Source organism: Frigoribacterium sp. PhB118 (assembly GCF_003751725.1).
GTDB lineage: Bacteria > Actinomycetota > Actinomycetes > Actinomycetales > Microbacteriaceae > Frigoribacterium.
Genome location: NZ_RKID01000003.1, coordinates 112,901 through 170,571, shown reverse-complemented (window position 1 = coordinate 170,571; position 57,671 = coordinate 112,901). Strand labels below are relative to the sequence as shown.

46 protein-coding genes (2 of these 46 running past the window's edge) are annotated in these 57,671 nt (G+C 71.2%); 29 read left to right on the top strand and 17 right to left on the bottom strand.

The window, feature by feature from the left end:
• The 7 genes from tsaE to EDF21_RS10235 form a co-directional block, all read left to right on the top strand.
• Positions 1-148, top strand: the 3' portion of a protein-coding gene (gene tsaE, locus EDF21_RS10265; RefSeq protein ID WP_123571480.1) for a tRNA (adenosine(37)-N6)-threonylcarbamoyltransferase complex ATPase subunit type 1 TsaE. The gene continues 365 nt to the left of window position 1, outside the view; only the last 148 of its 513 coding nucleotides appear in the window; its start codon lies beyond the left edge, outside the window; the stop codon is at positions 146-148.
• A 96-nt stretch (positions 149-244) separates the two neighbouring features.
• Positions 245-1,750 (top strand): polysaccharide biosynthesis tyrosine autokinase, encoded by a 1,506-nt coding sequence (locus tag EDF21_RS10260; protein WP_158612905.1) that lies wholly within the window; start codon positions 245-247, stop codon positions 1,748-1,750.
• Positions 1,747-2,871, top strand: a complete 1,125-nt coding sequence (locus tag EDF21_RS10255) for a glycosyltransferase family 4 protein (RefSeq protein WP_233568457.1) — start codon at positions 1,747-1,749, stop codon at positions 2,869-2,871. Before EDF21_RS10260 ends, EDF21_RS10255 begins: the two co-directional genes overlap by 4 nt.
• Complete coding sequence (locus EDF21_RS10250; RefSeq protein WP_199736336.1) at positions 2,868-4,394, top strand: lipopolysaccharide biosynthesis protein; 1,527 nt, start codon at positions 2,868-2,870, stop codon at positions 4,392-4,394. The genes EDF21_RS10255 and EDF21_RS10250 overlap by 4 nt, the downstream gene beginning before the upstream one ends.
• Positions 4,391-5,404: a glycosyltransferase family 4 protein gene (locus EDF21_RS10245; RefSeq protein WP_123571280.1), complete on the top strand. Its 1,014-nt coding sequence runs from the start codon at positions 4,391-4,393 to the stop codon at positions 5,402-5,404. Before EDF21_RS10250 ends, EDF21_RS10245 begins: the two co-directional genes overlap by 4 nt.
• A gap of 20 nt (positions 5,405-5,424) precedes the next feature.
• Entirely contained in the window at positions 5,425-5,973 is a 549-nt protein-coding gene (locus EDF21_RS10240; RefSeq protein WP_056043511.1) for a DUF4265 domain-containing protein, read from the top strand.
• A 291-nt stretch (positions 5,974-6,264) separates the two neighbouring features.
• Positions 6,265-7,689: an MFS transporter gene (locus tag EDF21_RS10235; RefSeq protein WP_123571279.1), complete on the top strand. Its 1,425-nt coding sequence runs from the start codon at positions 6,265-6,267 to the stop codon at positions 7,687-7,689.
• Positions 7,690-7,722: 33 nt separating this feature from the next.
• On the opposite strand, the gene EDF21_RS10230 is transcribed toward EDF21_RS10235, so the two are convergent.
• The 6 genes from EDF21_RS10230 to EDF21_RS10205 all read right to left on the bottom strand — a co-directional run bounded on the left by EDF21_RS10230 (position 7,723) and on the right by EDF21_RS10205 (position 14,179).
• Positions 7,723-8,427 (bottom strand): response regulator transcription factor, encoded by a 705-nt coding sequence (locus tag EDF21_RS10230; RefSeq protein ID WP_123571478.1) that lies wholly within the window; start codon positions 8,425-8,427, stop codon positions 7,723-7,725.
• Positions 8,424-9,701 (bottom strand): sensor histidine kinase, encoded by a 1,278-nt coding sequence (locus EDF21_RS10225; RefSeq protein ID WP_123571278.1) that lies wholly within the window; start codon positions 9,699-9,701, stop codon positions 8,424-8,426. Before EDF21_RS10225 ends, EDF21_RS10230 begins: the two co-directional genes overlap by 4 nt.
• 97 nt (positions 9,702-9,798) lie before the next feature.
• Positions 9,799-11,031 (bottom strand): ATP-binding protein, encoded by a 1,233-nt coding sequence (locus EDF21_RS10220; protein WP_123571277.1) that lies wholly within the window; start codon positions 11,029-11,031, stop codon positions 9,799-9,801.
• Positions 11,032-11,115: 84 nt separating this feature from the next.
• Positions 11,116-12,207, bottom strand: coding sequence for an acyltransferase (locus EDF21_RS10215; protein ID WP_056043505.1), 1,092 nt, complete (start codon positions 12,205-12,207; stop codon positions 11,116-11,118).
• Positions 12,204-13,235, bottom strand: a complete 1,032-nt coding sequence (locus EDF21_RS10210) for an acyltransferase (protein WP_123571276.1) — start codon at positions 13,233-13,235, stop codon at positions 12,204-12,206. The genes EDF21_RS10215 and EDF21_RS10210 overlap by 4 nt, the downstream gene beginning before the upstream one ends.
• Positions 13,232-14,179, bottom strand: a complete 948-nt coding sequence (locus EDF21_RS10205; RefSeq protein WP_123571275.1) for a glycosyltransferase family 2 protein — start codon at positions 14,177-14,179, stop codon at positions 13,232-13,234. The genes EDF21_RS10210 and EDF21_RS10205 overlap by 4 nt, the downstream gene beginning before the upstream one ends.
• A gap of 64 nt (positions 14,180-14,243) precedes the next feature.
• Between EDF21_RS10205 and EDF21_RS10200 the strand changes: the two genes are divergently transcribed.
• Positions 14,244-15,257, top strand: a complete 1,014-nt coding sequence (locus tag EDF21_RS10200; RefSeq protein WP_056043495.1) for a glycosyltransferase family 2 protein — start codon at positions 14,244-14,246, stop codon at positions 15,255-15,257.
• A 2-nt stretch (positions 15,258-15,259) separates the two neighbouring features.
• On the opposite strand, the gene EDF21_RS10195 is transcribed toward EDF21_RS10200, so the two are convergent.
• The 3 genes from EDF21_RS10195 to EDF21_RS10185 all read right to left on the bottom strand — a co-directional run bounded on the left by EDF21_RS10195 (position 15,260) and on the right by EDF21_RS10185 (position 21,807).
• Positions 15,260-16,324 (bottom strand): glycosyltransferase, encoded by a 1,065-nt coding sequence (locus EDF21_RS10195; protein ID WP_056043492.1) that lies wholly within the window; start codon positions 16,322-16,324, stop codon positions 15,260-15,262.
• Positions 16,321-21,036 carry a PKD domain-containing protein gene (locus EDF21_RS10190; RefSeq protein ID WP_123571274.1) on the bottom strand — a complete coding sequence of 1,572 codons (4,716 nt, stop codon included), beginning with the start codon at positions 21,034-21,036 and terminating at the stop codon, positions 16,321-16,323. Before EDF21_RS10190 ends, EDF21_RS10195 begins: the two co-directional genes overlap by 4 nt.
• 114 nt (positions 21,037-21,150) lie before the next feature.
• Complete coding sequence (locus EDF21_RS10185) at positions 21,151-21,807, bottom strand: hypothetical protein (RefSeq protein WP_148053684.1); 657 nt, start codon at positions 21,805-21,807, stop codon at positions 21,151-21,153.
• A gap of 165 nt (positions 21,808-21,972) precedes the next feature.
• On the opposite strand from EDF21_RS10185, the gene EDF21_RS10180 reads away from it, so the two are divergent.
• Complete coding sequence (locus EDF21_RS10180; protein ID WP_123571272.1) at positions 21,973-23,535, top strand: glycosyltransferase family 39 protein; 1,563 nt, start codon at positions 21,973-21,975, stop codon at positions 23,533-23,535.
• Here the strand turns inward: EDF21_RS10180 and EDF21_RS10175 are convergent.
• Positions 23,525-24,832 carry a hypothetical protein gene (locus EDF21_RS10175; RefSeq protein ID WP_123571271.1) on the bottom strand — a complete coding sequence of 436 codons (1,308 nt, stop codon included), beginning with the start codon at positions 24,830-24,832 and terminating at the stop codon, positions 23,525-23,527. The two genes, EDF21_RS10180 and EDF21_RS10175, sit on opposite strands and share 11 nt — an antisense overlap.
• A gap of 280 nt (positions 24,833-25,112) precedes the next feature.
• Between EDF21_RS10175 and EDF21_RS10170 the strand changes: the two genes are divergently transcribed.
• The 7 genes from EDF21_RS10170 to EDF21_RS10140 all read left to right on the top strand — a co-directional run bounded on the left by EDF21_RS10170 (position 25,113) and on the right by EDF21_RS10140 (position 33,169).
• Complete coding sequence (locus tag EDF21_RS10170; protein WP_148053683.1) at positions 25,113-27,650, top strand: right-handed parallel beta-helix repeat-containing protein; 2,538 nt, start codon at positions 25,113-25,115, stop codon at positions 27,648-27,650.
• A gap of 120 nt (positions 27,651-27,770) precedes the next feature.
• Complete coding sequence (gene tsaB / locus EDF21_RS10165) at positions 27,771-28,445, top strand: tRNA (adenosine(37)-N6)-threonylcarbamoyltransferase complex dimerization subunit type 1 TsaB (RefSeq protein WP_123571476.1); 675 nt, start codon at positions 27,771-27,773, stop codon at positions 28,443-28,445.
• On the top strand, positions 28,442-28,981 hold the full coding sequence (gene rimI / locus EDF21_RS10160; protein WP_123571269.1) for a ribosomal protein S18-alanine N-acetyltransferase: 540 nt from the start codon (positions 28,442-28,444) through the stop codon (positions 28,979-28,981). The genes tsaB and rimI overlap by 4 nt, the downstream gene beginning before the upstream one ends.
• A 68-nt stretch (positions 28,982-29,049) precedes the next feature.
• Positions 29,050-30,087, top strand: a complete 1,038-nt coding sequence (tsaD, locus tag EDF21_RS10155; protein WP_199736351.1) for a tRNA (adenosine(37)-N6)-threonylcarbamoyltransferase complex transferase subunit TsaD — start codon at positions 29,050-29,052, stop codon at positions 30,085-30,087.
• Between the two features lie 118 nt (positions 30,088-30,205).
• Positions 30,206-30,610 carry a DUF4190 domain-containing protein gene (locus EDF21_RS10150; RefSeq protein WP_123571267.1) on the top strand — a complete coding sequence of 135 codons (405 nt, stop codon included), beginning with the start codon at positions 30,206-30,208 and terminating at the stop codon, positions 30,608-30,610.
• A 179-nt stretch (positions 30,611-30,789) separates the two neighbouring features.
• Positions 30,790-31,860, top strand: coding sequence for a DUF4190 domain-containing protein (locus EDF21_RS10145; RefSeq protein WP_123571266.1), 1,071 nt, complete (start codon positions 30,790-30,792; stop codon positions 31,858-31,860).
• A gap of 190 nt (positions 31,861-32,050) precedes the next feature.
• Positions 32,051-33,169, top strand: coding sequence for an acyltransferase (locus tag EDF21_RS10140; RefSeq protein ID WP_158612904.1), 1,119 nt, complete (start codon positions 32,051-32,053; stop codon positions 33,167-33,169).
• Positions 33,170-33,199: 30 nt separating this feature from the next.
• Here the strand turns inward: EDF21_RS10140 and EDF21_RS10135 are convergent, their stop codons facing one another.
• Positions 33,200-34,393 (bottom strand): class I SAM-dependent methyltransferase, encoded by a 1,194-nt coding sequence (locus tag EDF21_RS10135; RefSeq protein WP_123571264.1) that lies wholly within the window; start codon positions 34,391-34,393, stop codon positions 33,200-33,202.
• 144 nt (positions 34,394-34,537) lie between these two features.
• Between EDF21_RS10135 and groES the strand changes: the two genes are divergently transcribed.
• From groES to EDF21_RS10120, 3 genes are all read left to right on the top strand, one after another.
• Positions 34,538-34,834 carry a co-chaperone GroES gene (gene groES, locus EDF21_RS10130; protein WP_043595988.1) on the top strand — a complete coding sequence of 99 codons (297 nt, stop codon included), beginning with the start codon at positions 34,538-34,540 and terminating at the stop codon, positions 34,832-34,834.
• 196 nt (positions 34,835-35,030) lie between these two features.
• Positions 35,031-36,011 (top strand): EamA family transporter RarD, encoded by a 981-nt coding sequence (gene rarD, locus EDF21_RS10125; protein WP_123571263.1) that lies wholly within the window; start codon positions 35,031-35,033, stop codon positions 36,009-36,011.
• 162 nt (positions 36,012-36,173) lie between these two features.
• Positions 36,174-37,496, top strand: a complete 1,323-nt coding sequence (locus EDF21_RS10120; protein WP_056043452.1) for an ABC transporter substrate-binding protein — start codon at positions 36,174-36,176, stop codon at positions 37,494-37,496.
• A gap of 533 nt (positions 37,497-38,029) precedes the next feature.
• On the opposite strand, the gene EDF21_RS10115 is transcribed toward EDF21_RS10120, so the two are convergent.
• The 4 genes from EDF21_RS10115 to EDF21_RS10100 all read right to left on the bottom strand — a co-directional run bounded on the left by EDF21_RS10115 (position 38,030) and on the right by EDF21_RS10100 (position 42,343).
• Positions 38,030-38,752, bottom strand: a complete 723-nt coding sequence (locus tag EDF21_RS10115) for an ABC transporter ATP-binding protein (protein WP_043595993.1) — start codon at positions 38,750-38,752, stop codon at positions 38,030-38,032.
• A gap of 80 nt (positions 38,753-38,832) precedes the next feature.
• On the bottom strand, positions 38,833-39,948 hold the full coding sequence (locus EDF21_RS10110; RefSeq protein ID WP_123571475.1) for an ABC transporter ATP-binding protein: 1,116 nt from the start codon (positions 39,946-39,948) through the stop codon (positions 38,833-38,835).
• 43 nt (positions 39,949-39,991) lie between these two features.
• Entirely contained in the window at positions 39,992-40,975 is a 984-nt protein-coding gene (locus EDF21_RS10105) for a branched-chain amino acid ABC transporter permease (RefSeq protein ID WP_056043448.1), read from the bottom strand.
• Between the two features lie 12 nt (positions 40,976-40,987).
• Positions 40,988-42,343, bottom strand: coding sequence for a branched-chain amino acid ABC transporter permease (locus tag EDF21_RS10100; protein WP_233568456.1), 1,356 nt, complete (start codon positions 42,341-42,343; stop codon positions 40,988-40,990).
• Positions 42,344-42,702: 359 nt separating this feature from the next.
• Here EDF21_RS10100 and guaB point away from each other — a divergent pair, with 359 nt between their 5' ends.
• The 8 genes from guaB (at position 42,703) to guaA (ending at position 52,612) form a co-directional block, all read left to right on the top strand.
• Entirely contained in the window at positions 42,703-44,205 is a 1,503-nt protein-coding gene (gene guaB, locus EDF21_RS10095) for an IMP dehydrogenase (RefSeq protein WP_123571262.1), read from the top strand.
• Between the two features lie 47 nt (positions 44,206-44,252).
• The gene (locus EDF21_RS10090; protein ID WP_123571261.1) at positions 44,253-45,374 is read left to right on the top strand and encodes a GuaB3 family IMP dehydrogenase-related protein; all 1,122 of its coding nucleotides are present in this window, start codon (positions 44,253-44,255) and stop codon (positions 45,372-45,374) included.
• 61 nt (positions 45,375-45,435) lie between these two features.
• Positions 45,436-47,295 carry a glycerol-3-phosphate dehydrogenase/oxidase gene (locus tag EDF21_RS10085; RefSeq protein WP_082460137.1) on the top strand — a complete coding sequence of 620 codons (1,860 nt, stop codon included), beginning with the start codon at positions 45,436-45,438 and terminating at the stop codon, positions 47,293-47,295.
• 201 nt (positions 47,296-47,496) lie between these two features.
• Positions 47,497-48,027, top strand: a complete 531-nt coding sequence (locus EDF21_RS10080) for a cation:proton antiporter regulatory subunit (RefSeq protein ID WP_043595745.1) — start codon at positions 47,497-47,499, stop codon at positions 48,025-48,027.
• Positions 48,028-48,031: 4 nt separating this feature from the next.
• Positions 48,032-49,543, top strand: coding sequence for a cation:proton antiporter (locus EDF21_RS10075; RefSeq protein ID WP_199736334.1), 1,512 nt, complete (start codon positions 48,032-48,034; stop codon positions 49,541-49,543).
• A 55-nt stretch (positions 49,544-49,598) separates the two neighbouring features.
• Positions 49,599-50,450, top strand: a complete 852-nt coding sequence (locus tag EDF21_RS10070; protein WP_123571260.1) for an SURF1 family protein — start codon at positions 49,599-49,601, stop codon at positions 50,448-50,450.
• Between the two features lie 75 nt (positions 50,451-50,525).
• On the top strand, positions 50,526-50,966 hold the full coding sequence (locus EDF21_RS10065) for a DUF3817 domain-containing protein (RefSeq protein ID WP_043595742.1): 441 nt from the start codon (positions 50,526-50,528) through the stop codon (positions 50,964-50,966).
• A gap of 92 nt (positions 50,967-51,058) precedes the next feature.
• Entirely contained in the window at positions 51,059-52,612 is a 1,554-nt protein-coding gene (guaA, locus tag EDF21_RS10060; RefSeq protein WP_056044511.1) for a glutamine-hydrolyzing GMP synthase, read from the top strand.
• Positions 52,613-52,996: 384 nt separating this feature from the next.
• Here guaA and EDF21_RS10055 read toward each other — a convergent pair whose 3' ends face one another.
• Positions 52,997-53,830: a Bax inhibitor-1/YccA family protein gene (locus EDF21_RS10055; RefSeq protein ID WP_123571259.1), complete on the bottom strand. Its 834-nt coding sequence runs from the start codon at positions 53,828-53,830 to the stop codon at positions 52,997-52,999.
• Positions 53,831-54,134: 304 nt separating this feature from the next.
• Here EDF21_RS10055 and EDF21_RS10050 point away from each other — a divergent pair, with 304 nt between their 5' ends.
• A complete protein-coding gene (locus EDF21_RS10050; RefSeq protein WP_123571258.1) occupies positions 54,135-55,127 on the top strand; it encodes a glycerophosphodiester phosphodiesterase family protein in 993 nt (330 codons plus the stop codon).
• An 80-nt stretch (positions 55,128-55,207) separates the two neighbouring features.
• Positions 55,208-57,628, top strand: a complete 2,421-nt coding sequence (locus EDF21_RS10045) for an ATP-dependent helicase (protein WP_123571257.1) — start codon at positions 55,208-55,210, stop codon at positions 57,626-57,628.
• Here the strand turns inward: EDF21_RS10045 and EDF21_RS17160 are convergent.
• On the bottom strand, positions 57,625-57,671 hold the final stretch of the coding sequence (locus tag EDF21_RS17160; protein ID WP_255416439.1) for an FHA domain-containing protein. It continues 799 nt past the right edge of the window; 47 of the gene's 846 nt are visible here — the last part of the coding sequence; its start codon lies beyond the right edge, outside the window; its stop codon occupies positions 57,625-57,627. The two genes, EDF21_RS10045 and EDF21_RS17160, sit on opposite strands and share 4 nt — an antisense overlap.

Sequence of the window (57,671 nt, the reverse complement as noted above, 5' to 3'; positions counted from 1 at the left end):
CGTCGACGCGGCGGACGACGGGTCGGCGGGGCATGGGCCGGACGACGAGCAGGAGGTGCCCGCTCCCGAGGTGCTCGACGAGCCGAGACGCGTGACGATCACGCCGCACGGCACCCGCTGGGCCGACACGGCCCTGCTCGCCGACTGACCGTCACGGGCACGGGCACCCCCTCCGGGGGTCGTGAGGACCTCTCTGCTCCGGGTATGCTCGCCAGGTTCCACCACCTCAACCCGGGAGTGTCCGTTGGATCCTCAGCACTACTGGCGCGCTCTCCTGAAGAGTTGGCCCCTCGTCGTCGTCCTCGCCCTCGTCGGCGGAGGCGCGGGTTACGCGTACGCCCAGACGCAGCCCGACTCGTTCCGGGCCACGAGCAGCGTGTTCGTCTCGGCGACCGAGGGCTCCGACCCCAACGAGCTGTTGCAGGGGTCGTCGTACACGCAGAACCTCGTGCAGAGCTACACGCGTCTCGCCACGTCGTCGGTCGTGCTCGAACCCGTCATCCAGCAGATGGGCCTCGACGTGACCCCGACGCAGCTGGCACGTCAGATCACCGCCGAGAACCCTCTGAACACCGTCATCATCGACGTCGCCGTGGTGGACGGCGACGCGCAACGGGCGGCCGACGTCGCGAACGCGGTCACCATCTCGTTGAGCCGGCAGGCCCGGGCGCTGTCGCCCGAGAACACCGCCGGCAACTCGACGCTGAGCGTCGCGCCGATCGCCGAGGCCACGCCCCCGACGTCGCCCATCAGCCCGAACCGCCGACTGATCGCCCTGAGCGGTCTCGCCGTCGGAACCGTCCTCGGCATCGCCCTGGCGCTGCTGCGATCGGTGGTCGACACCAGGCTCCGCACCGCCCGCGACGTCGAGGACCTGCACCTCGTGCCGTTGCTCGGCAGCGTCACGCGCCGCAACCGTGGCGTGCTGGCTCTCTCCGACGAACCCCAGGGAGCGGCGGCGGACGACTTCCGTCGCATCCGGGCCCAGCTGCAGTTCGCGGACGTCGACCGGGCCACCCGGACCATCGCCGTCTCGTCGGTCGCGGCTGACGAACGCGAGGGGAGGGCGGCGGTCGCCCTCGACCTCGCGCTGGCCTTCGCCGAGCGGGGCCTCGAGGTGCTCGTGGTGGACGCCGACCTGCGTGGCAGCGGACTCGCCGAGCTCGCCGCCGTCTCGGACGAGGTCGGCCTGACCGACGTCGTCGTCGGCCGACTCGAGTTCGCCGCCGCCGTGACGTCGTGGCGCGACGGCGTCGACATCCTCACGGCCGGCGACGTGCCGCCCAACCCGAGCCCGCTGCTGAGCTCGCGATCGATGGCCCTGCTGCTCGAGACCGCCGGGGAGCGCTACGACGTCGTCGTGGTCGACGCCCCCGCGGTGCTCACGTCGTCCGACACGCTCGAGATCGGTCGCCTGACCGACGGCGTCGTCATCGTCGCCACGGCGGGCCGGTCGACCCGGCCGCGGCTCGTGTCGGCCGTCCGCGCGCTGACGAACGTCAAGGTGCGCGTCATCGGCGTCGTGTTCGACGGGGTGGCCCCGGGCCGTCAGCGGGCATCGCACGACCTGCCGCCGTCGGTGCTCGTGCCCGTCTCGACGTCGTCCGACGAGCAGACCTATCCCTTCGGCTCCGCCACGACGGCCGACGCGACCGCCACGACGACCGCCGCGACGGCCGCCACGACCGACGCGGCGGCCCCGGGCAGGTCCCGCCGCACCGCGGGCCGCCAGGGCGACGCCACGTCGTGAGCCCCACCCGCCCGGCCCGCCCGTCCCGGGGGCGCACGCCGCGCCTCCCGGCGGTCCGCCTCTACGAGTCCGTGCGCACGGCCCACCTCGAGCGGGCGCACGAGCTGGCGCCCGCCAGCATCGTCTACCGCGTCACCCGCTACGACTTCGACGACTCGCTCGCCGCGGGGCTCGACCTCGTGCAGGCCGGTCCGCTCGCCTCGGCCTGGCTGATCGCGCGGTCACGGGTCGAGACGCTCGAGGTGAACGAACCGCTCATGACGTCGAGCCTGCCGACCACGGCACTGGTGCTGGCCGCCCTCGCGGTGCGACGCCGGCTGACCGGCCGCCGCACGGTCGTCGTCAGCTACCTGATCGGCAACGCCGACCCCTTCGACGCGGCCACGGCTCCGCGCCTGCGGACGCGACTGCGCCGACGAGGCGAACGCGTGCTGGCACGCGCGGTCTGGCGCCGTCTCGACCGGGTGGTCTTCGGGACGGACGCCGCGCGCGAGACGTACGCGCGCCTCCTGGGGGCCGCCTCGCCCCGTGTCACCACGACCACCGTGCCGGCCCTGCCGACCCGGCACGCGGACGCCCACGGTGGCGGCGTCCGCCCGCCCGCGGTGGCCTTCGTCGGCTCGTTCGTCGAGCGCAAGGGGCTGCGCGTCCTGGCGGCGGCCTGGCCGCTCGTCGTCGCCGCCCGCCCCGAGGCGACGCTGACGCTGCTCGGCAAGGGCGCCCTCGAGCAGGAGGCGCGGGCCCTGTCGGTCGCGCAGCCCTCGGTCGCCGTCGAGGTCGACCCACCCCGTCCCCGCATCCACTCCGCGCTCGAGGAGGCGCGCGTGCTCGTGCTCTGGTCGCAGCCCAGCCCGACCTGGCGCGAACAGGTGGGGCTGCCGATCGTCGAGGGGCTGTCGCACGGCTGCACCGTCGTCACGACCACCGAGACGGGGCTCGCCGACTGGCTCGACGCCCACGGTCACGTGGTCGCGTCCGACCCCCGCGCACCACAGGTGTTGGCCGACGCGATCGTCGAGGCGCTCGACGCCGGACGCTCCGCCGACGACGTGCTGGCCGACCTGCCCGACCGGGACGGACGCCTCTCCGCGGACGACCGACTGTTCAGGAGCGCCTCGTGAGCCGGTCGACGACGGGCTCGGCCGGTCGTCCCCGCCGGGGCGGAGCGATGGCCGCCGTGGGCTCGACCGCGGCGACGAAGGTCATCGTGATGGGCCTGTCGGGCGTGCTCGGCATCATCACGAGCCGCATGATCATCCAGAACTTCGGCACCGACGCCTACGCGCAGTACGGGCTGCTCTCGACCTTCCCGACCCTGTTGCCGTTCGCCGACCTCGGCATCGCGGCCATCGTCATCAACGCGGTGGCCGGGTCGTCGTCGGTCCGCACCGACGACTTCGTCAAGCGCTCGATCGTCACCGCCTTCCGCGTGCTGCTGGTGTCGGGCGGCATCATGGTCGCGGTCGCCCTGCTCATCACCCTCGCGGGCTGGTGGCCCGTTCTGCTCGGCGAGGGGTTGCTGCCCGACGGTGGCTCGCTCGCGGCGGGACTCTGCCTCGCGGTGTTCGGCCTCGTGATCCCGCTCACGGTCGGGCAGCGCATCCTCGTGGGGCTGAAGAAGACCAGCACGCAGGTCGCCAGCCAGGCCGTCGTGGCACCGTTCATGCTGCTCGCCATCGGTTCGGCCGTCATGTTCAGCGTGCCGGTCGGCAGCTACCTCGCGGTCATCTCGTACGTGGCCAACAGCCTCGTCTCGGTGATCTGCCTGATCGTGGCGGCGCGCGCGCTGTCGCCGCAGATCGGGTCGGCCGTCAAGCTCGTGCCCCGCATCCGCAGCTACCGCGGCGTGCCCGCGCTGGGCCTGGCCTGGCCGATGCTCGTGCAGATGATCGCCCTGCCGGTCGCGATGCAGACCGGCCGCCTGCTCCTCAGCCACCTGGCCGGGCCGGACGAACTGGCGCAGTACAACCTCGCCTCGCAGCTCTTCGGCATCGTGCTTCAGACCGTCGCGGCCGCGGGCATCGCCCTCTGGCCGGTGTACGCCGCGGCCCGCTCGGCCGGGCGGGTGGAGTCGCCCACCGTGCCGACGCTGTGGTTCCTGCTGGGGGGACTCGTGCTGGGCACGGCGCTCGCCGTGCTGAGCCCGTTCCTGGCGCGCTTCGTCTCGGGCGGGGCGATCACGCTCGACGGCTGGATGCTCGTCGGCTTCGTCGTGTTCGTCGGCCTGCAGGCGGCGAAGTACCCGGTCGGCATGTACATGACCGACAAGACCGGGCTGGTCTTCCAGGTGCTGCCGATCGTGCTGATGGTGCCGCTCAACCTGGGGTTGTCGTGGTGGTTCATCGGGCAGGTCGGGGCCGCCGGACCCGTGCTGGGGTCGGCGATCTCGGTGGCGCTCTGCCAGCTCGTGCCGAACCTCTGGTACGTGTCGCGCGACCTCGGTCGCCGTCGGGCCGAGGCGGCAGCGGGCGGAGCGGCCGGCGACGATGCCGACGACGACGGCACCGTGGGCCTCGACGTCGACGAGCAGCGTGGCGACGAGACGGCGACCGACCAGGCCATCGTCGAGCGGGCGGCGGCCGAACAGGCCTCCGACGCACGGTCCGGCGACGGGCGTGGCGACGGACCCGAGGAGGCTCGGTGATCGAGGTCCTGTTCGCGAGCGAACGCGACGTCCCCGGTTGGGCGGCCGACCACGCGGCGGGCCTCCGCCCCGGCCTCTGGCCGTACGGCCTCGAGGCGCTGCGCGACGCGGACCCGGAGGCGCGCATCGCATCGGTCCCGGAACCCGGCCGCCTACAGGTGCTGCGCGACCGGGTGGTGCCGCGCCGCGCCTCCTCGTCCGGGGTGCCGTCCGACGACGTCGGGGTGACCTGGGACGAGAACGTCGCGCGTCGGATGCTGCTGGCACGGCCGCACGAGCGCATGTACACGGGCGTCATCTGGGTGACGGACCGGGTCGAACGCGGGCAGGACGTCGGGCGCATGCGTGACGTGCTGCGACGCATGAGCGGACTCTGGGTGATCAGCCGCGGGCAGGTCGAGCCGTTGCGACGGTTCGTCGGCGAGGACGGCCCGCCGGTCGGGTTCTTCACCTTCGGGGTCGACGAGGACTTCTTCGCGGCGCGACCCTGGCCCACGCGACCGTTGGTCCTGAGCATCGGAGGCGACCGCGACCGCGACCCGGCGACCCTGTTCGCGACGCTCGAGCAGGTCCACGCCGAGCGACCGGACGTCGAGCTGGTCGTGCAGACGACGAGCGACGCGGCCCCGCCCGAGGGCGTCACCGTGGTGCCGCACGTCTCGCACCGCGAGCTGGCCGAGCTGTACGCCCGTGCCTCGCTCGTCGCTGTGGCGACGCGCGACAACCTGCACGCGTCCGGCATGACGGTCAGCCTCGAGGCGATGGCCACGGGTCGTCCCGTCGTGATGACGGACACACCGGGCATCGAGGACTACGTGGTGCACGAACGCACCGGGCTGCTCGCGCCGGTGGGGGACTCGGCGGCCCTCGCCGGGCACGTGCTGCGGCTGCTCGGCGACGAGGCCGAGGCACGCGCGTTCGGCGCGGCGGGACGGGCCCTCGTCGAGGAGCGGCTGACGACGCGGCACCTCGCGGCGTCGCTGGCGGAGTTCGTCGGCGCCTCGGCATGAGCTCGGGGGCGCCGAGGGGCATGGCCCGGTTGTGGCCGTTCAAGCGCAGGGACGCGAAGGTGCCGGGTGTCGGTGGCGGAACCGTCCGGACCGAGGCGAGCGAGGCCGTCGAGGGTGCCACGCACGTGAAGGTCCGCGTCCTGCTCGACCAAGAGGACGGGTGGCCGGACACGGAGTCCGAGGGGCTGTGGGCGCTGCCGCTGATCTCCGGTGACTACCGCCTCGAGAACACGCCGTTCTTCGCCTTCGGGATGTCGAACGGCGACGAGGTCGCGGTCTCGTCGGATGCTGACGGCGTGCTCTGGGTGAGCGGAGTCGTCTGGCGCAGGGGACGCATGACGGTCCGCATCATCACGAGTGATCGAGACGACTCGCTCGAGGGCATCCTCGCGGAGTTCGCGCCCCTCGGCGTGATGGGTGAGGGCTTTCAGCAGTTCCGGTTGCTGTCGTTCGACCTCGGCCCGGAGTCGGACGTCCCCGCCGCAAAGAGGCTGCTGGCGCACGGTGCGGCGTCCGGGCGCTGGGAGTACGAGGAAGCCGACGTGTCGGACGCGTGGCTGGCCCTCTGAGGTAGTCAGCGAGCGGCCGGCGGCTGCACATGTGGACCCCCAGGACTTCGTTCGCATCGCTGGTGGGCGACCGCGGTGACGACTTCGCGACGACGAGCTCCATGGTGGGCCCGTGTTCGCCTCGACCTCGATCTCAGCCGGCGGGCCGGCTCTCGACGCGGCCGAGCAGCACGAGGCGGTGGGCTCATCTGTCAACCCCCCGACGGTGAACGGCGGCTGTCATTTGCATGAACTGCAACCTTGTGATCGGCTATGAGTTCGCCCACACCGCCGTGGCTCAGGAAGGCCGAGATGACGAGCGAACACCGCACCCCCACCGAGACATCGTCCCGACGAGGGCTGACCGCCTTCCTCGCGGCTCCACCACCCGCACCCCGGCTCGACGACGCGAGCGTCGCCCGTCGCTACCCGCGCCTCCGTCTGCAGGTCTTCATCGGGATCTTCATCGGGTACGCCGCCTACTACCTGATCCGCAACAACGTGCCCTTGGTGTCGACCATCCTCAAGGACGAGAACGGCTTCAGCACGCTCGGCCTCGGCGTCATCACGAACGGCGTCCTGCTGGCGTACGGGTTCAGCAAGTTCCTGAGCGCCATCGTGAGCGACAGGAGCAGCGCACGGTTCTTCCTGCCCATCGGCCTGGCGTTGTCGGCCCTCGCCAACCTCGTCATCGCCTTCGTGCCGGCGGTGGGCGCCTCGGTGGCCCTCTTCGCCGTCGTGATGATCGTCAACGGGTTCTTCCAGGGCATGGGCTGGCCGCCCAGCGGCCGCACCCTGGTGCACTGGTTCTCGACGTCCGAACGTGGTGGGAAGACCGCGATCTGGAACGTCGCCCACAACGTGGGAGGCGCGGGTGCCGGTGGCCTCGCGGGTGTCGCCCTCGCCTCGTTCGGCACCTGGCAGAGCGTGTTCTGGTTCCCCGCGATCGTCTGCCTCGTGATCGCCGTCGTGGCGCTCGTGCTCCTGCGCGACACCCCGGAGTCCGAAGGGCTCCCGCCCATCGAGGAGTACCGGAACGACCCGGCCCCCGTCGAGGCCGACGCCGCGGACGAGGGTGCCTCCACCTGGACCACCATCCGTCGATACGTGCTGACGAACCGCACCATGGTGAACCTGGCGCTGGCCAACGTCTTCGTCTACACGCTCCGCTACGGCGTGCTCGTCTGGGCGCCCGTGTACCTGTCCGAGGTCCGCGGCGCGAGCCTCGGCGAGGGCATCGCCGGGTTCTCGCTGTTCGAGCTGGCGGGCATCCCCGGCACGCTGCTCTGCGGCTACATCAGCGACAAGGTGTTCCGGGGCCGCCGGTCGCCGACGGGCATCCTCTTCATGAGCGCCGTCGGAGTCGCCGTCGCGGTCTACTGGCTTTCGCCGGTCGAGGGCCCCCTGTGGATCTCGCTCGCCATGCTCGTCGCCATCGGTGGCCTGATCTACGGCCCGGTCATGCTGATCGGCCTGCAGGCCCTCGACCTCAGCCCGCGATCGGTCGCCGGCACCGCGGCAGGGTTCACCGGCCTCTTCGGTTACGTGCTCGGCGCCACGCTCGCCTCCACCGGCATCGGCCTGGCCGTGCACGCGTTCGGCTGGGACGTCACCTTCGTGCTCATCCTCGTCTGCGTCGTGCTCGCGATCGTCCTGCTCGCGATCGTCGGACGCGACGAGCGGGCCCTGAACGCGAGGAAGCGCGCCCGCGAGGCGCAGTCACCGACGGCACGGTGATCCCGTCGCTCCGGGCGGCCGGCCCGGCCGTCGTCACGCGGTCGTGGTGGACACGGGCTGCGTGGCGTCGGGTCGGGCCGCCCGGACGACGAGCGCCAGCTGCACGCGGTTGCCGACGTCGAGCTTGTCGTACGCGTGGCCGACGTGGGTCTTCACGGTCGCGACGCTGACGAAGAGGTCGGCGGCGATCTCGGCGTTCGACGCCCCCTCGGCCACCGCGACGGCCACCTCCCTCTCGCGGTCGGTCAGCAGGGCCAGCCGGGCGCGGGCGTCGGCGGCCGAGCCCGCCTCGTCCGCCGCGGTGGTCCGGGTGGCGGCGGCGATGACGCGGTCGAGCACGCTCGGCGAGAGGATCGATCGCCCCCGCGCGACGGCGAGGACGGCCTCGACGAGTTCGTGCGGAGGGGTGTCCTTCACGAGGAACCCGCGGGCGCCGCGCTGGAGGGCCCCCAGCACGAGGTCGTCTGCCTCGAAGGTCGTCAGCACGATCACCCGCAGGTCGGGCCGTCGGACCAGTTCACGCTCGGTCGCCTCGAGCCCGTCGCAGCGCGGCATGCGGATGTCCATCAACACGACGTCCGGTTCCGTGCGGTCGATGACGTCCTCGGCGTCGAGCCCGTCCACGGCCTCGCCCACGACGTCGACGTCCGTGTGCCCGCCCAGGATGAGGCGCAGCCCCGACCGCACCAGGGCGTCGTCGTCGACCACGACGACCCGCACCGGACGCACGACGGTCATCGCGTCCACGGCAGGTCGGCCTCGACGACGAAGTCGTCCCCGTCGGGGCCGGCCCGGAACCGACCGCCCACCAGGCGGGCGCGTTCGGCCAGCCCGGCGAGGCCGTGGCCGTCCCTCGCGGCGTCGGACGGCCCGTGGGGCGCCGGGTTCGTCACGCGGATGCGGACGACGTCCGTCGGAGCCGCCTCGACCGACACCGTCACCCGGACCGGCTGCCCGGGAGCGTGACGTCGGGCGTTCGTGAGGGCTTCCTGGACGATGCGGTAGGCGTGCCGTCCGACGGCGGTCGGCACCTCGGCCGAGCGGGCCGCGTCGTCGATCACCGACGTGACCGGTGAACCGGCCTCCCGCGCCTCCTCGACCAGGGCGTCGAGCTCGCGCAGCGTGGGTTGAGGAGGCGCGGTGACCGTGACCTCGGAGGCCCCGCCCGCCTCCGGGTCGCGCAGCACCCCCAGCACGTCCCGCAGGTCGGAGAGGGCCGAGTGGGCCTCGGCCCGGACGACGGCCGCGGCGGCGACGGTCTCGTCGGGGTCGAGGTCGCGGCCCCGGTACTCGAGCGCCCCGGCGTGGAGGGCGACGAGGGATAGCCGGTGGCCGAGGACGTCGTGCATCTCGCGGGCCAGGTGTGCCCGCTCTCCGTCGCGGGCCCGCTCCTCGCGGAGCACCTGGTCGCGTTCGACGAGGAGGGCCCGTTCGCGCAGCGAGGCGATCAGGGCGCGTCGGGAGCCGACGACCACCCCGACGAGAGCGAGGAGAGCGTAGGCGAGGGCGACGACGGCCAGGGCGACCGCCGCCCACCCGGCGGACCACCCGTCCTCCCACGAGCGGAACACGAGGAGTTCCGCGACCACCGTGGCCGCGACGAACACGACACCGGCGGCCACGATCTCGCGGGGCCGTCGGCGCGTGGCCAGCGACACGACGACCAGGACGGCGGCCCCGACCGCGAGCGTCGAGAACGATCCCAGGGCGAGGACCACGAGGCCGACGACGAGCGGTGCCCGGTGGCGGAAGGGGACGAGGGCGAGGGCGGTCAGCCCGGCGAGCACGTCTCCGACCAGGGAGGCCCCGAACCGGGCGTCGCTCCAGCCGCTCACGTCCGTCGACGGCCAGACCACGGCGAAGGAGACCAGCCCGACGAGGACGGCGACGGCGAGGCGCCACGAGCTCGCCCAGAGCCGGCGGGCCCGCGACGGCCCGGCACCACCCGCCGACCCCTCGCCGTCGGCGCTCGCCGGTGTCGCGGTCTCGGGTCGTGCGGTGGCTGTGCTCATGGGTCGAGCTTAGGAAGCGCCCAGCCACCGGGGATCGACCGATGGTCGGAGATCGTGGTGGCACCGGTCCCCACCGAGGCGCGACTCCTGGTCGGGCTCAGGCGGTCCGGGGCCAGTCCGTCGTCAGGTAGGCCTCGACGGCACGGTTGCGGAACGCGTACGGCTTGCCCCGGCTCACCACCCCGCGCACCGTGTCGAGCCGTTGGGAGGTGGGCCCGAGCTGGGCGCCCGAGGCCAGGCCCATCGCCTCGGCGATGGCGTTCAGGGTGCGCCCTGCCGGGGGCAGCGACGCCATCGCCCGGAGGAACTCGTGCTCTCGTGGGGGGAGGCGGTTCAGGATGCGCTCGACGTGGGCCGACGCTTCGCCCTCGGCTCCGCGCCAGCCCGCCACGACGTCGTCCTCGGACACGACGGGTGCCGTCCCGACGTTCCACGCCCGCTGCCCGGCGAGCTGGAACAGGAAGGGCTCTCCGCAGCTGAGGGCCGCGATGGCCCTGGCCGCCGCGGGGTCCATGCGGACGGTCTCGACGACGCCGTGTTCGCCCGGGGTCTCCCAGCCGGCGATCACGAACGGCTGGAGTGCCTCGAGGATGTCGCCCTCGTCGAGGGGGCCCAGCGTGGTGGTCCGGAACCGCCGGGCGAAGGTCGCCCCCTTGCGGGCACCCGCCATGTCCTCGAAGTCGGGGAGGCCCGTCAGGTAGACGGCGACGGGCAGGTGCCGGGACACGGTGCCTCCACCGGGGACGGCGACCTCGACCTCGTGCGAGAGGGTGTCGCCGAGCGCGATGAGGAGCTGCGAGAGGGCGGCCTCGTCGCCGATGTTCTGCACCTCGTCGACGTGGATCACGACGACGGCGTCCTGCTCGATCGCCGCCTGCCCGAGTTCGACGAGGAGTTCGAAGAGCGCCGTGAACGGCTCGGGGCCGTCGGCGCCGCGCGTCGTCACCGAGAAGCCGGTCGCGGCCACCTGCTCGACCCTGGCGAGCAGGTCGAGCACGCCCCGACGGGTCGAGGCACGAAGCCCGGCGCCGTCGGCCAGACGCAGGACGGCGGAGGCGATGATCTTGAGCGGATCGGCCCCGGTGGGCATGCGCAGCTGAGGCGTGACCCAGTCGCCGGCCTCGGCGGCGTCGCGGGCGATGCGTCGGACGAGGCTCGACTTGCCGGTGCCCGGTTCGCCGAGGATCGTCCGTCCGGTCTCGTACAGACCCGCACGTCGGCGGGGTCGCAGGACCTGGTGCCAGTCGCTCAGCTGCTCGGTTCGGCCGGCCCAGACGTCGGGGACGACGTCGGAGCCCGCCTGGAACGGGTTGGTGAGGGGAGATCGCACGGTGATAAATTTATCAGACGGAGCTCCGGCCGGTGATAAATTTATCGACGACCTGGGACGAACGAGCCGACCTGGCTGAGCGGGTCAGCTCCGGGCGGCGGAGACGGCCTCGGGTCGCTCCGGCCGATCCGTCGCGCGCTTCTCGAGCCGTGCCTTGAGGCCCGCCACGGGGCGCTCCACGACCACCCAGCTGACGATGCCCGCCGCGATCGAGACGACGACCGTCGTGACGGGCACCTCGGGGGCGCCGCCGTCCCTGAGCCACCAGCTGACCGGATAGTTCCAGAGGTACACCGCGTACGAGATGACGCCGAGCTTGACGAGCAGGCCGAGCCCCCGCGGCACGACCGTCCACTCCTTGAGCTTCCAGAGCACGAGGACGGTGCTGACGCCGATGGCGGAACCACCCACGAGGTAGGTGACGAGGTGGTCCTTCGCCTCGGGCACGAGGGCCATGGCGACCAGCGCCACCGCGCCGACGACGGCCGCCCGAGCGGACCGGCGGCCGCCGACGAGGGCGTCGAGCCGTGGTTCGGCGAGCTTCGCCGCGGCGCCGACGACCATCGAGATGGTCCACGTCGTGGGGTAGTTGTAGATCGTGCCGATGTCGTCACGATGCCAGGCCACCGTGGCGACCAGCAGGACGAGGAGGACGCCGGCGGTGACGGCGACGACGACGCGCAGCTTGCGGTAGCGGACGCCGACCAGGACGACGAGCGGCCACACGAGATAGAACTGTTCTTCGTTCGCCAGGGTCCACAGGTGGCTGAAGTTCGGGCTTCCGTGGTTGAACAGGGGGATGTTCATCGTGTACGTGAGGGCGACGCCGATGGTCCGGGGTACGAACCGGCGGGTGTCCGAGACGTCGAGCAGCCCCTCCATGACGACGAGGCCGACCAGGACGAACAGCAGCGCCGGGATCAACCGGAAGAACCGGTTGCGGTAGAAGCGTCCGTAACGGATGCGACCGAAGCGTCGGACGTCGTCGGCGAGCAGACCGGTGATCAGGTAGCCGCTCAACGTGAAGAACACGACCACCCCGACGATGCCCGCGCCCCCGAAGTGGTCGGGCCACGAGTGTCTCAGCAGCACGAGCAGGATCGCGGCTCCGCGCAGCAGGTCGAGCCCCTGGATGCGACGGTGGACGGGGACGGAGGGCAGGGGCGTCGCGGTCATGGCTGCCCTTTCGGGGAGGAGGACGTCCGGCGGGCCGGCCAGGCGTAGAGACCGGCGACGAGCCGCGACCGGCGGGAGAGGCGCGCCATCACCCACGGGGCCGTGAGGCCGGCGGTCAGCAAGGCGACGATCATCAGGGTGCCCTGGTGGAGGCCGATCAGACCGAGGGCGTGGACCCCGAGGGTGACGACGATCCAATGGGTCGTGTAGTAGACGATGGAATCTCGGCCCATGGCGCTCAGCCCCCGCCCCAGCAGGGTCGGCGCGAGTCGGCCGCCGAGGGGCACGGCGACCACGACGAGCCCGACCACGCCGACCGCGGCCACGAGGTCGTATCGCAGACCGGGCAGTTGCGTCGACGCGATCGCGGTGCCCAGGGCGGCGACGGCACCCAGGGCGATCACGATGCGACGTCGGGCCAGGGACTCGAACACGTCCTGGTGTCGGGCTGCCGCGTCCCCGAGGAAGAAGAACGCGAGCAGGAAGGTCACGCGGGTCCAGCCGTCGCCGTCGTGTACGACGACGCTGACCACGAGCAGCAGGGGCACCGCCGCCGAGCGGGCCGCACGGGGGATGACGAGGGAGACCACGTAGAAAGCCAGCAGGTACGCGAGGTACCAGGTGTACGTCGTGGGGGAGAGGACCAGCTCGACGAGTCGACCGGGGCCGTAGTTGCCGTCGCCGGCCACCGAGCTGCCCGCCCAGAGGAACACGACGATGACGGTCGTCCAGACCGCCCAGGGCCAGGCGATGTGCCTCAGCTTGCCGACGAGGTACGTCCCGGGTGGTTTCCGCAAGGAGCGGGCCAGCAACAGGCCCGAGCAGAACATCAGGGTGGGGATGCGGAAGGGCGCCAGGGCGTCGTTGAGCACGACGGCCCACCCGGGCGCGGCCACGGAGTCGACCTTCAGGGCGATCACGACGTGGTAGAAGACGACGAGCAGGACGGCGAGCCCGCGCGTCACGTCGACCCAGTGCAGTCGACCGGGGCGTGCGACGACCGGTGTCGAGGGTCCCACGGCCGTCATGACGGGGCTCCCGGTGACGTGCGTCGTCGACGCAGCTCGGTCGCCACGATCCGTCGCCCCTCGAGGACGGCCCGCAGTCCGACGAGCAGCGTGCCCGGTGACCCGACGAACTGGCGCCGCCCGCCCTGCAGCAGCACCTCCACCGCGATGCGGGGGGTCAGTCGGCGCCACCGGCGGAGGTCGTCGTCGCCGAGGTGCTTCGCGGCGAACAGCAGCCGGTTGCGGATGTTGTACCGGTAGTACCCCGCCGACTTCGCCTGCCCCGACCGGTCGGCCCCGCCGCGGGTCTGCGTGCCGCCCTCGGCGTGGACGACGGTGACGTCGTCGAGCAGCCGCAGCGCGCCACCCGAACCAACGACGCGACGAGACAGGTCGACGTCCTCCCAGTACAGGAAGTAGTCGTCGTCGAAGCCGCCGCAGCGCTGCCAGAGGTCGTCGCTCAGCACGAGGCAGGCGCCGCTCAGCCACTCCTCGACGCGGGCGCCGGGCAGCCGTCGTCGCCGCGAGCGGATGCGGCCGTCGTCGAGGTACAGGTCGCTGCCCGCCGACCAGACGCTGCCGTCGGGGCGCAGCACGGTCGGCGCGCTCATCGTCAGCGGGTCGGACGAGGAGGCGCGGTGCAGGGCGGCGAGGGCTCCCGCGTCCGCGACGGCGTCCGGGTTGAGCAGCACGTGGTGGCGCGCCCCGGCCTCACGGGCCCGGGCGACGCCGAGGTTCACGCCGGTGCCGAAGCCCTCGTTGCCGTCGGGCACGACGAGGTGCCAGCCCTCGGCCGCGGCGAGCTCGCTCACGCGGGCGCGCTCGGCCGCTCCCGACCAGTTGTCGACGACGACCACGACGAGGCCCTCCGTCGCCCGTGAGACGGGCGCGAGGTTCTGGCGCAGCAGGTCGGTCGAACCGTAGTTGACGACGACCACCGAGAGGCCGGCGAGCGACTCACCCACGGTTCGTCCCCCGTCCACCCGCAGGAGGCGCGGTGCAGGGCCCGTCGCCCCTTACCGACCTGACATGCTGGGGGCCGTGACGACCGACCCGACCACGCCGCGCCTCCTGACCATCGCCGTGTTGACCTTCCGCCGGCCGCGCGATCTCGACGCGGTGCTGCCGCTGCTCGTCGAGCAGGCCCGCAGCGTCCGCGGACGCGGCGTCGAGGCGCGCGTGCTCGTCGTCGACAACGACGCGAGCGGATCGGGCCGTGGACGCGTCGAGGCGGCGGCGCTCGCGGCGGCCGACCCGGGCGACGGTGCCGGACCCGTGACGGTCGACTACGTCGTCGAGGCCACGCCGGGCATCGCCTCGGCCCGCAACCGTGCGCTCGCCGAGAGCGGCGACGGCGACGTGCTGGTCTTCATCGACGACGACGAGCGGCCGTCCGACGGGTGGCTGGGCGCCCTGGTCTCCCTGCAGGCCGAGACGGGTGCCGCGGCCGTCGTCGGTCCCGTGCGCAGCGAGTACGAGGTCGAGCCCGAGCCCTTCATCGTCGAGGGACGCTTCTTCGTGCGACGCCGGCTCGCGACCGGCACGCCCGTCGACGTCGCCGCCACCAACAACCTGCTGCTCGACCTCGTCGAGGTGCGTCGCCAGGGCCTGGCCTTCGACGTGGCCCTCGGCCAGCTCGGCGGTGAGGACACCCTGTTCACCCGCAGCCTGGTCGCCGGTGGCGGCACGATCCTGTGGTGCGCCGAGGCGGTCGTCACGGACGTCGTCCCCGCCCACCGCGTCACGCGGCGATGGGTCGTGCGGCGTGCCTACAGCAGCGGCAACGGTTGGAGCCTCACCTCGGTGATGCTGTCCGCGCGAGGGGCCTCGCGACTGTCCACGCGCCTCCGGCTCTCGGCCAAGGGCGGCGTGCGCGTCGTCGGCGGGCTGGGCCGGTACGCGGTCGGCACGGTGACCCGCCCCCTCGGTCGACGGTCGCTGGGGCAACGCGCTCGCGGCATCCGGACGATGGCCCGGGGCGCCGGCATGGTGGCGGGCGCGTGGGGCGCGGGGTACCGGGAGTACGGCCGCGTCGACGGCTGAGCTCACGGGCGCGCCCGGCGTCCGCCGACGGCACGTCGACCACGGGTCGCGGCGATCGCCCGACGGTAGGCCGCGACGTGTGCCTCGCCCGCGCGGTCCCAGTCGCGGGCCGACAGGTCGGGGCGCGCGTCGTCGTCGAGCCGCGAGGCCGCGTCGAGCGCGTGCTCGACGTCGTCGGGACCGAGTTCGTCGGCGTACTGCCGGACCCAGTCGGCGCCGACCTCGTCGGCCAGGCGGGCGTTGACCTCGTTGGCGGGTACGAGCACGGGCCGGCCGAGCGACAGCGCCGTCAGCACCCCGCCCGAGTTGTGCATCTCGCGGTAGGGCAGCACGACCAGCTCGGCCCGGCGCACCACGTCGATGAGGTCCTCGTCGTCGAGGAAACGCAGGTCGAGGCTGACCCGGGGATCGTCGGCCGCGAGCTGCTCGAGCCCGTGGGCGAGCTCGGGCGTCGAGGGCTTGCCGGCGGCGTGCAGCCTCCGGTCGTCGCCCCGGACGCCTCGGAAGGCCCGGACGAGGCCGTCGACCCCCTTGTAGCGGCGGATGAAGCCGAAGTACGACACCCGGCCTGCCTCGCGCGACGGCCACGGCCAGCGGGCGAACCAGTCGACGTAGTGGCCGTGGGGGATGAGCGCGCCGAGTGCGTCGGCGTGCTCGGGCGTCTCGTCGTTCAGCCGCACCCAGAGCGCGGTGCGTCGCTCGATCCAGCGCAACAGGACGCGCTCGCGCCGGGAGATGCCGCTCGGCAGCTCGAGGTTGTGCTCGGTGCGGACGATCGGGGTGCGCGTCAGCCGCAGCTTAGTCACCAGGGCGACGGTCAACGCCTGACGCACGAGCGCCTTGAGCGGGCTCTGCCCCGAGACGAGGATCTCGGGCCAGTGCACGTGGAAGACGTCGTAGCGGCCCAGCAGGGCGCCCTTCCAGTCGAAGGTGCGCACCTCCACCCCGGGCACCGCGCCGACGGCGTCCCGGAGCATCACGAGGTAGGGGTTCGTCGTCGGGCGCGGTCGCGGGAACGACTGCTGGACGACGAGCCTGCTCGCGTGCTCCGGGGCGGCGTCGGTCACGGCTTGAAGACGCTCAGGTCGTCGAACGAGACCGTCTGCGGGGCGTTGGTGGTGCTTCCCGAGGCGTAGGCGCCGAGGGCGACCCAGCCGGGTGCCTGCAGGCCGGCGAAGGTGTCGGTTGCCGACACCGTCCACGCGGTCGGCTCGGCCGTGCCGTCGGCCCAGACCTTCGCACGGATGGTCGTCGTGCCGGTGCCGCTGACCTCGAGTCGGACGTTCAGCTTCGCGCCCGGTGCGACCTTGCCGGGGACCAGGGTCTCGGCGGCGAGGTTCGTCCCCGAGGTCGATCCCTTGAAGGCCGTGAGGCCCACGACGACGGTGCCGTCGGGACGGTAGCGCATCGACGCCCGGTACTCGGTGTTCGCCGCGACCTTGCGCCCGGTGACGTAGACGTAGGTCCCTCCGCCGGTGGCCACCTTGTCGAGGCTGACGCTGGTGCGGAGGTCGGCGTCCGTCGTGCTGACCCCGGTCAGGGCCATCGACGTGTTCCAGCCGGCCGCCCCGAGGTACTGGGTGCCGACGCCGCCGGCCACCGAGTACTGCGAGGCCTGACCCGTCCTGGTCCAGGTGCCGCCGACCTCCGCCGTGCCCCAGCCGCCCGTCACCGAGCGTCCGAAGCCGTCCTTGACCGCGGCCGTGACCACGGGAGGCGCGGTGACCGTCACCGTGGAGGTGCGGGTCGCGGTGGCTCCCTTGTCGTCGGTCACCGTGAGGGTCACGGTGTAGGTGCCGCCGACGGCGTAGTCGTGGGCCGCCGTGCTGCCGGTCGCCGTGCCTCCGTCGCCGAAGTCCCAGGCGTACGCCGTGACGGTGCCGTCGGAGTCGGTCGAGGCGCGTCCGTCGGTCGAGACCGAGAGGGCCTTGGCCGACGTCGTGAACGAGGCCGTCGGAGCAGCGTTCGGGATCGGCGCGACGGTCACGCTGCCGGTCGAGGTGCCCGTGGCGCCCTTGTCGTCGGTCACGGTGAGGGTCACCGTGTAGGTGCCGGCCGCCGCGTAGGTGTGCGCGGCCGTCCTGCCCGTGGCCGTGCCTCCGTCACCGAACGTCCAGGCGTAGGCCGCGACGGTGCCGTCGGGGTCGGTCGACGCGGTGGCGTCGGTCGAGACGGCCAGTCCCGTGGCGGCGCTCGTGAACGAGGCCGTCGGGGCCACGTTCACCGGGGGAGCCGGGGCGACCGTGACCGTCCCCGTCGAGGTGCCGGTGGCACCCTCGGAGTCCGTCACGACGAGCGTCACCGTGTAGGTGCCGGCAGCGGCGTAGGTGTGGTTCGCGGTCGGGCCCGTCGCGGCGACGGTGCCGTCACCGAAGTCCCAGCGGTACGACGCGACGGTGCCGTCGGAGTCGGTCGAGGTGCTCGCGTCCACGGCGACGGCCAGGTGGTCGACCACCGAGGTGAACGAGGCGGTCGGTGCCGCGTTGACCCGGGGCGCCGTCACGGTGACGGTGGCCGTCGACGTGCCGACGGCTCCCTGGTCGTCCGTCACGGTGAGGGTGACGGTGTAGGTGCCCCCCGCGGCGTAGGTGTGCGAGGGGGTGGCGCCGCTGGCCGGGGCGCTCCCGTCGCCGAAGTCCCAGCCGTACGAGGCGATCGTCCCGTCGCGGTCGACCGAGGTGCGGCCGTCGAAGGCGACGCCGAGACCGGTGGGCGTCGAGGTGAAGGCCGCCGTGGGCGCGGCGTTCGGCTTGTTCGCACCGAGCGCGTAGTGCTGCGCGACCGTGGTGGCGTCGAGGGGTCGGGCGTAGACCGCGGCCTCGTCGAGGCTCCCGGCCCAGTAGCCCGAACCCGAGTTCCACGAGCTGTCGCCGCCGAGGCGCCAGAACCCGCGGTAGCCGTCCGAGGCCGTGGTCGGGTTCGACCCGACCTGGGCGCCGTCGACGTAGAGCTTCATGCCGTCCGAGCCCTGCGTGGCGACCACGTGGTGCCAACGGCCGTCGTTGTAGCTCGCCGTGCTGCTCGCGAGGTTCATCCGACCGGTCCAGTTGCCGAACTGTAGGCGACCGTCCTGCTCCATGTACACGTGGCGGTCGTAGTTGCCGCTGTAGCCGGTCTGCTGGTTGCCGAAGCCGATCAGCTTGCCACCCGAGGTCGTGGTCGTGTTGAACCAGGTCTCGAGCGTGTAGTTGTTCGGGGTGTCGTACGAGGTGGTGGTCGCGACGCCGGCGTCCTGGCCGTTGAACGTCGCCGACTGCCCGGAACCGCCGACGGCGGGCGTGCCGCCGGTGCCCACGCCCCCGGCGACGACGCCGTTGGTGCCCACGGGCGACGAGTCGGCCGAGACGGTGGAGGCGTCCCCGTCGAGGCGGAAGTACGCCTCGGGGTCGTCCTGGAACACCCGGGCGCCGTAGGCGTCGGCCGGGGCCTTGGGCAGCTTGCTCGTGCGACCCGAGGCGACCCACTGGCCGTCGACCTGCTTGGCGCTCAGGGCGGCCGGGTACACGGAGACGTCGTCGATGTCGCCCTGGAAGTACGGGGCGCCGTCCCAGTTGTTGTCACCGCCGATGCGCCAGTAGCCCGTGTAGTCCTGGGCACCCGTCGTCCCGGCGTCGGTCGCGACCTTCTTGCCGTCGACGTAGAAGGACTGGCCGGCCGAGCTCAGCGTCCCCACCACCTGGTGCCATTGGCCGTCGTTCAGAGACGTGGGGCTGGTGATGATCCTGCTCGCGTTCGGGTACACGCCGAACGACACGCGGCCCCGCGGGTCCATGTACAGGTGCCGGTCGTACGAGTTCGAGTTGCCGGTGCGGCTGCTGCCGAAGCCGACGATCTTGCCACCCGTGGTCGACGTCGTGCGGAACCAGGCCTCGACCGAGAAGGTCTGCGGGCCCGCGATGGCGGAGGTCGTCGACGCGAGGCCCGTGGCCGTGCCCGAGAAGGTGCTGGCGCCGTCGGCGTCGGTCGTGGTCTGACCGGTGGCACCACGGGTCACGCCGTCCTGCGCCTGCTGGTCGTCGTAGCCGACCCAGTCGTAGACGGTCGTTCCGCTCTTCTCGCCAAGGCGCCAGAGCGAGGTGGCGCCGTCGGCGGCGACCTGCTTGGCGTAGGGCGAGACCGCGTCTGCGGTCACGGTGACGTTCACGCCGTCACCCAGGACCGTGTTGCCGAGCGGGTCGGTGGCCCGGATGCGGTAGCTGTGGGTGCTGCCGGGTGCGAGGTCCTTGTCGACGAAGCCGAGCGCGGGGCGCTTCCAGAAGGTCGACGATCGGGTCGTCGTGTAGACGGGGTTCGTCAGGTCGCCGTCGCGGTACACGGCGTACGTCAGGTTCGCGTTGTCCTTGTCCCAGTTGGACTGCCAGCTGACCCGGACCGTGCCGGACGACAGCGAGACGAGGTTCGGGGTGAAGAGGGCGCCGGAGGCCTCCGGCCCCATCTTGTTCGGGGCGATGCTCGACACCGCGAAGCGCACGAGGCCGTTCTGCGCCTTGCCGTTGACGGACGGGAACTCCCCGCCGTAGACCACGTACTTGTCGTTGGCGGCGACGCTCCACGGGCCCTGGCTCAGGCCGGTGTAGCTGCCGGTGGCGAAGTCGGGGAACCAGTTGAGGATGCTCGGCGCTGGTTGGCCGGCGAAGTTGTAGTAGCCGTAGGGGTCGTTCGTCGCGGTCTGCGTGGCCGAGTCGCTGAAGGCCATCGCCCGCTGGAAGGTCCAGGGATCGGTCTGCGGCTGCCCGCCGATGTTGCCGCAGTAGTGCGGGTGGCCGGCGACGAAGACGGCGGTGCTGTTCGCGGCCACCGAGTACGTGTCGCCGTGGCAGTCCTCGACCCAGGCGAGGTCGCCGCTCCAGGTCGACTTGAAGGCGCCTTCGAGACGACCGCCGCCGCCGAAGGTGTAACCCGACCCGTAGAAGCCGTTGGCGGTCGCGCTCAGGCTGTAGATCGCGGCCTGTCCGCCACCGTTGCGGATCACGTCGTTGGTCTGCAGAGGCAAGTTGGCGCCGGTCGAGGAGTCGACCATGGCGAGACCGTATCCCGGTTGCGCCGACCCGTTGACCGATCCGAACGAACCGCCCAGGACGATCTTCGAGCCGTCAGGGCTCGTGACGAGGCCGAGCACGTCGCCGTTGGCGATCTGGGGTGCCCAGGGCAGGTTGGTGCCGTTCGAGGCGGTGACCGCCGCTGCCTTGATCCGGGTGTCCTTGCCCACGCTGGAGAACGCTCCGGCGAAGTAGACGTTCGGGCCCACGGCGGCGATGGCGTTGACCGATGCGTTCGTGCCCGGGTTCCAGCCGCTGAGGACGGCGCCGGTGGTCGGGTCGAGGGCGGCCAGGCGGTACTTGTTGACGCCGTTGACCTTGGTGAACGCCCCACCGATGTAGAGGCGCTTGCCGTCCGGAGAAGCCGCGATGGCCTTCACCTGCTGGTCGATGACCGGCGCGAAGGTCGTCGAGAGCGCTCCCGTGGTGATGTCGTACGCGAGGAGGTAGCTGCGGGGGACCTCGTCGACGCCCGCTGCCGAGCCCGCCGGGCGGGCCTTCGTGAACTTGCCCGCGGCGTAGACGGTGTTGCCCACGATCACCTGCGTGAAGACGGACCCGTCGATCTGGGGTGCGGGGAGCGCGTCGGCCGTGACGGTCGCCGGCGTCGACGGCGACGTCGGGTCGAGGGGGGCGGAGTCGGCCGCAGCGGGCTGGACTCCGACCAGGACGGACAACAGCACGGCGGACGCAGCGACGATCGCGGGGAGACGAAGGCGCGACGAGACGGTTCTTCCCATGGGGGAGCCTCATTCGGGTCGGGTAGGCGTCATCGGCATTCGGGTACCGATGGCTTGACGACTATAAGGTCCCCCCAAGGGGGGACAATGGCCCCCGTTGTGGGTACAGGGGTGTTACGAGGTCGATCCCTCGAAGACGACGACCGGCACGTCGACGGCGTAGTCGAAGGTCAGGCGGAGGTCGGAATGCCCGTCGACGGGCACGGCGAAGACGTAGACGCCGTCGGCCGTGGCTCCCGCGGCCACGCTCGCCGGGAACGAAGAAGTCCCGGTCGAGAACGTGTTCGCGGGCGTGCGGTCGGCACCGTAGGCCAGGTTGACCACGACGGTCGAGAGGTCGACGGGAGCAGCCGACGAGTTGTACACCTCGAGTTCGGCACGGACGGCCGGGCCGGTCACCTCACCGGGCAGTGTGGCCTCGCCGTCGACCGCGTCGAGGCTTTTCACCCGGACCGTCACCCCGTCCACGACGGTGGGCGACTCGTCGAGGCCCACGGGTGGTGCCTCGGGTGTGTCCGGCCCCGCGGCGGGAGGGGCGGTGTCGGTCGGGGCCGTCGTCCCGTCGTCCGACGACTCGCCGGTCGTCGGCGAGCTCGAGCCCGACCCCGGTCCGGCGGCGCCGGGCTCGTCGGCGTCGCCGCCCGAGACGGCGGGCACGACCACGAAGGCGACGACGAGGGCGAGCGCCACGGCGACGGCGGCCAGCGCGATCACCAGGCGCCGACGGGGCCTCGTCGGTGTGGGGTCGGGCGTCTGGTCGTCTGACGACATGGTGGCTCCTCGGTCGGGTGGCCCGCCCCGCCGGACGCCGGTGGGGTCCAGGGCCGCTGCTAGCATGCCAGCACTCCGGGCCACCCGCACCCGACCCGACGGTCCGGTCGCCCTCTCCCTCGTCCCCGAGGCGACGGCTCGCGGTCGGCACGCACGAGGACGGCCATGACGACCACCACCCCGACGACGACCCGGCCGGCCGGGTCCACGGCGTCCTCGAGACGACCTCGCGCCTCCTCGATCGGCGTCCCGCTCGCGCTGGGTCTCGCCGGCACCGCCGTGGCGCTGGTCGGTTCGTCGACGGTGTCGCTGTGGACCGACGAGGCCGCGACGGTCTCGGCGGCCACCCGCAGCCTTCCCGAGCTCTGGGCCCTCGTCCAGCGCATCGACGCCGTGCACGCCGCCTACTACCTGCTGATGCACGTCTGGACGACCGTCGCCGGGACCTCCCCGGTGGCCCTCCGCCTCCCGAGCGCGGTCGCGGCCGGAGTCGCCGTCGTCGGCGTGCACCGGCTGCTGGTCGTGCTCGGACGCCGAGACGCCGCCGTCGCGGGTGCGGTGGTCGCCGTCGTGCTGCCGCGCATCACCTGGATGGGGATCGAGGCGCGTTCCTTCGGGCCCAGCGCGGCCGTGGCCGTGTGGGCGACCGTCGTGCTCGTCGTCGCGCTGAACCGAGGAGGCGCGGCGCGGTGGATCGGGTACGCCGCCCTCGTCGGGGTGGGCACCGCCCTCAACATCTACGTCGCCCTGCTGGCCGTCGCCCACGCCGTGACCGTGGCCGCCTGGCGTCGGGTCCCGGTGAGGCGCCGCCTGGCCTGGCTCGCCTCCGCCGCGGCGGGCGGTCTCGCGGCGTCGCCGGTGGTGCTGCTGGCAGCCGGACAGCAGGGGCAACTGGGCGACAACGACATGGGTCTCGTGCAGATCGCCCGGGGGGTGGTCGTCAACCAGTGGTTCCTCGGTGGAACGCCGACGCGCGTGACGTCCACGGCTTCTCCCACCGAGCCGTGGGCCCTGGCGTCACTCGCGCTGGCCCTCGTCGGGTGGGCGGCCATGGCGGTCGCGGTCGTCGTCGGGGCCCGCCGTCGGCAGTCCGCGACGTCGTGGGTGCTCGTGCCGGTCCTGGTCGTCCCGACCCTCGTCGTCGTGGGCTACAGCCTCGTCGTCAGCCCGCTCTACAACCCTCGCTACTTCACGTTCGCCGCTCCGGTCTGCGCGGCGCTGATCGGGTTGGGGGTCACCGCCCTCCGGGGGCGGGTCCTCCGGCTGGTCGCCCTGGCCGTCGTGGTCGTGCTGGCCGTCCCCGTGTACGTGTCGCAGCGACAGGTGACCGGCAAGAGCGGAACGGACTGGTCCGAGGCCGCGGCGGTCGTCGAGCGTGGTGCCTCCGCCGGCGACGGGGTCTACTTCGCGCCGCTCGACGACTCGTCGGACCCGGTGGTCAGGAGGACCACCGACAACGTCGAGGTCACGTACCCGGAGGCGTTCGACGACCTCGTCGACGTGACGCGGCGGAGCGAGCCGACCGACGAGGACAGTCTCAGGGGCACGTCGTGGCTCCTGTCCTCGGACCGGACCCGACTTGCGGACGTCGACCGCGTCTGGGTGGTCGAACCCGCGACCGCCCCCACGGGTGACGCCGACGAAGGTGTCCTGACCGACGCCGGGTTCGAGCGCGTCGATCGGTGGGATGGCGGGATGACGGCCGTCGAGGAGTGGATCAGGGCCTGAGCGACTCGTCGGGCATGAGCGTGCCGGAACGGGGGCCTCGCTCGCGTCGCCGTGCGACCGGCAGGAACGCCAGGCCGAGGGCGAGGATCAAGGTCGTGAGCGCCCCGTAGAACGGTGAGAAGAAGAGGTTCCAGATGCTCTGGGCCGAGGCGTAGAGCAAGATCCCTGTGGCGGTGCCGTCGGCGATCCGGCGTGCCATGCCGAGGGCCAGCACGGCGAACATCAGGCCCACGAGGACGAGCCCGGCGACCCCGGTCTGCGACCACAGGTTGCCGAAGACGGAGTGCAACTCGAAGTTGCCCCCGAACATGAAGCGTTCGACGTAGCCGTTGTTCGGTTGGTAGCCGATGCTGCTCATGCCCTCTTTCGCGATGAGGATGTCGTCGGGCGTCGGGACGGATCCGGCTCCGAATCCCCAGGGGTGGTGCTGCATCAGGGCCAGGGTCGCTGCCAGCTCGGGGCGTCCGCCCAAGATCAACGAGCCCGACACGCGCAGCTGTTCGACGCTGCGCGACTGGGCGGCGAGGCCCAGGTAGCCGTCGAGGATGAGGGCTTGGCCGAGTTGGAACACCACGAAGCCGAGCGCCCCGAGGCCGACGAGCACGGCGACGGGTGAGGGGCGTCGGTGAGGCCTGACGATCGCCAGCTGGACGAAGACGAGGATGGCCGCGAGCAGCAGCAGGCCGAAGGCCGACCGGAAGTCGTTGAGGGCGGCCACCAGCGTGAGCACGAGCAGCGTCGCGAGCTCCCAGCGCCGACCGAGGCGGGCTGCCAGTGCCAGCGCGATGACGGTCGCGGGAAGGGCGAATCCGAACTTCCAGGGGTTGCTCGCGAAGAGGGCGGTGCTCGGGGTGAGTTGCAGCGCCAGTCCCACGCCGAACCAGAGCGTCGCCCATTCGGCGCCCAGGACGTCCTTCGCCCAGATGAAGAGCCCCACGCCGAGCAGGGCGCCCACGAGCAGGATGGTCATCGGCAGGGCCGACGCCGGATCGACCTCGTGGTCGCCCAGGTTGGCGACGCCGAGCCAGAGTCCCGCGAGCGCCGCCACGGCGCCCACCACCATGAACGCGACACCCCAGCGACGGCGCGTGACGTTCGCCCACCAGACCGGCAGCAGGACGGCGGCCACGACGAACCCGAGCTGCAGGCCTTGCGGCAGCGTGAGGCGCATGCCGAGGACGACGACGGCTGTCGCGGCCAGGACGCGGACCCAGGTGCGGGCCTCGACGCCGCTGCCGGAAAGGGCGACCGACGAGCCGGTCGCCGCGACCGCCGGGTCGGTTCGAGGCTGGATCATCCGTGAACTCTAGGCGACCCAGGCGGCTCCGACGACCCCCGTCCTGGTGTCCCCCACAGTGCCGACACCCGAGGGGGAGCCACCTTGTTGGGGGCTGACGCCCCCTTGCGGAGTACGCGTGAATGTAACAAGATCACCTCTTGTCCTGACCGGGTGAGATTCCGTCCCCTCAGATCCATTCCGCGCAAGCCCCCGTCCTGGGGGCACGGCGTGGTGTTCTCCCTCTCGCACGAGCCTCCGTTCCCGAGGCATGTCGCGGGATCGCCCACACCTTCCCTTGATGAAAGCAGTGACGATGCCCAGCGCCCCCGAGCACCGCCCCTCTCCGCCCATCCGTGTCCGAACCGCGATCGGTGCCCTCGCGACGGTCGTCGCCGTCGTGGCGGGCGTGGTCGTCCCGGTCACCAGCGCGTCCGCAGCTCCGACCACCGTCGCCTCCGACTCGTCGGCACGCGTGTCGACGTCCGGGTGGGGAACCGCCGACAAGGGAGGGGCCTGGTCGACGTGGTCCGGCCCGTCGACGGCGTCGTTCTCCGTCGCCTCGGGGGTCTCGACCATCTCCGGCCTCGCACCGGGCGGTTCGGCCACGGCAGCGCTCGCCAGCGTCTCCGTGAAGGACGTCGAGGTCCGCGGCAAGATCCGTCTGCCCGACTCCAAGGCCGGGTTCTACCAGGGCTGGGAGCTCCGCCGTCAAGGTGACGGCTCGGCCTACCGGGGCCGCCTCGAGACGGGCGGTTCGGGTGCGGTGTCGCTGGCCGTGACCAAGGTGAAGAAGAGCGGCGAGACCTCCCTGGGTCGTGTCGCACTCCCGGCCGGCATCTCGGCCGGCTCCACGGTCTCGATCGCGTTCCGGGCCGAGGGCTCGACCGCCGTCAGCCTCAAGGGGAAGGCCTGGCCCGTCGCGTCGTCCGAACCCGGCTGGCAGCTGTCGGTCTCCGACTCCGCCGCCGACAGGGTGTCCCAGGGCGGTTCGGTCGGTCTCTGGCAGTACGCCAGCGCCGGCAACACGAGCCGCTCGACGACGAGCTTCGACGACCTCGTGGTCGTCGGCTCGCCCTCGGAGTCCGCCGAGGCCGCGCCCGCGCCGACGACTCCGGCTCCTGCGCCGACGACTCCGGCTCCTGCGCCGACGACTCCGGCTCCCGCGCCGACGACTCCGGCGCCCCAACCCGCTCCCGCGCCCGTCCCGACGTCACCTGACTCGTCACAGGGCTCGGTGCCGGTCGGCTCGGCCCGTTACGCCGTGCCGTCCGGAGCCATCGTCGTCGCCCCGTCGGGTTCCGACTCGGCGGCCGGCACGAGTGCCGCTCCGCTGCGCACGGCGACGGCGGCGGTCGCCAAGGCGAAGTCGGGCGGCACGATCGTCCTCCGCGCCGGCACGTACAACGAGGGCGTCGTCGTCCCCTTCCAGAAGAAGCTGACGATCCAGTCGTGGCCCGGTGAAGCCGTGTGGTTCGACGGTTCCGTCCCGGTCGGCGCCTGGCAGCGCTCCGGCTCCGGTTGGAGCACCCCGTGGTCCTTCTTCCCCTCGGCGGAGATCGGCGGAGCGGTGGACAACCCCCGGTTCGTGTCCCCGGCCTTCCCCTACGCCGCTCGACCCGATCAGGTCTTCCTCGACGGCGTCCAGCTCACGCAGGTCGCGCCGTCGCAGCTCGCGCCCGGCACCTTCGCCCCCGACCCCTCGTCGGGACGCGTGCTGTTGGGGACCGACCCGGCCGGCCACGAGGTGCGGATCAGCAACAAGCAGCAGGCCATCTGGGTGCAGTCGGCCGACTCGACCGTCCGTGGCATCGGCATCCGTCGCTACGCGACTCCGAACTCGGACAAGGGCGCCATCCGCTTCGGCAACACCGGGGCCACGGCCGAGAACCTGGTCATCCAGGACAACGCCATGATCGGCCTCAACCTCGAGAACAACGGAGGCACCCTGTCCCGGCTGACCGTCGAGCGCAGCGGCATGCTGGGCGTCGGGACCAACGCCTCGTACGACCTGTCGATCACCGATTCGGTGATCCGTCAGAACAACTGGCAGCGCTTCAAGGAGGCGCCGGTCTCGGGCGGCATCAAGATCACCCGCTCACGCGGCGTGACCGTGTCGAACAACGACATCAGCCGCAACTACAGCTCGGGTCTCTGGCTCGACGAGTCCGTCTACGACAGCAAGGTCATCGGCAACACGGTCGAGGGCAACGAGTGGACGGGCATCCAGCTCGAGCTCTCGAGCAAGGCCGTCGTGGCGGGCAACACGATCACCGGTGGCAAGGCCGGGCTGCAGCTGATGGACACGGATGACGTCCGCGTCTACAACAACTCGATCGGCGGTTTCAGCCAGTACGGCATCAAGGTCACGCAGGACGAACGTCGGCAGGCGACGGCGCCCACCGGGCAGGACCGTCGACGCCCGATCCCCGACCCGACCATGACCTGGGTCACCGGCAAGATCACGATCGCCAACAACGCCTTCGGCAGCGGGGGTTACTACCAGGTGTTCGTCCTCGACAGCAAGACCCACCGGTCGGCCGACTCCATGGGCATCACGGTGACGGGCAACGCCTTCAACCAGCGACGCACCACGGCGCAGGCGACGCTCGTCGGCTGGGGAGCCGGGGACAACAAGACCGTGACCCGCCTCGACTCGGTCGCCGCCCTGTCGGCGAAGAACGGGTCGTGGCGCAACGTCGAGACGTCCGGGGTGCTCGACCTCGGCGGCATGGGCAGCCTGCTCGCCTCGTCGCTCGGCATCGTGTCCACCCTGCCGGCGGACGTCGCGGCGCTCCTCGGGCAACCCGGGACCGCCCGCCGCATCGGCGCCTTCTGATCGACCGACGACGCCTGGCACCTCGTGGTGCCGGGCGTCGTCGCGTCCGGTCCTGGGTCGATCGGGCGACCGGTCGAGGAGGCGCGGGTCGCCTCGTCGACACCGCCTACGATTGACCCCGTGATCCTGGCCATCGACACCTCCGCCGGCTCGTCCGTCGCCGTCGTCGACCGCGACGGCGGCGTCCTCGCCGAGCACACGGTCGCCGACACCCGGCGACACGCCGAGGTGATCGGCCGTCTGATCGACGACGCCCTGCGCGAGGCCGGCGTGACCCCGTCCGAGCTCTCGGCCGTGGTGGCCGGTCGGGGCCCGGGCCCCTTCACCGGCCTGCGCGTCGGCATCGCCGCCGCCCGGGCCTTCGCCTTCGGTGCCGGGGTGCCGTGCCTCTCGGTCGGCAGCCACGACGCCGTCGCGTTCGAACGGCTCTCGGCGGCGGCGGGCCGTTCCGTCGGCACCGCCGGCGGGTCCGTCGACTCGCCGCTCGTCGTCGTCACGGACGCCCGTCGCCGCGAGGTGGCACACAGCTCGTGGTCGGGGCTCGACGACGACGGCCTGCCCGTGCTGGTGGCCCGCCCCGCCCTCGTGAGACCGGCCGACCTCGACGAGGCGACCGGCGCCTCCTCGTCCTGGCCGCGCACCGACCCCGACGCGACGACGGTCTCGGCGGCCGCGCTGGGAATGCTCGCCGAGCGGCTCTTCGAGCACGGCCGCGCCTTCGCCGCCGCCGAGCCGCTGTACCTGCGCGAACCCGACGTCACCCCGTCGGCCGGCCCGAAGCCGGTCACGCGATGAGCGTGCTGCTGCGCACGGCCACCCTCGACGACCTCGACGGCATCATGGCCATCGAGACGTCGGCCTTCCTCACCGACGCCTGGTCGCGGGCGAGCATGACGCACGAGCTCACCGCCCCCGGCGGTCGTTACCTGGTCGCCACGGCCGAGGGCGACGACACCACCGTCATCGGTTACGCGGGCATGCTGGCGCTGAAGGGGGCTCCTGAGGCCGACATCCAGACCATCGCCGTCCTCGCCGAGCACCAGGGGCGCGGGCTCGGACGGGCGATGCTGACCCAGCTGCTCACCGAGGCCCGTCACGGCGGGGTGCGCGAGGTGTTCCTCGAGGTGCGGGCCGACAACCCCGGGGCGCAGCACCTCTACGAGACGCTCGGCTTCGAGCGGATCGCCGTCCGTGCCCGGTACTACATGCCCGACGGGGTCGACGCGGTCGTCATGCGACTGCGCGTCCCGCCGGCCGTCACCGAGACCACGGCGGGCCCCCTCGAGCCGATCGACGACGTGCCCCTCGACGAACAGGACGTCCGCCCGTGACCGCGACCCGCGCCTCCTCGTCCGCCGCCGAGCAGGCGGCCGCCGAGCCCGCCGTCCGCGAGCCCCTCGTGCTCGGCATCGAGACCAGCTGCGACGAGACCGGCATCGGCATCGTCCGCGGCCGAACCCTCCTCGCCAACGTCATCTCGTCGTCGATGGACGAGCACGCCCGCTACGGCGGCGTCGTGCCCGAGGTCGCCGCGCGCGCGCACCTCGAGGCGCTCGAGCCCGCCCTCGCCGCGGCGCTCGCCGAGGCCGGCGTGACGACGGCCGAGCTCGACGCGATCGCCGTGACGAGCGGACCCGGGCTCGCCGGGGCGCTCATGGTCGGCGTCGGTGCCGCCAAGGCCCTCTCCCTGGCGACGGGCAAGCCCCTCTACGCCGTGAACCACCTCGTCGGCCACGTCGGGGCGGACGTGCTCCGCGCCGACGGCAGCGAGCTCGAGTTGCCGACCATCGCGCTGCTCGTCTCGGGCGGTCACACCTCGTTGTTGCACGTGCGCGACCTCGTCGACGACGTCGAACTGCTCGGCGAGACGATCGACGACGCCGCGGGTGAAGCGTTCGACAAGGTGGCCCGCCTGCTCGGCCTGCCCTACCCCGGCGGGCCGCAGATCGACCGCGTCGCCGAAGGCGGCGACCCGAGGGCCGTCCGCTTCCCGCGCGGGCTGACCCTCCCGAAGGACCTCGCGAAGCACCGGTACGACTTCTCGTTCTCGGGGCTGAAGACGGCCGTCGCCCGCTGGGTCGAACAGCGTCGCAGCGAAGGAGGCGCGGTGCCCGTCGCCGACGTCGCCGCCAGCTTCCGCGAGGCCGTCGCCGACGTCCTGCTCACCAAGGCCCTCGCGGCCTGCGCCGACCGGGGCGTCCCCCGCCTGCTGCTCGGCGGGGGAGTCGTCGCCAACGCCCGCGTGCGCGAGCTCGCGGCCGAACGCTGCGCGGCGGCGGGGGTCGAGCTGCGCGTGCCGCCCCTCTCGCTCTGCACCGACAACGGCGCCATGATCGCGGCACTCGGTGCCGAGCTCGTGTCGCGGGGTCGGGCGCCCTCGCCTCTCGACTTCGGGGCCGACTCGACGCTGCCCGTGACGACGGTCCAGGCCGTCTGAACCCTTCGGCGCGGCCCGGGCGACCCGCCCCCGGTCACAGGCCATGGGCCGCCGATAGCATGGGCGCTCGACCGACCGCGGCCGTCACCGGCCGACCCTCAGCAGAAGGACGTCTCCGATGACCGACCAGAACCCCGCCCCCCACGGCCAGCCCTCTCCGCAGAATCCCTACCAGGGCCAGCAGCCGGCCTACCCGGGGCAGCCCTCCGGTGGTCAGCCCTCGTACCAGGGGCAGAACGGCGCTCGTCCCGGTCAGCGCAACACCCTCGCCCTCGTGTCGATGATCCTCGGCATCGCGGGCTTCGTGACCTCGATCACGGCCATCGGTGCCATCGTGACCGGCCACATGGCGTTGAGCCAGATCAAGAAGCGGGGCGAAGAGGGCCGGGGGATGGCCCTGACGGGGCTCATCCTCGGCTACGTCGTCGTGGCGCTGACGATCCTGACGATCATCCTGCTCTTCGTCGTCTTCGGTGCGATCGCCAGCAACCCCGACCTCTACGACGGCAGCTACAACTCCTGAGGCCGCGGGCGCGCCCCCATGGGCGACGCCTCCCAGGGGCCGCTCATCGGCGGCCTCGCTAGCATGACGGGGTCCGCACCGGACGGTGCGGGCCCTTTCGTGTCCCGGGACGCGACCGTCACGGGTGTGACCGGCCGCCCCGATGGCACGACCGACGCACCGCTCGCGAAAGGCAGCTGATGGCCACCGACGACACCACCCCCGAGAAGCCGTCCTCGGCGCCGACCGCGCCCTCGGCTCCGACGCCGCCCGCGGCACCCACCGCGCCCCCGACGCGTCCGACCGAGGGTGGCGACGCGGCCACCGCCTCGCCGCCGCTGCCTCCCACCGCCTTCCCGGGAGCCGCGTCGCAGCAGCCGTCGTCCCAGCCGCCCGCGTCGTCGCCCTACGCCGGGGCCGGCGTGCCGCCGACGGGGTCGGCGCCGTACGGGGCACCCCAGGGCGCCCCGGCGCCGCAGTCCCGTCCGGGTCAGGTCCCGCCGGGTGCTCCCCAGCCGCCCCGGCCGCCCTACGGCCAGCCGGGTGCACAGCCGTCGACAGGGTACGGCCAGCAGGGCTACGGGCAGCAGGCGCAGAACCGGCCGCAGGGCTACGGGCAGCAGCCGGGGTACGGCCAGCAGCCTCAGGGTCAGCGACCTGGCTACGGGCAGCCACAGGGGCAGCCCTCGGGCCCAGGCCAGGCTCAGGGCCAGCAGTCGGGGTACGGCCAGCCTCAGGGCTACGGCCAACAGCCTCAGGGGCAGCAGCCCTCCGGGCAGTCCGGTGCGCCGTACGGTCAGCAGTCGTTCGGTCAGCAGTCTTTCGGCCAGCAGGGTCAGCCCGTCGGACAGTACGGTCAGCAGCCCTACGGCCAGCAGGGCCAGCCCTACGGCCAGCAGGGCCAGCCCTACGGCCAGCAGGGCCAGCCCGGCGGAGCGTACGGCCAGCAGGCCTACGGCTCGCCCTACCCGCCGTACGCCTCGGCCGGCGCCGCACAGCCCCCGCGCCTCCTCAGCCTCCTGGCGATGATCGGCTCGATCGCCGGTCTCGTGCTCGCGCCCTTCACCTTCGGGCTCTCGATCGTGGCGTCCATCGCGGGCATCGTGCTCGGGCACCTGGGCATCTCGCGTGAGCGTCACGCGAGGGGGTTCTGGCTCACCGGGCTCATCGTCGGCTACGCCGGCGTCGTGCTCATCGTGATCGGCTGGATCGCCTTCGGCCTCTTCATCGCCGGCTTCTCGTCGGGTTCCGACTACTACGGCGGGTACTGACCCTCTCGACGGGACGTCGGGCGGCTTCCTCTGGGTGAGGCAGCCGCCCCTCACCCTTGCGCCCCTCCTCCCCGGGTGAACCCAGGGCGGAAAGCCGCCGCGGACGAGGTGTCCCGGGGCCGCGACGAGCTATCGTGTCCTGCCACCACCCGAACCGTTCCCCGGCACCCGAATGCGACACGGAGGACCGATGTCCGCGCCTGCCCGCGACCACGCCGCCGTCGACCCTGCGCCGGCCCCGAACCGGGCCGACGTCCTCGGGGACGTCCTCGATCCGCGGCGCAACGCCTACAACCTGATCCGCCTCGTCATGGCCTCCGCCGTCGTCATCTGGCACTCCGTCCCCCTCACCGGCCACGACATCGGTTTCGAGCCCGCCCGGCAGCTCGCGTCGCGCCTGCCGGTCGACGTGTTCTTCGCGATCTCGGGCTACCTCATCGTGATGTCGTGGTCGAGGACGCCGCAGGTCGTCGCATTCCTGCGGGCGCGCGTGCTCCGGATCTTCCCGGCGTTCTGGGTGTGCCTCGTGCTCACCGCCGCCGTCTTCGCGCCGGTGTCGCTGCTCATCCGCGGTGTCCCCGTGCCGGACGGCTTCGTGGGCGACGCCGTCTCGTACGTCCTCCGCAACGGCCTCCTGCGCGTGTGGCAGTACGACATCGCGGGCACGCCCCTGGGCACGCCGGTCGAGGGGGCCTGGAACGGATCCCTCTGGACCCTGGGCTGGGAGTTCGCCTGCTACCTCGGCGTCCTCCTGCTCGGCGTCGTGGGACTCCTGCGCTCGCGCTGGGCCCTCCCCTCCGCCTACGTCCTCTGCACGGTGGGCGTGGCGGCGAGCACCTACGGTGGCGTCCACAACTGGTACGTGACCAACGGGTCACGCTTCGGCATCGTCTTCGTCGCGGGGGCCCTCGTCTACCGCTGGCGGAACGCGATCCCGGTCCGGCCCTGGTTGCTCGTCCTGGCAGCCGTGCTCGTCCTGGCATCGTCGGCGCTCCCCGACTACGGCCTGGTGGCTGCGCTCCCGCTCGCGTACCTCGCGCTCGGCGTCGGTGCGCTCGTCAAGCACCCGCGGGCGTCCATCCGCACCGACATCTCGTACGGCACGTACATCTACGGTTTCCCGCTGCAGCAGCTGCTCGCGACGGCGGGCGCCGCAGCATGGGGCGTGCCCCTCTTCGCCCTGGTGTCGTTGGCGGCCACCTTCGCGGTGGCCACCCTCAGCTGGCATCTCGTCGAACGACCGACGATGAAGTTCAAGAGACGCAAGCGGGTCGTCGAGCCGACCGATCCCGTCGCGACGGTCGCCTGACCCGACGCCGCTCTCGCGTCCCGCCCGGCGTCAGACCAGGCGCTCGCAGAGCAGGGCGGTGTGCCGCCCCGCGACCCGTGTGAGGACGAGGGTCGCCGACCCGGTCCCCTGCAACGAGAGTCGCTTGCGGAACGTCGCGGGGTCGACGTCGACTCCGCGCTTCTTGATCTCGAGTCGCCCGATGCCCCGGGCCCGCAGCTCGCGCTTCAGCGTCCGCTCGTCGAGCGGGAACGTCTCGAGCACGCGGAATCCCTGTGCGAAGGGGGTCTCGACCCGCGCCTCCGTCGTCAACCAGGCGATGTCGCGACTGATCATCCGGGCGTCGATCGAGCGGGCCAGGTCGCCGATGAGGCGTGCCCGGATCACGGCGCCGTCGGGTTCGTAGAGGTACTCGCCGAGGTCGCCCGGGTCGACGTCGTCCGAGTCGGCGGCGGCCGTCAACTCCGACGCCCCGGAGGTGCCGATCACCAGGGCGGACCGGCCCACTCCCGGCCGCGCGAGCGGCCCGAACCACACGCCCACCTCGACCACGTCGCGGTCGACCGAGATCCACTGGCATTCGGCGTCCGTCGGCAGCAGCTCGCGGTCGACGCCCGGACCGAGCTTGACCCCGGTGGGCAGGCGGTCGGCGAAGCCGAAGGCGACGTCGAGGCCGGGGGACCAGTCGGCCGGATCGGCGAGGCGCTTGGTGGCGGTGTGGCCGGACGTCCGTCGCGCCGGGTCGAGGAAGACCCCCTCGACGCCTGCGAGGTCGGTCGTGGCGGCGTCCCCCTGCTCGACCCGTGACGACGGCCACGGCGCGAGGTTGTACGAGGCGACGGCCGCGGTCACCTCGTCGCGGTCGACGGCGAGCACGTCGAGGTCGAGTGCGGCGAAGGCCAGGGCGTCGCCCCCGATGCCGCAGCCCAGGTCGGCGACGCTGCCGATCCCCGCCGCGGCGTAGCGTCCGGCGTGGCGGGCGGCGACCGGGAGGCGCGTGGCCTGTTCGAGGCCCGCCTCGGTGAACAGCATGCGGCTCGCGAACTCGCCGAACTTGGCCACGGCCCGGCCGCGGAGCCGGGCCTGTGTGAGCACCGCCGACACGAGGGCGGGGGAATGGCCCTGCTTGCGCAACGCGGCCACCGTGCCGACGACGTCGTCACCGGAGGCGCCGCCCGCCGGCAGCGAGTCGAGCAGCCGCAGCCCCTCGGGCGAGAGGACTTCGAGCAGCTCGGAGGAATCCATGTCGTCCAGTGTGACGCACGCGGGCAGACGCGTTGGCACTCGGATTGACCGAGTGCCAGTCTCGTCCTACAGTTGTTCTGGCACTCGCCCCCGGCAAGTGCCAGCCCCCATGTTTTCGTAGCACCGAGAAAGAAGAGGTCACCCGTGTCGGTCAGCATCAAGCCGCTCGAAGATCGCATCGTCATTCGTCAGGTCGAAGCCGAGCAGACCACTGCTTCGGGTCTCGTGATCCCCGACACCGCCAAGGAGAAGCCCCAAGAGGGTGAAGTGGTGGCGGTCGGCCCGGGCCGCATCGACGACAACGGCAACCGCGTGCCGCTCGACGTCGCCACCGGCGACAAGGTCATCTACAGCAAGTACGGCGGAACCGAGGTGAAGTACGGCGGAGAAGACCTCCTCGTGCTCTCGGCCCGCGACGTCCTGGCGGTCATCGTCCGCTAGCACCCCGGCACGGCTCCGGCCGTGCTCCGCGACCCCGGTCGCCATCCCGAAGGCCCCTGCTCCGGCAGGGGCCTTCGCCGTGTCGGCACCGTGCCGGCCGACGAGGGCCCGTCCCCAGGCGTCGTCGTCCGTCGATCGATCCACGGTGGCAGGAGTGGCCGTTCCGGCGGCGGGCGCAGCCACCTAGAGTCGCCTGGTGACCTCGACCCGCGCCTCCTCGTCCCCCTCCGCCCCGACCTCGGGGCTCGGCGTCGACGGGGCCGGCGGGGCGGGCCTCGCCTACGCCCTGGGGGCCTACGGGCTCTGGGGCGTCCTGCCGGTGTACTTCCTGCTGCTGGCCCCGGCCGGCCCGTTCGAGATCGTCGCCTGGCGGGTGCTCTTCTCGCTCGTCTTCTGCGCGGTGCTGCTCGTCGTGACGGGGGCGCTGCGCTCGTTCCTGGCCCTGCTGCGACAGCCGCGCCTGGTGGCCACCATGGGGGTGGCCGGCGCGTTCATCGTCGTGAACTGGACGGTCTTCATCTCGGCGACGCTCAGCGGGCACGTGGTCGAGGCGGCGCTCGGGTACTTCATCAACCCGATCGTCACCGTCCTGCTCGGCGTGGTCGTGCTGCGCGAGCGTCTCCGCACGACCCAGTGGGTGGCCGTCGGGCTGAGCGCCGTCGCCGTCCTCGTGATCGCCGTCGGGGCGGGCCGGCCGCCGTTCATCTCGCTCGTCCTCGCGTTCTCGTTCGGGCTCTACGGCCTGGTCAAGAAGCAGGTCGGCGGTCGGGTCGACGCGGTCGGCGGGCTCACGCTCGAGACGCTCTGGATCGCACCCTTCGCGGCCGTCACCCTGATCGTGCTGCACGTGACGGGCCTCGGCGGCGGCGTCGTGCTCGGCACCGTGAGCGTCGGGCACACCCTCGCCACGATCGGCACGGGCGTGATCACGGCCGTGCCCCTGTTGCTTTTCGCCTCGGCGACGCGTCGGTTGCCCCTGACGACCGTGGGGTTGACCCAGTACGTCGCTCCCGTGTTGCAGTTCGTCGTGGGGGTCGTCGTGCTCGGCGAGCACATGTCGACCGCGCGGTGGGTCGGCTTCGCCATCGTCTGGGTCGCATCCATCGTGCTGACCGTCGACATGGTCCGTGCGGGGCGACGATCACGCCGGCCCCTCGCCGTGGCCCCGACCCCCTAGAAGCGACCATCCCTCGCAAAGTCACGAATGGCTAACGAAACGTCACTTTGACGTCGAGAACACACGCCAGAAACATTCGACCCCTAGTTTCGGACCAATCGCGGCAGGTTCGACCGCCACCGGTCGGGCTGCACTGCCGCTGTCCACGAAAGGGTTCCACGGATGATCCGATCCAGCACCGCCCTCCGAGCACTGGCTCTCGCCGGCGCAGCCTCCGTGCTGCTCGCTGCCTGTTCGACGGCATCTCCCTCTGACGACGCCTCGTCGTCGTCGTCGGCCAAGGCCGATCCCGCCGCCAAGTGCGAGGTCGGGACGCCCAGCACCGATCCCTTCGCGATCGGCACCATGCTGCCGCTGACCGGAACCCTGGCCTACCTCGGCCCGCCCGCCATCGCGGGCGCCAACCTGGCCATCAGCGACATCAACGCCGCCGGCGGCGTGCTCGACCAGCCGGCCGAGATCTCGACCAGCACCGACTCGGGCGACAGCAACGACATGACCGTGTCCAGCAACGCCGCGACGCAGCTGATCGACGCCAAGGTGCCCGTCGTGCTCGGTGCCGAGTCGTCGAGCGTCACGCTCAACGTGGTCGACCAGCTCACCAGCAACTGCATCATCGAGATCTCGCCCGCCAACACGGCGAGCTCGCTCAGCGGCTACTCGTCCTACTACTACCGCACCGCTCCGCCGGACTCGGTGCAGGGCTCGGCGCTCGGCCAGCAGATCACGGCCGACGGCAACGCCAACGTCGCGTTCCTCGTCTTCAACGACACCTACGGCACGGGTCTGCGCGACTCGACGCAGAAGTCGATCGAGAGCTCGGGCGGCACCGTCGTCTACGGTGGCACCGGCAAGGGCGAAGAGTTCCCTCCCGGTCAGACCACCTTCTCGTCCGAGGTGTCGGCGGCCATCGCCGCCGAGCCCGACGCGATCGTCATCCTGGCCTTCGACGAGACCAAGTCGATCGTGCCCGAGCTGAAGAGCCAGGGCTGGGACATGAGCAAGGTCTACATGTCCGACGGCAACACGGCCGACTACAGCGCCGACTTCGAGCCCGGCACCCTCGCGGGCGCCAAGGGCACGATCCCCGGTGCCGACGCGAGCGCCGACTTCAAGTCGAAGCTCGTGGCCGGCTACAAGGCGAGCGAGGGCGGCGACCTGGCCGACTTCTCGTACGCGGCCGAGTCGTACGACGCCGTCATCCTGACCGCTCTCGCGGCACAGGCCGGTGGCGGCACCGACGCCGGGACGATCCAGGCCAACATGGCCGCGGTCTCCGGAGCGGACGGCGGCACCGAGTGCACGACGTACGCGGACTGCAAGACCGCGCTCGACGCCGGTGACGACATCCACTACACCGGCCCCTCGGGCATCGGAGCGTTCAACGACAACAACGACCCGTCGTCCGCCTCGATCGGCGTCTACACGTTCGACGACGACAACAAGCCCGTCTACCAGACCGGCATCGAGGGCAAGGTCGAATAACGGCACCTCGCACCACCCGGGGCCCGGCACGAGTCATCGTGCCGGGCCCTTCGGCGTGCCGGGGAGGTGCCGTGTCGGGTCTCGGCCCCGGCCCAGCACCTGTCCGCCCCGCCCCACACCTCGTCACACCGCGTTTCGTGCACCGCACCGCGTCGAGACCGGGTGCGCTGCACGAAACGCGGTGTGCACGACGGCACGTCCCGGCGCCAAGGCCCTTCTGCGTGCCAGGGAGGCGCGGAGGCGGGCCGCAGGACGGTCGCGACGCCAGCGCCCACCGGGGCCGCGCCTCCTCGTCCCCTGTCCCCACCGGGTGTGGCGTCGCACTCCCTCCGCACCGCGTCTCGTGCACCGCACCGCGTCGAGACCGGGTGCGCTGCACGAAACGCGGCGCGCAGCACCCGCGTCCCCGACGCCAGCGCCCGACGCCAGCGCCCGACGCCAGCGCCCGGCGCCCGGCCCCCGGCGCCGGACGCACGCACGAGGCCCCGACCACGCCAGGGCGTGATCGGGGCCTCAGGGCGCCACCGGGGGCGTCAGGACGCGTCGACGTCCTTCGCCAGGGTGCCGAGGTAGAGCTCGATGACCTTGGGGTCGTCGGCCAGCTCGCGGCCGGTGCCCGAGTAGGCGTTGCGGCCCTGGTCGAGGACGTAGCCGCGGTCGCAGATCTGCAGGCAGCGGCGGGCGTTCTGTTCGACCATGATCACCGAGACGCCCGCCTTGTTGATGCGGCGGGTGCGGATGAACGTCTCGTCCTGGCGCACGGGCGACAGGCCGGCGGACGGCTCGTCGAGCAGCAGCACCTTCGGGTCCATCATCAGGGCCCTGGCCATGGCGACGGACTGCCGTTCGCCGCCCGAGAGCGAGCCGGCACGCTGGCCGCGACGGTCGGCGAGCACCGGGAACAGGTCGTAGATGACCTCGAGGCGTTCGGCGAACTTCTTGGGCCGCAGGAACATGCCCATCTGCAGGTTCTCCTCGATGGTGAGCGAGGGGAACACGTTGTTGGTCTGCGGGACGAAGCCGACGCCCGCCTCGACCAGCTTGTTGGCCTTGAGGTTCGTGATGTCGGTGCCGCCGAGCGTGACCGATCCCGAGTGGATCTTGACCTGGCCGAAGAGCGCCTTGAGAAGCGTCGACTTGCCGGCGCCGTTCGGGCCGATGATGCCGATCAGTTCGCCGGGGTAGCAGACGAGGTCGCACCCGTTGAGGATGTTGACGCCGGGCAGGTAGCCCGCGACGAGGTCCGTCGCGTTCATCACCGGCTCGACGCCCGCGAACTTCTCGGTGCCCGGGTGCTTGGCCGCGGTGGTGGCGCCCGCGCCGTCCTGTGCCGTGCTCATCGCTTGTCTCCGCTCTGCCGTCCGTCGGACAGCTGGTCGTCGGCCGCGTTCGTGGCCTGCGGGGTCGAGGGGTCGGGGTGGCCGGGCAGGTCGCGTCCGGCGACGCCGCCCGTCGACGAGGAGGCGCTGGTCGCCTCGGCCGCACGGGCCGCGTCCTCGCGTGCCACCTCTTCTTCGAGTTGTTCGAGCGTGGCGTCGTCGAGCAGCGAGTCGTCGCCCAGGTCGGTGTCGTGGTGCGCGCCCAGGTAGGCGTCGATGACGGCCTGGTCGTCCATGACCGTGTCGGCCGGGCCCTCGGCCACGATGCGTCCCTCGGCCATGACGATCACCCAGTCCGAGATGTGGCGGACCATGTGCATGTCGTGCTCGACGAAGAGCACCGTGGTGCCGTCGTCGCGCAGGCTCTGGATGTGCCCCAGCAGCGACTGCGTCAGCGCCGGGTTCACGCCGGCCATCGGCTCGTCGAGCATGATCATGGCCGGGTCGCTCATCAGGGCACGGGCCATCTCGAGCAGCTTGCGCTGGCCGCCCGAGAGGCTGCCGGCGAAGTCGTCCTTCTTCTCGAGCAGCTTGAACCGGGCGAGGAGGTCCTCGGCCTTGGCCTCGATCTCGCGCTCGCGCTTGCGCCAGAGCGGCGCGACGATCGCGACGAAGAAGTTCTCCCCGGGCTGGTCCTTCGCGCCCAGCAGCATGTTCTGCATGACCGTGAGCCGCGAGAGCGCCTTGGTGAGCTGGAACGTGCGCACCATGCCCGAGCGGGCGACCTTGGCGGCGCCGACGTTGCCCATGGCCTTGCCCTCGAACACCCACTTCGCGACGCCCGGGCCGCTGCGCTTGAACGCCGTGGGGGCGGACGAGGCCTTGTCGAAGCCGGTCAGCAGGTTGAAGAAGGTCGTCTTGCCGGCGCCGTTGGGGCCGATCAGTGCCGTGATGGCACCGCGCTGCACCTCGACGTGGCCGACGTCGACGGCGGTCATGCCGCCGAAGCGTCGGACGACGTTGTCGACCGTGAGGATCGGGTCGGGCTTGGCCGACCCGGGGGTCCGCTCGACCGTGGTGAGCTTCGAACGCAGGACGCTGCGGTCGTAGTCGTAGCCCTCGCGGCGGGGCAGCGTGCTGCCGCTCGGGGCCGGTCCGTTGGTGGTGCTCGAGGTGTCAGACACTGAACGCCAACTCCTTCTTCTTTCCGAGGATGCCCTGTGGCCTGAAGATGATCAGCAGCATGAGGGCGATGCCGACGAGGATGTACGAGAACTGCTCGGCCTGCTGGCCGTTCATGATGCTCGACGGGATGAAGTCGCCGGCGAGGGTGCGCACCAGCAGGCGGGTGACGAAGAACAGGATCGCTCCGAGCACCGGGCCGAAGACGGTGGCGGCACCACCGAGCAGCAGGGCCGTCCAGATGAAGAAGGTCATCGACCGTCCCATGCTGTCGGGCTGCACCGAGCTCGGCAGCACGTAGATGATGCCGGCGAGCGACCCCATCAGCGCACCGAGCACGAGCGCCTGCATCTTGTACGAGTAGACGTTCTTGCCGAGGCTGCGCACGGCGTCCTCGTCCTCACGGATGCCCTTGAGCACACGGCCCCACGGGCTGCGGCTGAGCAGGAAGACCAGGAGGCTGAGGAGGGCGACGATGCTCCAGCCGGCGATGCGGATCCACCAGCCGTTGACGCCGTTGTTCTCGTAGGTGAACCACAGGATCGTCGTCTGGCCGTCGGGCAGCGGCGAGAGGGCGGTGAAGGCCTCGCGGTACGAGGCCCCGGGGATGCCGTTCGAGCCACCCGTCGTGGTCGTCAGGATGCTCGACCGTCCCACGTACCGGATGATCTCGGCCGAACAGATGGTGACGATGGCCAGGTAGTCGCCCCTCAGCTTCAGCGTCGGCACGCCGAGGATGAGCGCGAAGACCAACGAGCAGAGCAGGGCGATGATGACGGCGAGGCCGAGGGGCAGGCCGTTGCTGATCGAGATGGCGAAACCGTAGGCACCGAGCAGCAGGAACGCCGCCTGGCCCATGTTGATCAGGCCGGTGAAGCCGAAGTGGATGTTCAGGCCGATCGCCGCGATGGCGAAGGCGGCCGTCGTGGGCGCGAGGGCCTCGGCGCTCAGCGCCCGCAGGAGTTCGATGAAGTACATGGTCGTGTCCCCTTAGCCCACTCGTTCTTTTCGCCCGAAGATGCCCTGTGGTCTGAACACGAGGATCAGGATCAGGATCAGCAGCGCCGTCGCGTACTTGAAGTCGCCGGGCAGCCAGATGTTGGTCAGCTCGACGATGATGCCGATGATCAGCGAACCGACCAGGGCCCCGAAGGCCGTGCCGAGGCCGCCCAGGGTGACGGCGGCGAAGATCAGCAGCAGGATCTGCAGGCCGGTCATCCAGTTGACGCCGTTGAGCACGAGGCCGAGCATGACGCCCGAGAGGCCGGCCAGGCCGGCGGCCAGCGTCCAGACCAGGCGGATGATGCGGTCGACGTCGATGCCCGAGGCCGCGGCGAGGGCCGGGTTGTCCGACACGGCGCGGGTGGCGCGGCCGGTGCGGGTCTTCAGCAGGAACAGTCCCGTGCCGACCAGCACGACCACCGAGATCGCCATGGCGACGTACGACTGGACGGTCAGGGTCACGCCGAGGAAGTCGACGGTGGTCGGGTTGTCGCGGTCGATGCGCACGGTGCCGGCGCCGTAGAAGTACTGGAATGCGTACTGCAGGGCGATCGAGAGGCCGATGGTCACGATCATCAGCTGGGTGAGGCTGAGCCGGCGCTTCCGCAGCGGTTTCCAGATCGCGAGGTCCTGCAGGTAGCCCGTCGCCGCACAGATCACCGTGCTGAGCACCGCGGCCAGGATCAGCGGCACCCCGATCGAGGTGAACGAGTAGGCCAGCAGACCGCCGAGGGTCACCTGCTCGCCGTGCGAGAAGCTGCTGAGGCCCGTCGTGCCGTAGATCAGCGACAGGCCGATGGCGGCGAGGGCGAGCAGCAGGCCGAGCCGGATGCCCGAGGCGAACTGCTGCGCGAAGCGGTCCCAGTTGAAGCTCGACGCGGTCGCGGCGCCGCTCGTGGCGCCTTCCTCGGCGGTGAGGGCGAACAGGGCGCTCGCCGTGGCGCCGAGGTTCACGGTCACGGTGCGCTCGGCGTTGTCGGCGTTCACCAGGAACTGGCCGTCGGGCAGGGTGTCCTGGTCGACCGTCACGGTGTAACTGCCGGCCTCGGTCACCGCGATGCTCCACCGACCGGTGTCGTCGGTGGTCGCGGTCTGCTCGTCGCCGGTCGCGTTCGTCGCGATCACGTCGACGCCCGAGGCGGGCTCCCGCTCGCTGTCGTTGATCGTTCCCTGGATGCAGCCGGTCGTCGCGTCGGTGGTGCAGGCGGCGGCCGCGGCGTGGGCGGCCGTCGGGGCGAAGGCCCCCATGAAGGTCGCCAGGAGTCCGAGCAGTACGGCGGAGGCCGTCACGATCAGGGACTGCCGCAGCCGTGGCCGCGACGCGATGGTCGTCGAGAGTCTCACAAAACCTCCTGGTGGGAAGCGCCCCGTCGAGATTCGGGCGGTCTCGTTCTGCTCCCGGGGCGTCGTCGTCGCTGACAGTAACTCCGCTGTGTGTCGAGCATGTTTCAGGTGCGCGACGGAGTGGAGTCGGTACAGAATCCCCCATGTCGAGCGAGAATCACGAATCTTCCGTGTGTCGGATCGGTAACGGTGCCGTTCCGTTGCGTCCCGGGGGGCCGCGCGCGCCTCCTCGGCGATGCGGCGGGTGCGCCGCCGAGAGGAATGCAGGAGGCGCGGGCTGGGTTAATATCGACTACCGGGCTCGACGGCGATCCGGTGCCAACCCACCCACCCTCATCTCGCTCCTTCGAAGGGGACTCATGGACCAGCCGGACCCGTTCGGATTCATCGGACTCACCTACGACGACGTCATGCTGCTTCCGGGCCGCACCGACGTCATCCCGAGCGAGACCGACACCTCGTCGCAGCTCACCAAGCGCATCCGGGTCGCGGTGCCGCTGCTCTCGGCCGCGATGGACACCGTGACCGAGTCGCGCATGGCCATCGCCATGGCGCGCCAGGGCGGCATCGGAATCATCCACCGCAACCTCTCGATCGCCGACCAGGCCGCGCACGTCGACAAGGTCAAGCGCAGCGAGTCGGGCATGATCACCAACCCCGTCACGACGACGCCCGACGCCACGGTGGCCGAGGTCGACGCGCTCTGCGGGCAGTTCCGCGTCTCGGGCCTGCCGGTCGTCGAGGGCGACGGCACGCTGGTCGGCATCATCACCAACCGCGACATGCGATTCGTCTCGCCGTTCGAGATGTCGACGACGCTCGTCCGCGACGTCATGACGAAGGCGCCGCTGATCACCGCGCCCGAGGGCGTCGACCCCGACTCGGCGATCGCCATCTTCGCGCAGCACAAGATCGAGAAGCTGCCCCTGGTGGACGAGGCCGGGCACCTGCGCGGCCTCATCACCGTCAAGGACTTCGACAAGAGCGAGAAGTACCCCGACGCCACGAAGGACGACGAGGGCCGCCTGCGGGTCGGCGCCGCGATCGGCTTCTTCGGCGACGCGTGGGAGCGCGCCAGCGCCCTGCGCGACGCGGGGGTCGACGTGCTCGTGGTCGACACCGCCAACGGCGAGAGCTCGGGCGAGCTCGACATGATCCGTCGCATCAAGGCCGACCCGAGCTTCGCGCACATCGACGTCATCGGCGGCAACGTGGCCACGCGCAGCGGCGCCCAGGCGCTGATCGAGGCCGGCGCCGACGCCATCAAGGTCGGCGTGGGTCCGGGCTCCATCTGCACCACCCGCGTCGTCGCGGGCGTCGGCGTGCCCCAGGTCACGGCCGTCTACGAGGCGTCCCTCGCCGCTCGCGAGGCCGGCGTCCCGGTCATCGCCGACGGTGGGCTGCAGTACTCGGGCGACATCGCCAAGGCCCTGGTGGCCGGCGCCGACACGGTCATGCTCGGTTCGCTGCTCGCCGGCTGCGACGAGAGCCCGGGCGACCTGGTCTTCGTCAACGGCAAGCAGTTCAAGAACTACCGCGGCATGGGCTCGCTGGGTGCGATGCAGACGCGTGGCAAGAACACGTCGTACTCGAAGGACCGCTACTTCCAGGCCGACGTGCCGAGCGACGACAAGCTCATCCCCGAGGGCGTCGAGGGTCAGGTGCCCTACCGCGGAGCGCTCAACAACGTCGTGTACCAGCTCAGCGGTGGTCTCCGTCAGTCGATGTTCTACGTCGGAGGCCGCACCGTGGCCGAGCTCAAGGCGAACGGCAAGTTCGTCCGCATCACCGCCGCAGGCCTGAAGGAGAGCCACCCGCACGACCTGCAGATGGTCGTCGAGGCCCCCAACTACCGCCGGTGATGCCGCCGGGCCGGGGGCGCGACCCCCGGCTCCGGTAGGGTGGCACGGTGACTGAGGTAGAGATCGGCGTCTCCAAGCGAGCCCGCCGCGCGTACGCGTTCGACGACATCGCCATCGTTCCGAGCCGGCGTACGCGCGACCCGCGCGACGTCTCGGTCGGGTGGTCGATCGACGCGTTCCAGTTCGAGTCGCCGGTCATCGCCGCGCCCATGGACTCGGTGGTCAGTCCGGCCACGGCCATCCGCATCGGCCAGCTCGGCGGCCTCGGCGTCCTCGACCTCGAGGGCGTCTGGACGCGCTACGACGACCCCGAGCAGGTGCTGGCCGAGATCCGCGAGCTCTCCGAAGACGACTCGGTCGCCCGCATGCAAGAGATCTACAGCGAGCCGATCAAGCCCGAGCTCGTCCGCGACCGCCTCGCCGAGATCCGCGCCGCCGGGGTCACCGTCGCCGGTGCCCTCAGCCCGCAGCGCACCCAAGACCTGTACCAGACGGTCGTCGACGCCGGCGTCGACCTCTTCGTCATCCGGGGCACGACGGTCAGCGCCGAGCACGTCGCGAAGAACAGCGAGCCGCTGAACCTCAAGAAGTTCATCTACGAGCTCGACGTCCCCGTCATCGTCGGTGGCGCCTCGACCTACACCGCCGCCCTGCACCTGATGCGCACCGGTGCCGCCGGCGTCCTCGTCGGGTTCGGGGGCGGCGCAGCCAGCACGACCCGCGCCTCCTTGGGCATTCACGCTCCCATGGCGAGCGCCGTGGCCGACGTGGCGGGCGCGCGCCGCGACTACCTCGACGAGTCGGGCGGGCGCTACGTGCACGTCATCGCCGACGGGGGCCTGGGCACCTCGGGCGACCTGGTCAAGGCCATCGCCTGCGGCGCGGACGCCGTCATGCTGGGCGCCGCGCTGGCCCGGGCCGACGACGTGCCCGGCGGTGGCTACCACTGGGGCGCCGAGGCGCACCACCCCGAACTGCCCCGCGGCCGACGCATGCACGTGGGCACCATCGGCTCGCTCGAGAAGATCCTCTACGGTCCCGCCACGACGGTCGACGGCACGTCGAACATCATGGGCGCGCTGCGTCGTTCGATGGCGACCACCGGCTACAGCGACCTGAAGGAGTTCCAGCGCGTCGAGGTGGTTGTGGCCCCCTACCAGCCTCACTAGCGTTTGATGGGGTGGTCCGGTCGAGAGACCGGGCCGACCGAATCCAACGATGGAGGCTCGCATGGCCAAGTCCGCGTCCGTTTCGCTCTCCACGAAGCTCGGCCCCGACGAACGGGCCGCAGCCGTCGAGGCGTTGAAGACGAAAGAACTCGACATCCTCGTGATCGGGGGTGGCATCGTCGGTGCGGGTTCCGCGCTCGATGCCGTGACCCGTGGGTTGAGCGTCGGCATCGTCGAGGCCCGTGACTGGGGCTCCGGCACGTCGAGTCGCTCGTCGAAGCTCGTGCACGGTGGCATCCGCTACCTCGAGCAACTGAACTTCCGTCTCGTGCGCGAGGCACTGATCGAGCGTGGCCTGCTGCTGCAACGCCTGGCACCGCACCTGGTGAAGCCCGTGCGGTTCCTCTACCCGCTCAGCAAGCCGGTCTACGAGCGGTTCTACATCGGTGCCGGAATGGCGCTCTACGACATCTTCAGCTGGACCGGTGGTCGCCCGCCCGGCGTCCCCCACCACCGTCACCTCACCAAGACGCAGGTGCTCCGCGCCATCCCGAGCCTGTCGAAGGACGCGGTCGTCGGCGGCCTCACCTACTACGACGCCCAGGTCGACGACGCCCGGTACGTCTCGTCGCTGGTGCGCACCGCGTCGAGCTACGGCGCCCACGCGGCGAGCCGCATCCGGGTCGAGGGCTTCGTCAAGGTGGGCGAGCGGGTCGTCGGCGTGAAGGCGCACGACTACCAGACCGGCGAGCACTTCGAGATCCGCGCCAAGCAGGTCGTCAACGCGACCGGCGTCTGGACGGACGACACGCAGGCCATGGTCGGCGAGCGGGGACAGTTCAAGGTGCGGGCGTCGAAGGGCGTGCACCTCGTGGTGCCGCGCGACCGCATCCACTCCGACATGGGCATGATCTTCCGCACCGAGAAGAGCGTCCTGTTCGTCATCCCGTGGGGCCGCCACTGGCTCGTGGGCACGACCGACACCGACTGGGACCTCGACAAGGCCCACCCCGCGGCCACGGCGGCCGACATCGACTACATCCTCGAGCACGTCAACAAGGTCATGGCCGTGCCGCTCACCCGGGCCGACGTCGAGGGCGTCTACGCCGGTCTGCGGCCGCTGCTGGCGGGCGAGTCCGACCAGACGTCGAAGCTCTCGCGTGAGCACATCGTCGCCCACACCGTGCCGGGCCTCGTCGTCGTGGCCGGCGGCAAGTGGACGACCTACCGGGTCATGGCCGAGGACGCCATCGACGAGGCCGTCGCGGCCCTCGACGGACGCATCCCGTCGAGCACCACCATGGAGATCCCGCTGATCGGCGCCGAGGGGTACCACGCGGCGTGGAACAAGCGCGGCAAGATCGCGAAGGCGTTCGGCGTCCACAAGGTGCGCATCGAGCACCTGCTCAACCGGTACGGCACCACGACCGACGAGATCCTCGACCTCATCCGCGACGACCCCTCGCTCGCCGAGCCCCTCCCGGGGGCCGACGACTACATCCGCGCCGAGGTCGTCTACGCCGCGAGCCACGAGAGCGCCCTGCACCTCGAGGACGTCCTCGCCCGCCGTACCCGCATCTCGATCGAGGCGTGGGACCGGGGCGAGTCCGCCGCTCCCGTCGCCGCCAAGCTGATGGCCGGCGTGCTCGGCTGGAGCGACGACGAGGCCGAGGCCGAGGTGGCCAACTACCTCAAGCGGGTCGCCGCCGAGCGGGCGAGCCAGCTCGAGCCCGACGACGAGTCGGCCGACCGCGTCCGCCTCGAGGCGCCCGACATCACCTTCGGCTTCGACGAGGACGACATGGTCGTCGCCGGTGCCGACCAAGGAGGCGCGCCCAAGCCGGGAGAAGAGGTCACCGAGCCCGCGGGCACGCCGGGCGACGACACCTCGGCGGGCAGCCCGGGCGGTCGCCAGGGCTGACGCCCGGTCGCTCGCGCGACCACCTGCAGGAGGCGCGGTGCCCGTTCGTCGGGCACCGCGCCTCCCGCGGTTCCTCCGTCCGCGGACGCGGGAACACCTGTGGAGGGTGACGGGTTGTCCCCACCGTGAGCAGCCCGGCTGCTGCGGCCGAACCCGCCGCTAGGCTGAGACGACTGCCCCCGAGTCCACTGGAGACGAACCATGGTTGACGTGCGTCGAGTCAAGCTCCCCGGCGTGGGTGTGCTGCACACCTTCATCACCGACGACGGCGGCAAGTGCGGTGTCATCACGCACCGCTCGGGTCACAGCGACCTCATCACGTTCAGCGACGACGTCGACGGCGACCACGTCAAGAAGGTCTCGCTGCGCCTCAGCGAGGACGAGGCGCACACGCTCGCCGAACTGCTCGGCGGCACGCGCATCACCGAGTCGCTCTCGGCCCTCGACCAGATCCCCGGCCTCAGCATCGACTGGTTCACGGTCGACTACGACGACCACATCGCCGGTCAGCCGCTCGGCGACCTCGGCGCCAAGGGCGTCGTCGGCCTGACCGTCGTGGCGGTCGTCCGGGGCGACGCGGCCAACCCGGCGCCGTCGGGCGACTTCAAGGTGTTCCCCGGTGACACGCTCGTCGTGGCCGGTTCACCCGAGAAGGTCGCCAAGGCGTTCTCGTTCTACCGCACGGGCGAGCTCAAGCACCGCTCGCCGGTCGACGCCCCGCCCGGGGGCTAGGCCGATGCACCTGGGTGAAGAGCTGATCGTCCTCGGTATCCTGCTGCTGATCGCGTACGTGCTCGGCCGCGCCGGCAAGCTGATCGGCCTGCCGTCGATCCCGATCTACATGATCGTCGGCCTGCTCGCCAGCACGAACACGGGGTGGTTCCCGCTCAGCTTCGAGTCCGACAACATCGAGTTGATCGCCATCTTCGGGTTGATCCTGTTGCTGTTCAACCTCGGCCTCGAGTTCGACCAAGACGAATTCTTCTCGAACGCGGGGCGGCTCATCGTCTCGGGCGGCAGCTACATCGCCATCAACATGGGCGTCGGGCTGATCTTCGGCTTCATGCTCGGGTGGGGCACGCGCGAGGCGCTGATCATCGCGGGCATGACGGCGACGTCGTCGAGTGCGATCGTCACCAAGCTGCTGATCGAGTTGAACCGCCTGGCGAACCGCGAGACGCCGATGATCCTCGGCGTCACGGTCGTCGAAGACATCTTCATCGCCATCTACCTCGCGATCGTGTCCGTCGTGCTCAGCGGAGAGACCGACCCGGGGCCGGTGATCCTGAAGCTCGGCATCGCCTTCGCGTTCCTCGTCGTGATGTTCGGCGTGGCCCGATGGGGTGGTCGCGTCGTCTCCCGGCTCATGCGCACGCGGGACGACGAACTCTTCACCGTGCTGTTCTTCGGACTGGCCGTGCTCTTCGCCGGCCTCGGCGAGGTGCTCGGGGTGACCGACGCGATCGGCGCCTTCCTCATCGGCCTGATCATCGGGGCCACGAAGTTCCGCAACCGGGTCGAGCAGTTCGCCCTGCCCATGCGCGACGTCTTCGGGGCGTTCTTCTTCCTGAACTTCGGCCTCGGGCTCAACCCGGCCCTGTTCCCGAGCGTGCTCGGCCCCGTGGCCATCGCCGTGGGCATGACCGTGCTGCTCAACGTGGGTGCCGGGCAGTTCGTCGCGTGGCTCAACAAGCTGGGGCCGCAGGCGGGCATCAACACCACGGTCATCCTGGTCAACCGGGGCGAGTTCGCGTTGATCCTGGCGACGCTGTCCGCGGGTGCGGGTCTCGACGAGCGGTTGCAGCCCTTCGCCGGTCTGTACGTGCTGATCATGGCGGTGCTCGGGCCGGTCCTCGCCTCGAACAGCGAGCGCATCGGCTCGGTGCTGTTGCGGTCGCGCAAGAAGGCCGAGCGTGCCGAGGCCGAGGCCCGTCGTCTCGAACGCGAGGCGCGCAGCGGTGACGAGATCGCCCTGATGGAGGCCGCCCTCGCCGGTGACGACCTCGACCAGGCCGAGGTCACCGAGGACGACGACGAGCGCGAGACCGAGCGGGTCCGGGCGGGTGCCGCGCGGGCCGCCGCGGGCCGGGTCGACCCCACGCGACGCGGGGCCGACGGCGATGCCGACGCCGACGACGACCTGGACGACCTCGACGCGATGGACGCCGACGAGGCCCGCATCTGGGCCGAGCAGGCGGGCCAACAGAGCGACCAGCGGGCCACGCGCCGACGCGACCCCGAGTACTGAACCGCTCGCCGTCGTCCCAGCGGGTTCGTGGGCGACGCGAGGTACGATCGCCTCCGTGACCCAGACCGAGCAGCGCCCCGCCCTCCTCGGCGTCGACGGCGAACCGCTGCCCGCGACCATGTGGCACGTCGCCCGTCGACCCCGCTGGATCGCCCTGCTCGGCCTCGCCCTCGTCGTGGCGGCGATCTTCGCCTGGCTCGGGCACTGGCAGATCGAGCGCAGCGTCGAGAGCGTGCAGGTCGTCAACCCCGAGACCGAGACCAGCAAGGTGTTGTCGTCGGTCGCGACCCCGCAGACGCCCTTCGCCGACTCGCTCGGTGCCCAGCGCGTGTCCGTCACCGGTGAGTTCGACCCGGACGACTTCGCCGTCATCGGTGACCGCGTCAACGGTGGCGAGACCGGCTACTGGCTGATCGGCCGTTTCGTCGACGACGCCAACGGCGCCTCGCTGCCCGTGGGGCTCGGCTGGTCCGCGACCCGCGAGGGCGCCGAGGCCGCCGAGCCGTCCGTGGCCGCGACCTCGACCGTCACGGTCGAGGGCCGCTACTTCCCGTCCGAGTCGCCGACCGAGAGCGACTTCGAGAGCGGTGCGCAGACCGTCGTGTCCGTGGCCGCCCTGATCAACGAGTGGCCCGGCTTCGACGGCCAGGTCTACGGCGGCTACGTCGTCTCCGACTCCGCACCCGCGTCGCTGAGCGAGATCGACTCCGCGCCTCCGGAGTCCGACGTGCAGTTCAACTGGCTCAACGTCTTCTACGCGATCGAATGGGTCGTCTTCGCCGGCTTCGCCGTCTTCCTCTGGTTCCGGCTCGTGCGCGACGCGTTCGAGCGCGAGCACGAAGAAGCCGAGGAGGCGCGGGCCGAGGCGGACGCGCGCGGCGCGACCCAGCCGACCCGCGCCTCCTGACCCCGCGCCTCCCGACCCTTCGACGTCGACAGGTGCCGTCCTGGCGCAGGGGTGGGCGCGGCTAGAATCGTCCCCATGCCTCTGAAGCCCCGGCAACGCGACATCCCGAAGATCCCGGGTGCCGTCAGGTTCTACAAGATCTCGGCGTACGTCACCGGCGTGATGCTGCTGCTGCTCATCTTCGAGATGCTGTTCAAGTACACGCCCCTGCAGCTCGAGATGCAGCTCGGCGGTCAGGGCGGGTTCCTCGTGCCCGTCGACTCGACCACGGGCTTCAACCTGTCGACCGCGATCCTCATCGCGCACGGTTGGCTCTACGTCGTCTACCTCTTCGCCGACTTCCGTCTCTGGAGCCTGATGCGGTGGCCGTTCTCGCGGTTCTTCCTCATCGCGCTCGGCGGCGTCGTGCCCCTGCTCTCGTTCTTCGTCGAGAGCCACATGACCAAGCTCGCGACGCGGCAGTACGAAGCCCTGACCGCCGAGACCACCCCCACGACCGAGGGAGCCCCCGCGTGACCGACGCACCCGAGACCGCCGAGGCGTCGGCGACGACCGCCGCCACGGCCCCCGCACCGGCCGACCGCGCGCCCGAGACCGCGCAGAGCCCCGTGCTCGTGGTCGACTTCGGCGCCCAGTACGCGCAGCTGATCGCCCGGCGCGTGCGTGAGGCCAACGTCTACAGCGAGATCGTGCCGCACACGATCACCGCGGCCGAGATCGCCGAGAAGAACCCCGTGGGCATCGTGCTCAGCGGCGGTCCGTCGAGCGTCTACGAAGAAGGCGCGCCGAGCATCGACGCGGGCATCTTCGACCTCGACATCCCCGTGCTGGGCATCTGCTACGGCTTCCAGGCCATGGCCAAGGCGCTCGGCGGCGAGGTCTCGCAGACCGGCCAGCGTGAGTACGGCGCCACCGACGTCACGCTCGCCGAGGGCGACAGCACGCTGTTGTCGGGCCAGCCGGCCTCGCAGACGACGTGGATGAGCCACGGCGACTCGGTGTCGAAGGCCCCCGAGGGCTTCGACGTGCTGGCCTCGAGCGCGTCGACCCCCGTCGCCGCGTTCTCGAGCGACGCCCGCAAGCTCTACGGCGTCCAGTGGCACCCCGAGGTCAAGCACTCGTCGTACGGCCAGGCCGTGCTCGAGAACTTCCTGCACCGCGCCGCCGGCATCCCCGCGGACTGGAACAGCGGCAACGTCATCGCCGAGCAGGTCGCCCGCATCCGCGAGCAGGTCGGTGACGCACGCGTCATCTGCGGCCTCTCGGGCGGGGTCGACTCGGCCGTCGCGGCCGCCATCGTGCACGAGGCCGTCGGCGACCAGCTGATCTGCGTCTTCGTCGACCACGGTCTGCTGCGCGCCGACGAGCGTCGTCAGGTCGAAGAGGACTACGTCGCCTCGACCGGTGTGCGACTCGTCACGATCGACGCCGAGCAGCAGTTCCTCGACGCCCTCGCCGGGGTGACCGACCCCGAGCAGAAGCGCAAGATCATCGGCCGCGAGTTCATCCGCAGCTTCGAGGCCGCCGCCGAGGCGCTGGTGCTCGAGGCCGCGGCCGAGGGCGACTCGGCCGTGAAGTTCCTCGTGCAGGGCACCCTCTACCCCGACGTCGTCGAGAGCGGTGGCGGTACGGGCACGGCGAACATCAAGAGCCACCACAACGTGGGCGGCCTGCCCGAAGACCTGCAGTTCGAGCTCGTCGAGCCGCTCCGCACCCTCTTCAAGGACGAGGTGCGGGCGATCGGGCGCGAGCTCGGTCTGCCCGAGGTCATCGTCGGGCGTCAGCCGTTCCCCGGCCCGGGTCTCGGCATCCGCATCGTGGGCGAGGTGACGCACGAGCGACTCGAGTTGCTGCGTGCGGCCGACGCGATCGCGCGGGCCGAGCTGACCGCGGCCGGCCTGGACGACGAGATCTGGCAGTGCCCCGTGGTGCTGCTCGCCGACGTCCGCTCGGTGGGTGTGCAGGGCGACGGTCGTACGTACGGTCACCCGATCGTGCTGCGTCCGGTGTCGTCCGAAGACGCCATGACGGCCGACTGGACGCGTCTGCCCTACGACGTGCTGGCCCGCATCTCGAACCGCATCACGAACGAGGTGGACGGCGTCAACCGCGTCGTGCTCGACGTCACCTCCAAGCCCCCGGGAACGATCGAATGGGAATGACCGGGCTGTTTTCGATGCGAAGTATCGAGCCCGGTCATTCCGGGGGAGCCTGCGACCCCGGTGCCCACCAGTAGCCGCGAACGCGAAGTGAGGGAGACCTCCCGCGAAGCGCAGTGACGCGAAACCCCCTCCGGCAGACACCTGCCCGAGGGGGTTTCGTCGTCTCCGCGGGATGTCGTCGTTCCTGGATCTCGGCGTGGTCTCGGGCCAGGGTACGAACGAGCGGGCAGAACGTGCTCTTCATCTGCCCACGAGCAGCACCTTCTGCCCCCTCGGCCATCGACCCCCACCCCCTCGGCCGTCGACCCCCACCCACACAGAAGCGGGGCCCGTCCCGGTCGGAACGAGCCCCGCTTCGGGGTGGTGCGGGTGACGCCGCGCTGGCTAGTCGCTGCCGCGCAGGATGGCGAGCATGCGCAGGATCTCGACGTAGAGCCAGATCACGGTCATGACGATGCCGAAGGCGGCCGACCAGGCGTAGATGCGGGGTGCGCCGCGCTCGACGCCGGTCTTGACCTGGTCGAAGTCGAGGACCAGCGAGTACGCGGCCATGATCACGACGAGGATGCCCAGGATGAAGCCGAGCGGGATGCCGAAGATCTCCATGCCGCGGAGGCCCCAGGGGTTGCTGTTCGCACCGAAGATCATCAGACCGAAGTTGATCAGCGAGAAGACGCCGTAGCCGATCATCGCGATCATGAAGACCTTGGTGGCCTTGGCCGACGCGCGGATCTTGCCACTCTTGAAGAGCAGCAGGGTCGTGGCGAACACCGCGACGGTGCCGATCAGGGCCTGGGTGACGATGCCGTCCCACTGGCTCTCGAAGATCGACGAGATGCCACCGACGAAGAGACCCTGTGCCGCCGAGTAGGCGAGCACGAGCCCGGGGGAGGGCTTCTTCTTGAAGATGTTGACGAGCGCCAGCACGAAGCCGGCGATGGCCCCGACGAAGGCGAGGGCCGGGATGAACCATCCGATGGCCGCACCGACGAGCACCACGCCGAACGCGAGCAGCGTCTTGGTGATGGTGTCTTCGTAGGTCATGCGGTCGGTCTGCGTGGGGCCGGCGGCGGGCTGCGAGTAGAGCTGCTGCAGCTGTTCGGCGGTCATGCCGTTGTACTCGACCGGCTGGGCTGCGCCCTGCTGCTGACGGATGACGGGCCCGCCGTTCTTCGAGAAGGCCGGCGACTGACTGAAGCCGGGATTCGAGAATGCCAAGGGGTTCCTCTTCTGATCGCTAGGGATGTGTGGATCGCCCGCGCAGGTTCACGAAGGCGTTTCCGTACAGATGAGGCTAACGCCTGTCGTGCAACGAATGGCTGAAGATCTGCCTGATGAGAGCCGCATTCTCGTAGGGCGAACGTGCGTGCCGTGCATCTTTTGCGTCTGCGGGGGGCGCGACGCCTCGTCCCCAGGGGCCGCGCCTCCTCGTCTCTCCACAGACGCTCTTTCCCCAGACGGTCTCTCTCCGGGAGGTCGGGCGGCTCGGGCTGCGCACGGGGACGCCGGTTAGCGTGACCGGGTGTCCACCTCGCCTCTCGTCATCGCCCATCGCGGCGCCAGCGGTCACCGACCCGAGCACGGCGAGGACGCCTACCGTCTCGCGATCGAGCTCGGGGCCGACGCCATCGAGCCCGACCTGGTCGCGTCGAGTGACGGCGTTCTCGTCCTGCGGCACGAGAACGAGATCTCGGGCACGACCGACGTCGCCGACCACGACGAGTTCCGGCACCGCCGCACGACCAAGACCATCGACGGCGCGAACGTCACGGGCTGGTTCACCGAGGACTTCACCTGGGACGAACTCAGCACGCTGCGCATCCGCGAACGGCTGCCCGAGCTGCGGCCCGAGAGTGCGGCGCACGACGGCGAGGGGCGCATCCAGCGGCTGGGCGACCTGCTCGACCTGCTCGACGCGGCGGATCGGCCCGTCGGGCTCGTCGCCGAGGTCAAGCACGCCACCTACTTCGACTCCATCGGCCTGCCGCTCGGCGAGCTGCTCGCCGACGAGCTGCGGCAACGGCGCTGGGTCGACGACCCGCGGCTGACCATCGAGTCGTTCGAGCAGACCGTGCTCGGTCGGCTCGCGGACCAGCGACTCGGGGCCCGGCTCGTCTACCTGCTCGAGAAGGCCGGCGTCGCAGCCGACCTGGTCGCCTCGGGCAGATCGTCGGTGGGCTACCGCGACCAGCTGCACGCCGAGTCGCTCGAGTCGTTCGTCGACGCCGGGCTGCACGGCGTCAGCCTCGACAAGCACACGCTCGTCGACGCGCAGGGGGCGACCGACGGTCGGGTCGTCGACCGGGCGCACGCGGCCGGCCTCGACGTCTTCACCTGGACGCTCCGCGCCGAGAACGCGTTCCTGGCCAAGGCCCACCGCGGCCCCGGTGGCAAGGCGGCCTTCGGCGACTGGCGCGCCGAGTTCACCTCGCTCATGGCGCTCGGCGTCGACGGGGTCTTCGCCGACCAGCCCGAGCTCGCCGAGGAGGCGCGGGTCGCCTTCGCGTCCCGCTGACCCCGCGCGACGCCGCCTGCGACCCTGGTCGCCCCGCGCCCTCTCGCCATGTCGGTGGTCGCGCTTAGACTCGACGGGCCATGACGATCGTGCTCGAGCCCTCTGACGCTGCCGGCGGTTCCGGCGACCCCCTGACCGCCGGTCTCAACCCCCAGCAGAAAGAGGCGGTCGAGTACCGTGGGCAGTCGCTGCTGATCGTGGCCGGTGCCGGCTCGGGCAAGACCAGCGTGCTGACCCGCCGCATCGCGGGCCTGCTGGCGACGCGCGAGGCGTGGCCCAGCCAGATCCTCGCCATCACCTTCACCAACAAGGCCGCGGCCGAGATGCGCGAGCGCGTGGCGCACCTCGTCGGTCAAGCAGGCGAGGGCATGTGGATCAGCACGTTCCACTCGGCGTGCGTGCGAATCCTCCGGCGCGAAGCCGAGCAGTTCGGCTTCACCAAGAGCTTCACGATCTACGACTCCGCCGACTCGAGGGCCCTGCTCAAGCGCATCCTGAAAGAGCTCGACGCCGATCAGCTCGGGCTGACCGTCAGCATGGCCTCGGGCAAGATCTCCAAGCTCAAGAACGAGCTCAGCGACGTCGAGTCGTACTCGCGCCAGATCAACATGAACGACCCGCAAGAGGTCATGTTCCTCGAGATCTTCCGGCAGTACACCCGCGAGCTGCAGCGGGCCAACGCCTTCGACTTCGACGACCTCATCGCCCAGACCGTGTACCTGTTCCGCGCCTTCCCGCACGTGGCCGCGCAGTACCAGCGGCGGTTCCGGCACATCCTGGTCGACGAGTACCAAGACACCAACCACGCGCAGTACTCGCTCATCCGCGAGCTGACCCGGCCGGTGCAGGCCGACCTCGTCGACGAGCTCGAGAGGGGCGGCCAGTTCGTCCAGTCGATGCGCGACGGCAGTGGCGGCATCCCCGGGGCGTCGCTCACCGTGGTGGGTGACTCCGACCAGTCGATCTACGCGTTCCGCGGCGCCGACATCCGCAACATCGTCGAGTTCGAGCGCGACTTCCCGAACTCGAAGGTCATCCTGCTCGAGCAGAACTACCGCTCGACCCAGAACATCCTCGACGCCGCCAACGCGGTCATCTCGAACAACTTCGACCGTCAGGCCAAGAACCTGTTCACCACGGTCGGCGCCGGTAAGAAGATCGTCGGGTTCACCGGCTACACCGGTCACGACGAGGCCCAGTTCGTCGCCGACGAGATCGCGGCGCTGCACGAGTCCGGCACCGACTACAAAGACATGGCCGTCTTCTACCGCACCAACTCGCAGACGCGGGCACTCGAAGAGATCTTCATCCGCTCGGCCATCCCCTACCGCGTGCTCGGTGGCACCAAGTTCTACGAGCGGGCCGAGATCAAGGACGCCATGGCGTACCTGATCACCGTCGCCAACCCGGCCGACCCGCTCGCCCTGCGACGCATCATGAACGTGCCCAAGCGCGGCATCGGTCCGGCGACCGAGACCGCGATGCAGCGCTGGGCCGACACCAACGAGGCGCCGCTGCGTGACGCGATGCGCAACGCCGACCAGCTCGGCCTCGGGCCGAAGGTCACCGGTGCGATCACGGGCTTGGCGAAACTGCTCGACGACGTGCAGGCAACGGCGGCGACCGCGCCCGTCCACGAGATCCTGTCGGCCCTGATCGCGGGCAGCGGCCTGGTCGAGGTGCTGCGCGCGTCGCGTGACCCGCAAGACGAGGCCCGCGCCGAGAACATCGACGAACTCGTCGCGGTGACGAAAGAGTTCCAGAAGAACAACCCCGACGGCACGCTGCTCGACTTCCTCACCGAGGTCACGCTGGTCGCGGCCGCAGACGACCTCGACGACACGAGTGGCACGGTGTCGCTGATGACCCTGCACACCGCCAAGGGGCTCGAGTACGAGGCGGTGTTCCTCACCGGCGTCGAAGAAGATCTGCTGCCGCACCGCATGTCGGCGAACGAGCCCGGCGGTCCGTCCGAAGAGCGACGACTGTTCTACGTCGGCATCACGCGTGCGCGACAGCGGCTGTTCCTGTCGCTCGCGATGACGCGGGCGCAGTTCGGCGAGGTCAACGTGGCGATGCCGTCTCGGTACCTGCAAGAGATCCCCGTCGAGCTCATCGATTGGAAGCAGTCGCCGGGCATGGCCACGAGCCGTGGGGGCACACAGCCGCGGGCGCTCAACGCCCGTCGCGAGGGTGGCGACGGCAACCGCGGAGCGACGCCTCGAGCGTCGGGTGGCTATGGCTCGGGCAGTTACGACCGGGCCACGGCGGCGGCGAAGACGAAGCCGAAGACCGAGTGGGCGAACCGGGTCACGGGCACCGTCCGCGACAACGGCGACATGGAGCTCGAGGCCGGTGACCGCATCTCGCACGTCGACTTCGGCGAGGGTCGCGTGATGGCCGTCACCGGCATCGGCGCCCGCCGCATCGCCGAGGTGCTCTTCGACGGCGCCGGCCGCAAGAAGCTCCTGATCAAGGTCGCGCCGATCGAGAAGATCTAGACCCCCTCCGCGTTCTCGCGAGAGGTCGTGTCGTGTGTCCTGG

Excerpts from the sequence above, each read along its gene's own strand:
- EDF21_RS10240 (WP_056043511.1), top strand. The coding sequence starts at position 5,425 with ATGGCCCGGTTGTGGCCGTTCAAGCGCAGGGACGCGAAGGTGCCGGGT.
- EDF21_RS10235 (WP_123571279.1), top strand. The coding sequence starts at position 6,265 with ATGACGAGCGAACACCGCACCCCCACCGAGACATCGTCCCGACGAGGG.
- EDF21_RS10230 (WP_123571478.1), bottom strand. The coding sequence starts at position 8,427 with ATGACCGTCGTGCGTCCGGTGCGGGTCGTCGTGGTCGACGACGACGCC.
- EDF21_RS10225 (WP_123571278.1), bottom strand. The coding sequence starts at position 9,701 with ATGAGCACAGCCACCGCACGACCCGAGACCGCGACACCGGCGAGCGCC.
- EDF21_RS10215 (WP_056043505.1), bottom strand. The coding sequence starts at position 12,207 with ATGACCGCGACGCCCCTGCCCTCCGTCCCCGTCCACCGTCGCATCCAG.
- EDF21_RS10210 (WP_123571276.1), bottom strand. The coding sequence starts at position 13,235 with ATGACGGCCGTGGGACCCTCGACACCGGTCGTCGCACGCCCCGGTCGA.
- EDF21_RS10200 (WP_056043495.1), top strand. The coding sequence starts at position 14,244 with ATGCTGGGGGCCGTGACGACCGACCCGACCACGCCGCGCCTCCTGACC.
- EDF21_RS10190 (WP_123571274.1), bottom strand. The coding sequence starts at position 21,036 with ATGGGAAGAACCGTCTCGTCGCGCCTTCGTCTCCCCGCGATCGTCGCT.
- EDF21_RS10185 (WP_148053684.1), bottom strand. The coding sequence starts at position 21,807 with ATGTCGTCAGACGACCAGACGCCCGACCCCACACCGACGAGGCCCCGT.
- EDF21_RS10180 (WP_123571272.1), top strand. The coding sequence starts at position 21,973 with ATGACGACCACCACCCCGACGACGACCCGGCCGGCCGGGTCCACGGCG.
- EDF21_RS10175 (WP_123571271.1), bottom strand. The coding sequence starts at position 24,832 with ATGATCCAGCCTCGAACCGACCCGGCGGTCGCGGCGACCGGCTCGTCG.
- EDF21_RS10170 (WP_148053683.1), top strand. The coding sequence starts at position 25,113 with ATGAAAGCAGTGACGATGCCCAGCGCCCCCGAGCACCGCCCCTCTCCG.
- rimI (WP_123571269.1), top strand. The coding sequence starts at position 28,442 with ATGAGCGTGCTGCTGCGCACGGCCACCCTCGACGACCTCGACGGCATC.
- EDF21_RS10150 (WP_123571267.1), top strand. The coding sequence starts at position 30,206 with ATGACCGACCAGAACCCCGCCCCCCACGGCCAGCCCTCTCCGCAGAAT.
- EDF21_RS10145 (WP_123571266.1), top strand. The coding sequence starts at position 30,790 with ATGGCCACCGACGACACCACCCCCGAGAAGCCGTCCTCGGCGCCGACC.
- EDF21_RS10140 (WP_158612904.1), top strand. The coding sequence starts at position 32,051 with ATGTCCGCGCCTGCCCGCGACCACGCCGCCGTCGACCCTGCGCCGGCC.
- EDF21_RS10135 (WP_123571264.1), bottom strand. The coding sequence starts at position 34,393 with ATGGATTCCTCCGAGCTGCTCGAAGTCCTCTCGCCCGAGGGGCTGCGG.
- EDF21_RS10120 (WP_056043452.1), top strand. The coding sequence starts at position 36,174 with ATGATCCGATCCAGCACCGCCCTCCGAGCACTGGCTCTCGCCGGCGCA.
- EDF21_RS10115 (WP_043595993.1), bottom strand. The coding sequence starts at position 38,752 with ATGAACGCGACGGACCTCGTCGCGGGCTACCTGCCCGGCGTCAACATC.
- EDF21_RS10105 (WP_056043448.1), bottom strand. The coding sequence starts at position 40,975 with ATGTACTTCATCGAACTCCTGCGGGCGCTGAGCGCCGAGGCCCTCGCG.
- guaB (WP_123571262.1), top strand. The coding sequence starts at position 42,703 with ATGGACCAGCCGGACCCGTTCGGATTCATCGGACTCACCTACGACGAC.
- EDF21_RS10085 (WP_082460137.1), top strand. The coding sequence starts at position 45,436 with ATGGCCAAGTCCGCGTCCGTTTCGCTCTCCACGAAGCTCGGCCCCGAC.
- EDF21_RS10080 (WP_043595745.1), top strand. The coding sequence starts at position 47,497 with ATGGTTGACGTGCGTCGAGTCAAGCTCCCCGGCGTGGGTGTGCTGCAC.
- EDF21_RS10075 (WP_199736334.1), top strand. The coding sequence starts at position 48,032 with ATGCACCTGGGTGAAGAGCTGATCGTCCTCGGTATCCTGCTGCTGATC.
- EDF21_RS10065 (WP_043595742.1), top strand. The coding sequence starts at position 50,526 with ATGCCTCTGAAGCCCCGGCAACGCGACATCCCGAAGATCCCGGGTGCC.
- EDF21_RS10045 (WP_123571257.1), top strand. The coding sequence starts at position 55,208 with ATGACGATCGTGCTCGAGCCCTCTGACGCTGCCGGCGGTTCCGGCGAC.